The organism is Candidatus Nitrospira bockiana (assembly GCF_965152565.1).
Genome location: NZ_OZ224215.1, coordinates 1,237,880 through 1,295,550 on the forward strand (window position 1 = coordinate 1,237,880; position 57,671 = coordinate 1,295,550).

General features: G+C 64.0%; 52 protein-coding genes (2 of these 52 running past the window's edge). 34 read left to right on the top strand and 18 right to left on the bottom strand.

Annotated elements, in window-relative coordinates; genetic code table 11:
• A protein-coding gene (locus tag ACWHYV_RS06135; protein WP_447979776.1) for a TatD family hydrolase crosses the window boundary here: on the bottom strand, positions 1-535 show its 5' portion. The gene continues 305 nt to the left of window position 1, outside the view; only the first 535 of its 840 coding nucleotides appear in the window; it begins with the start codon at positions 533-535; the stop codon falls past the left edge of the window.
• A gap of 107 nt (positions 536-642) precedes the next feature.
• Here ACWHYV_RS06135 and ACWHYV_RS06140 point away from each other — a divergent pair, with 107 nt between their 5' ends.
• From ACWHYV_RS06140 to ACWHYV_RS06155, 4 genes are all read left to right on the top strand, one after another.
• A complete protein-coding gene (locus tag ACWHYV_RS06140; protein ID WP_447979777.1) occupies positions 643-996 on the top strand; it encodes a hypothetical protein in 354 nt (117 codons plus the stop codon).
• A 78-nt stretch (positions 997-1,074) separates the two neighbouring features.
• Positions 1,075-3,519 (top strand): TonB-dependent receptor, encoded by a 2,445-nt coding sequence (locus ACWHYV_RS06145; protein WP_447979778.1) that lies wholly within the window; start codon positions 1,075-1,077, stop codon positions 3,517-3,519.
• An 87-nt stretch (positions 3,520-3,606) separates the two neighbouring features.
• Positions 3,607-4,044 carry an energy transducer TonB family protein gene (locus tag ACWHYV_RS06150; RefSeq protein ID WP_447979779.1) on the top strand — a complete coding sequence of 146 codons (438 nt, stop codon included), beginning with the start codon at positions 3,607-3,609 and terminating at the stop codon, positions 4,042-4,044.
• 27 nt (positions 4,045-4,071) lie between these two features.
• Complete coding sequence (locus ACWHYV_RS06155) at positions 4,072-4,494, top strand: phosphatase PAP2 family protein (protein ID WP_447979780.1); 423 nt, start codon at positions 4,072-4,074, stop codon at positions 4,492-4,494.
• A 112-nt stretch (positions 4,495-4,606) separates the two neighbouring features.
• On the opposite strand, the gene ACWHYV_RS06160 is transcribed toward ACWHYV_RS06155, so the two are convergent.
• From ACWHYV_RS06160 to tmk, 8 genes are all read right to left on the bottom strand, one after another.
• Positions 4,607-5,542, bottom strand: a complete 936-nt coding sequence (locus ACWHYV_RS06160; RefSeq protein WP_447979781.1) for a cation diffusion facilitator family transporter — start codon at positions 5,540-5,542, stop codon at positions 4,607-4,609.
• 93 nt (positions 5,543-5,635) lie between these two features.
• Positions 5,636-6,337 (bottom strand): class I SAM-dependent methyltransferase, encoded by a 702-nt coding sequence (locus tag ACWHYV_RS06165; RefSeq protein ID WP_447979782.1) that lies wholly within the window; start codon positions 6,335-6,337, stop codon positions 5,636-5,638.
• 10 nt (positions 6,338-6,347) lie between these two features.
• The gene (locus ACWHYV_RS06170) at positions 6,348-7,025 is read right to left on the bottom strand and encodes an HAD family hydrolase (RefSeq protein ID WP_447979783.1); all 678 of its coding nucleotides are present in this window, start codon (positions 7,023-7,025) and stop codon (positions 6,348-6,350) included.
• On the bottom strand, positions 7,022-8,884 hold the full coding sequence (ftsH, locus tag ACWHYV_RS06175; protein WP_447979784.1) for an ATP-dependent zinc metalloprotease FtsH: 1,863 nt from the start codon (positions 8,882-8,884) through the stop codon (positions 7,022-7,024). Before ftsH ends, ACWHYV_RS06170 begins: the two co-directional genes overlap by 4 nt.
• A gap of 86 nt (positions 8,885-8,970) precedes the next feature.
• Positions 8,971-9,819: a hypothetical protein gene (locus tag ACWHYV_RS06180; protein WP_447979785.1), complete on the bottom strand. Its 849-nt coding sequence runs from the start codon at positions 9,817-9,819 to the stop codon at positions 8,971-8,973.
• 1 nt (position 9,820) lies between these two features.
• Positions 9,821-11,845: a methionine--tRNA ligase gene (gene metG / locus ACWHYV_RS06185; protein ID WP_447979786.1), complete on the bottom strand. Its 2,025-nt coding sequence runs from the start codon at positions 11,843-11,845 to the stop codon at positions 9,821-9,823.
• Between the two features lie 111 nt (positions 11,846-11,956).
• Positions 11,957-12,973, bottom strand: coding sequence for a DNA polymerase III subunit delta' (holB, locus tag ACWHYV_RS06190; protein ID WP_447979787.1), 1,017 nt, complete (start codon positions 12,971-12,973; stop codon positions 11,957-11,959).
• Positions 12,974-13,058: 85 nt separating this feature from the next.
• Positions 13,059-13,745 carry a dTMP kinase gene (gene tmk / locus ACWHYV_RS06195; protein WP_447979788.1) on the bottom strand — a complete coding sequence of 229 codons (687 nt, stop codon included), beginning with the start codon at positions 13,743-13,745 and terminating at the stop codon, positions 13,059-13,061.
• A 126-nt stretch (positions 13,746-13,871) separates the two neighbouring features.
• On the opposite strand from tmk, the gene ACWHYV_RS06200 reads away from it, so the two are divergent.
• From ACWHYV_RS06200 to ACWHYV_RS06280, 17 genes are all read left to right on the top strand, one after another.
• Positions 13,872-14,546 carry a DUF502 domain-containing protein gene (locus ACWHYV_RS06200; protein ID WP_447979789.1) on the top strand — a complete coding sequence of 225 codons (675 nt, stop codon included), beginning with the start codon at positions 13,872-13,874 and terminating at the stop codon, positions 14,544-14,546.
• An 81-nt stretch (positions 14,547-14,627) separates the two neighbouring features.
• Complete coding sequence (gene glmU, locus ACWHYV_RS06205; protein ID WP_447979790.1) at positions 14,628-16,238, top strand: bifunctional UDP-N-acetylglucosamine diphosphorylase/glucosamine-1-phosphate N-acetyltransferase GlmU; 1,611 nt, start codon at positions 14,628-14,630, stop codon at positions 16,236-16,238.
• Positions 16,239-16,246: 8 nt separating this feature from the next.
• Positions 16,247-18,076, top strand: a complete 1,830-nt coding sequence (gene glmS, locus ACWHYV_RS06210) for a glutamine--fructose-6-phosphate transaminase (isomerizing) (RefSeq protein ID WP_447979791.1) — start codon at positions 16,247-16,249, stop codon at positions 18,074-18,076.
• 83 nt (positions 18,077-18,159) lie between these two features.
• Positions 18,160-18,453 carry an Asp-tRNA(Asn)/Glu-tRNA(Gln) amidotransferase subunit GatC gene (gene gatC / locus ACWHYV_RS06215; protein ID WP_447979792.1) on the top strand — a complete coding sequence of 98 codons (294 nt, stop codon included), beginning with the start codon at positions 18,160-18,162 and terminating at the stop codon, positions 18,451-18,453.
• A 72-nt stretch (positions 18,454-18,525) separates the two neighbouring features.
• Positions 18,526-18,906, top strand: coding sequence for an aspartate 1-decarboxylase (gene panD / locus ACWHYV_RS06220; protein ID WP_447979793.1), 381 nt, complete (start codon positions 18,526-18,528; stop codon positions 18,904-18,906).
• A gap of 18 nt (positions 18,907-18,924) precedes the next feature.
• Positions 18,925-20,391: an Asp-tRNA(Asn)/Glu-tRNA(Gln) amidotransferase subunit GatA gene (gene gatA, locus ACWHYV_RS06225; RefSeq protein ID WP_447980691.1), complete on the top strand. Its 1,467-nt coding sequence runs from the start codon at positions 18,925-18,927 to the stop codon at positions 20,389-20,391.
• A 95-nt stretch (positions 20,392-20,486) separates the two neighbouring features.
• Positions 20,487-20,894, top strand: a complete 408-nt coding sequence (locus tag ACWHYV_RS06230; RefSeq protein ID WP_447979794.1) for a DUF948 domain-containing protein — start codon at positions 20,487-20,489, stop codon at positions 20,892-20,894.
• Positions 20,895-21,005: 111 nt separating this feature from the next.
• Positions 21,006-22,796, top strand: coding sequence for a glycoside hydrolase family 15 protein (locus ACWHYV_RS06235; RefSeq protein WP_447979795.1), 1,791 nt, complete (start codon positions 21,006-21,008; stop codon positions 22,794-22,796).
• Between the two features lie 35 nt (positions 22,797-22,831).
• Complete coding sequence (locus tag ACWHYV_RS06240) at positions 22,832-23,443, top strand: DNA polymerase ligase N-terminal domain-containing protein (protein ID WP_447979796.1); 612 nt, start codon at positions 22,832-22,834, stop codon at positions 23,441-23,443.
• Between the two features lie 129 nt (positions 23,444-23,572).
• Positions 23,573-23,902: a YtxH domain-containing protein gene (locus ACWHYV_RS06245; RefSeq protein WP_447979797.1), complete on the top strand. Its 330-nt coding sequence runs from the start codon at positions 23,573-23,575 to the stop codon at positions 23,900-23,902.
• Positions 23,899-25,326 (top strand): Asp-tRNA(Asn)/Glu-tRNA(Gln) amidotransferase subunit GatB, encoded by a 1,428-nt coding sequence (gene gatB / locus ACWHYV_RS06250; protein ID WP_447979798.1) that lies wholly within the window; start codon positions 23,899-23,901, stop codon positions 25,324-25,326. Before ACWHYV_RS06245 ends, gatB begins: the two co-directional genes overlap by 4 nt.
• A gap of 40 nt (positions 25,327-25,366) precedes the next feature.
• Positions 25,367-26,656, top strand: a complete 1,290-nt coding sequence (gene eno / locus ACWHYV_RS06255) for a phosphopyruvate hydratase (protein ID WP_447979799.1) — start codon at positions 25,367-25,369, stop codon at positions 26,654-26,656.
• A 61-nt stretch (positions 26,657-26,717) separates the two neighbouring features.
• Positions 26,718-27,065: an FtsB family cell division protein gene (locus ACWHYV_RS06260; RefSeq protein ID WP_447979800.1), complete on the top strand. Its 348-nt coding sequence runs from the start codon at positions 26,718-26,720 to the stop codon at positions 27,063-27,065.
• Between the two features lie 68 nt (positions 27,066-27,133).
• On the top strand, positions 27,134-28,021 hold the full coding sequence (era, locus tag ACWHYV_RS06265; protein WP_447979801.1) for a GTPase Era: 888 nt from the start codon (positions 27,134-27,136) through the stop codon (positions 28,019-28,021).
• A gap of 180 nt (positions 28,022-28,201) precedes the next feature.
• A complete protein-coding gene (gene mgtE, locus ACWHYV_RS06270) occupies positions 28,202-29,635 on the top strand; it encodes a magnesium transporter (RefSeq protein WP_447979802.1) in 1,434 nt (477 codons plus the stop codon).
• 343 nt (positions 29,636-29,978) lie between these two features.
• Positions 29,979-30,230 carry a response regulator transcription factor gene (locus ACWHYV_RS06275; RefSeq protein ID WP_447979803.1) on the top strand — a complete coding sequence of 84 codons (252 nt, stop codon included), beginning with the start codon at positions 29,979-29,981 and terminating at the stop codon, positions 30,228-30,230.
• 56 nt (positions 30,231-30,286) lie between these two features.
• Positions 30,287-30,490: a hypothetical protein gene (locus tag ACWHYV_RS06280; protein ID WP_447979804.1), complete on the top strand. Its 204-nt coding sequence runs from the start codon at positions 30,287-30,289 to the stop codon at positions 30,488-30,490.
• 433 nt (positions 30,491-30,923) lie between these two features.
• Here the strand turns inward: ACWHYV_RS06280 and ACWHYV_RS06285 are convergent, their stop codons facing one another.
• The 5 genes from ACWHYV_RS06285 to ACWHYV_RS06305 form a co-directional block, all read right to left on the bottom strand.
• A complete protein-coding gene (locus tag ACWHYV_RS06285) occupies positions 30,924-31,466 on the bottom strand; it encodes a hypothetical protein (RefSeq protein WP_447979805.1) in 543 nt (180 codons plus the stop codon).
• A gap of 236 nt (positions 31,467-31,702) precedes the next feature.
• Complete coding sequence (locus tag ACWHYV_RS06290) at positions 31,703-32,536, bottom strand: hypothetical protein (protein ID WP_447979806.1); 834 nt, start codon at positions 32,534-32,536, stop codon at positions 31,703-31,705.
• Positions 32,537-32,705: 169 nt separating this feature from the next.
• Entirely contained in the window at positions 32,706-32,852 is a 147-nt protein-coding gene (locus ACWHYV_RS06295; RefSeq protein WP_447979807.1) for a hypothetical protein, read from the bottom strand.
• A gap of 9 nt (positions 32,853-32,861) precedes the next feature.
• On the bottom strand, positions 32,862-33,254 hold the full coding sequence (locus ACWHYV_RS06300; protein WP_447979808.1) for a hypothetical protein: 393 nt from the start codon (positions 33,252-33,254) through the stop codon (positions 32,862-32,864).
• Positions 33,255-33,389: 135 nt separating this feature from the next.
• Entirely contained in the window at positions 33,390-33,749 is a 360-nt protein-coding gene (locus ACWHYV_RS06305) for a response regulator transcription factor (RefSeq protein ID WP_447979809.1), read from the bottom strand.
• 200 nt (positions 33,750-33,949) lie between these two features.
• Here ACWHYV_RS06305 and ACWHYV_RS06310 point away from each other — a divergent pair, with 200 nt between their 5' ends.
• A complete protein-coding gene (locus ACWHYV_RS06310) occupies positions 33,950-35,185 on the top strand; it encodes an ABC transporter permease (RefSeq protein ID WP_447979810.1) in 1,236 nt (411 codons plus the stop codon).
• Here the strand turns inward: ACWHYV_RS06310 and ACWHYV_RS06315 are convergent.
• The 3 genes from ACWHYV_RS06315 to ACWHYV_RS06325 form a co-directional block, all read right to left on the bottom strand.
• Positions 35,176-35,814, bottom strand: coding sequence for a PAS domain-containing protein (locus ACWHYV_RS06315; RefSeq protein WP_447979811.1), 639 nt, complete (start codon positions 35,812-35,814; stop codon positions 35,176-35,178). The two genes, ACWHYV_RS06310 and ACWHYV_RS06315, sit on opposite strands and share 10 nt — an antisense overlap.
• 201 nt (positions 35,815-36,015) lie before the next feature.
• Positions 36,016-36,444 (bottom strand): response regulator, encoded by a 429-nt coding sequence (locus ACWHYV_RS06320; RefSeq protein ID WP_447979812.1) that lies wholly within the window; start codon positions 36,442-36,444, stop codon positions 36,016-36,018.
• 736 nt (positions 36,445-37,180) lie between these two features.
• Positions 37,181-37,837, bottom strand: coding sequence for a response regulator transcription factor (locus ACWHYV_RS06325; protein ID WP_447979813.1), 657 nt, complete (start codon positions 37,835-37,837; stop codon positions 37,181-37,183).
• A gap of 303 nt (positions 37,838-38,140) precedes the next feature.
• Here ACWHYV_RS06325 and ACWHYV_RS06330 point away from each other — a divergent pair, with 303 nt between their 5' ends.
• The 10 genes from ACWHYV_RS06330 to ACWHYV_RS06375 all read left to right on the top strand — a co-directional run bounded on the left by ACWHYV_RS06330 (position 38,141) and on the right by ACWHYV_RS06375 (position 55,245).
• Complete coding sequence (locus ACWHYV_RS06330) at positions 38,141-40,408, top strand: PAS domain-containing sensor histidine kinase (protein ID WP_447979814.1); 2,268 nt, start codon at positions 38,141-38,143, stop codon at positions 40,406-40,408.
• Between the two features lie 4 nt (positions 40,409-40,412).
• Entirely contained in the window at positions 40,413-40,862 is a 450-nt protein-coding gene (locus tag ACWHYV_RS06335) for a response regulator (protein ID WP_447979815.1), read from the top strand.
• 31 nt (positions 40,863-40,893) lie between these two features.
• Entirely contained in the window at positions 40,894-43,980 is a 3,087-nt protein-coding gene (locus ACWHYV_RS06340) for a PAS domain S-box protein (protein WP_447979816.1), read from the top strand.
• Positions 43,981-44,383: 403 nt separating this feature from the next.
• The gene (locus tag ACWHYV_RS06345) at positions 44,384-45,043 is read left to right on the top strand and encodes a response regulator (RefSeq protein WP_447979817.1); all 660 of its coding nucleotides are present in this window, start codon (positions 44,384-44,386) and stop codon (positions 45,041-45,043) included.
• Positions 45,044-45,247: 204 nt separating this feature from the next.
• Positions 45,248-47,371 carry a putative bifunctional diguanylate cyclase/phosphodiesterase gene (locus ACWHYV_RS06350; protein WP_447979818.1) on the top strand — a complete coding sequence of 708 codons (2,124 nt, stop codon included), beginning with the start codon at positions 45,248-45,250 and terminating at the stop codon, positions 47,369-47,371.
• A 182-nt stretch (positions 47,372-47,553) separates the two neighbouring features.
• Positions 47,554-47,970: a response regulator gene (locus ACWHYV_RS06355; protein ID WP_447979819.1), complete on the top strand. Its 417-nt coding sequence runs from the start codon at positions 47,554-47,556 to the stop codon at positions 47,968-47,970.
• A gap of 579 nt (positions 47,971-48,549) precedes the next feature.
• Positions 48,550-48,963 (top strand): PilZ domain-containing protein, encoded by a 414-nt coding sequence (locus ACWHYV_RS06360; protein ID WP_447979820.1) that lies wholly within the window; start codon positions 48,550-48,552, stop codon positions 48,961-48,963.
• Between the two features lie 431 nt (positions 48,964-49,394).
• A complete protein-coding gene (locus ACWHYV_RS06365; RefSeq protein WP_447979821.1) occupies positions 49,395-51,248 on the top strand; it encodes a PAS domain S-box protein in 1,854 nt (617 codons plus the stop codon).
• A gap of 118 nt (positions 51,249-51,366) precedes the next feature.
• The gene (locus ACWHYV_RS06370) at positions 51,367-53,076 is read left to right on the top strand and encodes an ATP-binding protein (protein ID WP_447979822.1); all 1,710 of its coding nucleotides are present in this window, start codon (positions 51,367-51,369) and stop codon (positions 53,074-53,076) included.
• 243 nt (positions 53,077-53,319) lie between these two features.
• On the top strand, positions 53,320-55,245 hold the full coding sequence (locus ACWHYV_RS06375) for a histidine kinase (protein ID WP_447979823.1): 1,926 nt from the start codon (positions 53,320-53,322) through the stop codon (positions 55,243-55,245).
• A gap of 370 nt (positions 55,246-55,615) precedes the next feature.
• Here the strand turns inward: ACWHYV_RS06375 and ACWHYV_RS06380 are convergent, their stop codons facing one another.
• On the bottom strand, positions 55,616-55,762 hold the full coding sequence (locus tag ACWHYV_RS06380) for a hypothetical protein (protein WP_447979824.1): 147 nt from the start codon (positions 55,760-55,762) through the stop codon (positions 55,616-55,618).
• Between the two features lie 24 nt (positions 55,763-55,786).
• Between ACWHYV_RS06380 and ACWHYV_RS06385 the strand changes: the two genes are divergently transcribed.
• Complete coding sequence (locus ACWHYV_RS06385; protein WP_447979825.1) at positions 55,787-56,149, top strand: MEDS domain-containing protein; 363 nt, start codon at positions 55,787-55,789, stop codon at positions 56,147-56,149.
• A gap of 631 nt (positions 56,150-56,780) precedes the next feature.
• A protein-coding gene (locus ACWHYV_RS06390) for an NADH-quinone oxidoreductase subunit 5 family protein (protein WP_447979826.1) crosses the window boundary here: on the top strand, positions 56,781-57,671 show its 5' portion. Its footprint extends 810 nt past the window's final position; only the first 891 of its 1,701 coding nucleotides appear in the window; it begins with the start codon at positions 56,781-56,783; its stop codon lies beyond the right edge, outside the window.

The window sequence follows — 57,671 nt, forward strand, 5'->3', positions numbered from 1 at the left end:
GGCGAATGCCGCCGGAGAAGCAGTGGAACATGCCGCCGATCTCGAACGCGCGCTCCTCGCGGAGGATGGCCACCGTATCGTCATCGGCCTCCCGCGTGTGGATCACGACCGGTCGCTTCAGCTCCCGGGCCACACAGACCTGTTCGCGGAATCGATCCCGCTGCTCCTTCGGCGACGAATGGTTGTAGTGGTAGTCGAGGCCGATCTCGCCGTAGGCGACGACCTTGGGGTGCTGCGCGAGCCGCCTCAGCTCGTCGTACCAGCCGTCGCCGATCGCTTTCACTTCGTGCGGATGGACGCCGACGGCCGCATAGACGAACGGGTAACGGTCGGCGAGGGAGACGGCCGCCCGGCTCGTCGCAAGGTCGCAGCCGATCGTGATCATCCTCGCGACCCCGTTCGCCCTCGCCCGCTCGAGCACCGCCTCGCGGTCGTCGTCGTAGCGAGGGTCGTCGAGGTGGCTGTGGGTATCGATCAACATGGCGGTGCTGTTCCTGAGCCGGGCGGAGGTTCGATCAGGGGGCGATCCTACCATGAGGCCCGCGTGCGCCACTAGCCTGGTCGTTCATGGCCCGCGTCGATTGCGACTCGGCATCCGCCGGACCTGGCCGCCGCCATGCGATTGACAAAGCGGAAATCGGTATGGTACCTAGCGCGACCGTCATGCCGGTCCCGTTCTCGAGCACCTCGCGTACGCACCTGAGCTTCGGCCTGGCCGTCCTGCTCGCCGCCGTGCTCGTCGCGTTGGCGCCGTTCGGGGCCGTCCTCGAAATCCACCACCTCCTGGCGGCGGCTGATCACGACGGGCACGAGCATTCGGCCTCCGACCTCTGCCAATGGATCCAGCACCACACGAGCCAGTCGCTCCTGTCGGCGCTGCCCGTGCCGGCGTCCCGTCCGTCGGGTATTTCTCATACCCCACCCGCCCCCGCGGCGCTCCTTTCGGCGCGCCTCCTTTCCGAGGGGCATTCCCGCGCGCCGCCCTCCCATTCCTAGTCTCGTCAACCACTCCCGCACCGCCTCGGATGACACGGCGGAAGCGGGGACGTGTGTCCGAACAGGAAGGAGGCGAACATGGAAAGCGCCGGAACTGGAGGGCGACGTGCGTGCGTCGTCCTCGTGTGCGCCGTGATCTGGTTACAGGCGGCGATCGTGCTCAGTGAGGAGGTGCGGCGGGTCGCGCCGCGGGAGATTCGTGGCATCGTCCAGTATCAGGACCTTCGCCGGGCCGGGCAGTCCGGGTCGAATCAAGCCCAAGTGGAGATCAGGGATCAGGAAGGCACTGTGATCGCGGAAGCGGTCACGGACGATGCCGGCGAGTTCCGGCTTCCCTTGCCGCCTGAGGGGACCTATTCGGTCAGCGCCGTCCAAGGGCCCCTCCGGAGCGAATACGTGATCGTGCGGGCCGAGGCCGCGGAGCTCCCCCCGTTGACGTTGACCCTCGCCCCGTCGAGCGAGCTGGCCCTCGAAGTGGTCTCGCCGCTGCCTCCGCTCGAATATCGGGCCTCGAGCGAGACGTACGCCGTGACGAGAAAGGACATCGAGGCCTTGCCGCGCGGCAACAACGTCGATTTGGAAGAGGTGCTCCGCACCATCCCGAGCGCCACGTACGGCGCCCTCAAGCAAGTCCATATCCGCCAAGAGCACGCGAACCTCCAGTTCCGCATCGACGGGGTGCCGATTCCCGATACCGTGACGTCGACGTTTACCGACGTCATCACGCCCCGCGCCTGGGAGCGGGCGGACATCATCCTGGGCGGCATGGAAGCGCAGTACGGGAACCGGACGGCGGCCGTGCTCGACATCACCAGTAAGAGCGGCACTCGACCGGGCTTCGGGTCGTTGCAGATGTTCGGCGGATCCAACGAAACGCTGAACCCCTCGTTCGAATACGGCGGAACGGTCGGAGAGAAGTTCCGGTACTACGTCCTCAACAGCCACATCTCCACCAACCGCGGGATCGAGCCGCCGACGCTCGGGAAGTCCGTCTTCCACGATCAGGCCGAGCGGAACCAGACGTACTTGCGAGGCGACTATCAGCTCGACAACCGCAACAATTTCACCTGGCTCTTCCTGAATTCCATCGCCAAATATCAGATCCCCACCAATCCGGCGCTCGACGTCAATCCGGATGTCTTGGGCCTGTTGCAGGCGCAGAATCCGGCGTTCACCCCCGTGCCGTCCCGCGCGATCGACGAGTTTCAAAAGGAGAACAATCAATACGGTCACATGGTCTGGCGGCACGACGTCAATACCAGCAACTTCTTCGCGCTGGCGGCCTATTTTCGGCATACCCGGGCCACGTTCAAGACCGATCCCTTCAACGTGCTGGCGTACACCGCCGATCCCGACGAACCGTTTTCGGCGAGCGATCAGGATCGCAACGCCTATTCCGGCGGCCTGCGTCTCGATTACGTCTATACGCCCAACGTCCGGCACATCATCAAAACGGGGGTTCAGCTCGACCGGTCGCAAGCCGTCAACAAGACCCTGCTCCACCTGTTCGAGAGGGATCCGGCCACCGGCGAGCCGATCGGATCGGTGCTGAACCGGCGGGCGGACAATCGGCTGATCGGGTATCGGGAGGAAGTCTGGATCCAGGATCAATGGACGCCGAACGAGCACTGGGTCTTCAACATCGGCGTTCGCGGGGATCTGATCCAGTACCAGTACACCGAAGGGCAGGTCAGCCCGCGAATCGGGGTCACCTACCGCGCGAACGAGTCGAACGTCTTCCACGCCTTTTACGGGCGGATGTTCACGCCGCCCAATCTCGAAGCGATCTCGTTCGCGAAGCTGAATACGATCGGGACGACCGCCGAGCCGGAGAACCTGACGAACAACAAGACGCGGGCCGAACGGTCGCATTACTTCGAAGTGGGCAGCTACCATGCGCTCGGGCGAAAGATCTGGCTGGAGCTGGCGGCCTATTACAAGCTCAACCGGTTCATGTCGGATGCCGGACAGTTCGGGACGACGCCGCTCTTGAACTATTTTGCCTTCGAGCGAGGATGGCAACGCGGGATCGACGGAGCTCTGAAGGTGCAGTTCAGCGATGAGCTCTTCGGGCGGGCCAACGTGGCCTGGGGGCAGTGCAAGGGCTATGGCTTGCGTTCGGGACACTTCCTGCTCGAGCAGGCGGAGATCGACGACATCAATTCGCCGGGCGGCGTCTTTTGCGATCACTCTCAGTTCGTGACGAGCTCCGCCGTCCTGACGTATCGCTTCCGGGAGCGGACGACGATCAGCGGACAGATGCTGTATGGCTCGGGATTACGGACGGCGGAGCCGGGTGCGAAGACGAATTCCACGCACGAGGATTCGTATACCATCTATAATCTCTCGATCACGCACGTCTTTCCCTTGCCGAACAAACAAAAATTTCTCGTCGGGTTTGACGTGCTCAATCTGCTGAACGAGGAGTTTTTCTTCAATCGGGGGGAGGGGAGCATCGGCCTGGGCATCGCGCACGCGGGGATGCCCCGCTCGTTTTTCTTACGAGGTCAGTGGATTTTTTGATAGGCTGAGCCGTCGGCCGCCGGCGATCAGCGCCGGTCGCCGACGGTTTCGCCGCTGATCGCTCATCTTCAACTCAGGATAGGAGCCATGGATCGACTACACAGACTCGCCGTCGTCCTAGGCCTGGCCGCGTGGCTGTGGCCGGCCGCCGCTGGATCCGTCGAAGGCGATCGCGCGACGCACCAATCGGACCATGAGGAGGACGTCCTCGATCTTCCCGAAGTGCACGTTCATGGGCTGCCCCTCAACAAGGATCAGCAGCAGGGACCGGTGCCGCGGCACACGCCGTGGCCGAAGATCCCGGCCTCGTTGGATGGGAAGGATCTCGATGACTGGATGAAAGCGCGCGTGCTGGTGAGCAAGGAGGCACGGGTCACGGTCGTGATCCTGGAGCCGGCCAAGCACCGGGAGCTGACCCAAGCCGGCATCGCCGCGCTCAGGCAATGGACCTTCGATCCGCAGCTTCGCGGGGATGAGCCGGTCGACGGGGAGCTGACGGTGCGCATTCATTTCCGGACGCAATGAGGCTCGGTGCAGGGTCGGGAGGGGGCGGTGACGTGGGACCTTGAGCTGTTTCGGACCATCAACGGATGGTCGGGCCGGGTCCCCCTGGCCGACGCCGCCATGGTGGCGCTGGGGCATGGATCCAATCTGGTGTTGCCGGGGATCCTGGTCTTTGCCTACTGGTGGTGGAGGGCGCGACGGGAGGCGGTCATCGGCGCGGCGGCGCTCGCGGCGCTGGTGGCCGTGGCCGATGTCCTCGGCGCCCAGGTGAAGCACCTGGTCGCCCGCCCCCGGCCCTGTCGGATCCTCGACGGCGTCCGCGAGCTCGTCGGGTGCGGCGGCACCTACAGTTTCCCCTCCAACCATGCGATGAATACCGCCGCGGCAGCCGCGTTCGCGCAGGTCCTGTATCCGGCCACCGGCTGGGTGAGCTGGCCGCTCGTCGTCCTGATCGGCCTCTCGCGCGTGTAATGTCGGGGCGCATTTGTCACTGACGTGGTCGGGGATATTGATGGGGGCGTTGGCGGGGGCGTCGCCGCCTGGGCCTTGCGCCGCTGGTGGCGCGCGCCGCGCGGGACGCGGCTCACCGCCCGCGGTGCGCCGCGGTGAGTTGATTGAGATCGCAGTGGACGGCCTCGCCGTGGCAGCACTGCGTCTCCATCTGGATCGTCAGATGCTTGATGCCGAACTCGGACGCGACTCTCGCCCGCACGGTCCGTAACAGCTCGTCGGTCAGGTTCGTATCGTCCCCTTCCACCATGACGTGGCAGGTGAGCATGACCAAGCGCGGCTCCACCGCCCAGATGTGGAGGTCGTGCACGTTCTTCACGCCGGGGATTTTTTCGATCGCTTCCACCACGTGAGCGGTCTTGATGCCCGGCGGCGTCGATTCCAGCAACACCTCGAGCGACTCCCGCAGCAGCGGCCATGCGCCGCGGACGATCACGACGACGATCACGAGACTGACGATCGGATCGAGCACGGCCCACCCCGTCAGCAGGATCGCCGCGCCGCTGGCGACCACGCCCAACGACACCCACGCATCGGCCAGCATGTGGAGGAACGCGCTGCGGATGTTCAGGTCGTCCTGCGCCCCCTGCTGCAAGAGCAACGCGATCCCGATGTTCGCGACGAACGAGACGAGCGCGATGCCCATCACCCAGCCGCCGTCCACCGGCACCGGGTCGAGCACGCGTTTCACGGCCAAGACCCCGATGACGAGCGCGGTGACGAAGAGCACGACGGCGTTGATGAACGCCGTGACGATCCCCGCGCGGTGGTATCCGAACGTGCGGGCTTCGGTCGCCGGTCGTGCCGCGAGCATGTGCGCGTAGAGCGCGAGGAACAGGGACCCCTGGTCGATCAGGTTGTGACCGGCGTCGCTCATCACGCCGGTGCTGTTGATCCAGAGGCCCCCCAGGAACTCGGCCAGGATGACGATCGAATTCAGAACCAGCGCAACGTGCAGTCGTTGCCGCAGTTGGCGATAGGTGGGGTGGGGGTGGTCGTGTCCGATCATCGTCGTTAGTTTCGCATGGATGCGGGCGAGGCGCAAGAAAGGGAGGAGGTCGGATGCTCGATCACTCCCGTGGGTTCTCGGAGCCGGCGGCGTCTAGGAGAGGGTTGGGGAGAACTCCAGGAAATACTGCCTCGGCAGGAAGGTATGCTCCCGGAGCAGGTGATATCCTGCCTTGGCCATCTCCTCGATGACGGTCTCACGAGCGACGAGGTGTCGGCGCGGGAACCCCACGTCGCCCGAGCGCTCGTCGTGATAGAAGTCGATGATCGCGACGCGGCCTCCGGCTCTGAGCGCTGATTTGACGTTCATGAAATAGGCCGGCCGGTCCTCCAGGTGGTGATAGACGTTGCAGAGGAAGATCAGATCGACGGAGTCCGCGGGCAGCGTCGGGTTGTCGGGGCGGGCAAGGATGAACTGCACGGTGTACGGAATGTGCAAGTGCTCGAGACTGTCCTTCGTATAGGCGAGCATCTCCGGTTCGACATCGACGGCGTAGACCCGTCCCGTCTCGGTGACGGCTTGGGCGAACCGCCGCGTGAAGTAGCCCGACCCCGCTCCAAGGTCGGCGACGGCCATGCCGGGTTTGAGTCCCAGCGCCCCGATGACCTCCGCGGGCTTTTGATACTGGTCGCGCTCCGGGCGGTCCAGGTGCTCGAGATAGTCCTTGATATCGGCAGGCCGGCGATGGTGCGTGGGATCATGCTGCGCGACCGAGCCGAACGGCCAGGCCAAGGCCAGCGCCACGAGAGCGACGAGCAGCACGGGAGCGCGGCGGAGGTGCCGGTGCGGGTTCATAGACTCCTCGTCATGCCGAAGAGGCTTCCCGATCGGCGTCCAGATGGTCGAGGATGTCGCCGGGCTCGTCGAACCAGTGATTCTCGCCGCCGGCCCGGACGGCTTGGATGAAGGTTTGCCGCTCGTCGTCACGCTTGCTCCACAGGGCCGCGCCGAACGGGATCCCCGCCGCGCGGGCCGCCTCGCAATCGAGGAGCGAATCCCCGACGTACAAGGCTCGCGCCGGCGCGACCGCCATCGCCTCCAGGGCGGCGAAGAGTCCCTCGGGGTGCGGCTTTGGGTGGGTGACGTCGTCGTCGGTCACCACGACGTCGAACGGGCCGAGACCGCAGGCGGGAAACGTCTTGTCCCATGCCGCACGGCTCTTGCCGGTGACGACGCCCAAGGCGTACCCCTTGTCGCGCAGGGCGTCCAGCAGCGCAGGCACGCCCGGGTAGAGCCCGTCGCAGTGCGAGTCATGAAGCACGTGATACTCCGTCAGGAAGCCGGCGAACAGGTCCGAGAAACGCGCCTCTTCGACGATCCGTTGCAGGAGGCGCCGTTCGGCGGTCGGTTTGAGCGCGAGGATTTCCTCGTCGCTCAAGCCCCGGCCGAAGTGCGGCGCGAGCGAGCGGCGGAACGCCTCGAGATACAGCCGCCACGTGTCGATGAGGGTCCCATCGAAATCGAACAGGACCGCGCGCCTCACCTCGTCGTCCCCGTCTGGGCCAGCGGGGTGGGCTTGGTGCGGGCTATGACCGCCTTCAGCTCCTCCCCGGTGATCGTCTCTTTGGTGAGCAACACCGAGGCCGCCTCGCGAAGCACCGGCTCCTGTGAGGCAAGGATCGCGCGGACGCGCGTGTACTGCTCGTCGATGATCCGCCTCACTTCACAGTCGATCTCCCGCGAGGTCTCTTCACTGTAGTCCCCGGCGGGCTCCGGCTGCGCCGCCTGCAGGAACAGCGGGCGGCGGTCGCGTTCGAAGCTCACCTGTCCCAGCTTCTCGCTCATCCCGTACGCTTTCACCATGCTCTTGGCGATATCGGTGGCCTTCAACAGATCGTCCTGCGCTCCGGTCGAAATCTCCCGGAAGATGATCTCTTCCGCCACGCGACCGCCGAGCAGCACCGCGATCTTGTTCTCCAGCTCGGTCTTGGTCATCAGGAACCGATCTTCGGTCGGCACCTGCATGGTGTAGCCGAGCGCCGCGATGCCGCGAGGGATGATGGAAATCTTGTGCACCGCGTCGGAGCCCGGGATGGACAGCGCGACGAGCGCATGGCCCACTTCATGATGCGCCACCCGCTCTTTCTCCATCGGATTGAGGACGCGATTTTTCTTTTCCAAGCCTGCGATGACCCGTTCGACGGCTTCCTGCAGCTCGGGCAGCGCCACCTTGTCCTTGCCCCGCCGTACGGCGAGCAGGGCCGCCTCGTTGATGAGGTTCGCGAGGTCCGCGCCGACGAAGCCGGGCGTCATCGCCGCGACGACCTCGAGGTCTTTCTCGTCCGCCAGCGGTACGTTGCGGGCGTGGACCTTGAGGATCGCCAGGCGTCCGGACTTGTCCGGCCGGTCCACCAGCACGTGACGGTCGAAGCGGCCGGCGCGCAAGAGGGCGGGATCGAGGATCTCAGGCCGGTTCGTGGCGGCCATCAGGATCACCCCGACCCGTGGGTCGAACCCGTCCATCTCGACCAGCAACTGGTTCAGGGTCTGCTCGCGCTCCTCGTGAGCCATGGGTCCGACCCCTCGGGCCTTCCCCAGGGCGTCGAGCTCGTCGATGAAGATGATGCAGGGCGCCTTGTCCTTCGCCTGTTCGAAGAGATCCCGGACACGCGCCGCCCCGACGCCGACGAACATCTCGACGAACTCCGATCCGCTGATCGAGAAGAACGGCACCCCCGCCTCGCCCGCCACCGCCCGCGCAAGCAACGTCTTCCCGGTTCCCGGGGGGCCGACGAGCAAGATGCCCTTGGGGATCTTCCCGCCCAAGCGCCGGAACTTTTCCGGGGTCTTGAGGAACTCGATGACTTCCTTGAGCTCCTCTTTGGCTTCCTCCACGCCGGCGACGTCGGCGAACGTGACCTTGACCTCTTTCTCCATGTAGATCTTGGCCTTGCTCCGTCCCACGGTCATGAAGCCACCCTGGCCTTGACCCATGCGGCGCAAGAGAAACAGCCAGATTCCGAAGAACAGGGCGATCGGGATGAGCCAGGACAAGAGGTCCCGGAAGAACGTCGATTCGATGACCCCGCTGATCTTGACGCCGTGCGCCTGGAGCTCTCGGACCAGGTCCGGATCCTCGACGCGCACCGTGTTGAAGATACGACCGTCGGGCCGGCCTTCGCCCCCGCCGTCTTTCTCGGGCTCCGCCTTCATCTTTCCGTGAATGATGCTCGAGGAGATGGAGACCTCCTCCACTTTGTCGGCCGCGACGGCGGCCTTGAATTCGCTATAGGGGATCTCGGTGGGATTGAAGTAGGGCGTGACGAAGAGCTGGAACAGCATCAACGCCCACAGGGCGATGAAGATGTACCAGATGGAAAATTGGCGTTGTTTCTTGTCCATGGGACGGGCAGGAGAATGCCAACTACTCAGTTACTTCATTACCTCATTACGTCTGAACGGTTATTCTACAACGCTTCGATTCTTCTTCAATTCTTTTTGGACTTGAGTTGCTCGGGCACGACCGGGTAGTGGGCCTCCCCCATGCCGAAGTGCCCGCCTGCGGTGTCGGCGGCGACGACGCGCAAGGTAATGCCGTCCGGAGCCTCGGTCGGGCGCGGGACGAAAAACGGCGCCTCGAACACGTTCCGACTCCCGGCGTAAAACATCTGCAGCCGATCGACCACTTTGTCGCCGACCAGCACCTCCGCATGGATGTCCATCTTCCGCGAGTCCCAATCCCCGTGGGGGCGTACCACCGACCCGGACAAGGTGCGAACCGAGGCGGCGAGCGTCACGTCGTCTTTGGCGGCGAGCGGTGCTCCAGGAGTGGGGTGCTCGATCTGCACGATGTAGCCGTAGAGATGGATCACGATCCCGTCGTTCGTCAAGTCGCGCCCGGGGAACAGCAGCACCGTCTTGGTCGCCCGTTGCATGGCGGAGGGATAGGCGAGCGGGCCCTGGGCCGCGATCTCGACGAGCGTGGGGCGATCGAGTTGGAGCGTGGCGTGGAAGGAGCCGGACGGGCGCGTGGAATAGCGCGGCTCTTCCATCAGGCGCGGGGTGCGCATGATCTGGTTCTGGTCCCCGGCCTCTCCCGTCTGGGTGCCCGAGGCGAGCAGGCGGCCGGTGGCGACGTCGGTGATCGTGACCCGCGCGCCGCCGACGGCGTCGCCGACGACCATCGCCCCGTGGGCCACCACTCGGACGACCACCTCCGTGTCGATCGGTTGTCCGGGCAGCGTCGTCCAGTCTTTCTCCGCCGCGGGCGCAAGGGGTCCGGTGAGGAGGGTGAACAGCACCAGCGCCGGTGTCGCCAGTCGGAGCCCGACACGCATGTTACTTGACCTTGATGCCGGCCGGCACGTCTTCGATGAACGTCGCCAGCCCTTCGACCTCTTTGTCTCCCGCCGCCAGCACCATCCCCTGCGATTCGATGCCCATCAATTTGGCCGGCTTCAGATTCGCGACGATCACGATCGTCTTGCCCACCAGTTGTTCGGGCGCGTATTTCTTCCCGATGCCGGCGACGATCTGCCGTTGCTCGGTGACCAGATCGACCCGCAACGTGAGGAGCTTGTCGGACTTCGGGACCCGCTCGGCCGACAGCACTTTCGCGGTCTTGAGCTGGATCTTCTGGAAGTCCTCGATCGTGATTTGCGACGAGGCTCCGGAGACCGGCTGTGCGGATGCCGGAGCGTCCGAGACCCTCTGCGCAGGCGTCTGGGACCCGGGGCCGGATGCCTCCAGGGGGGACGTGGGTTGAGGGGCTGCCTGTTGGCTCACCGATCGTGCTCCTTCTCCAGAGGTTTTCTCGATGCGTGGGAAGAGGGCCTTGCCTTTGGTCACCTTCGTGCCCGGCGGGAGGCCGCCCCATGCCAGCTCGCGCGGGTCGGAGAGCGCCCCGGGGTTGAGGTGCGGGGAGATCCCGAGTTGCGTCCGGATGTCGGCGGCGGCCTGCGGCATGAAAGGAGCCAGAAAGAGACTGAGGACGCGGAGCGTCTCCCCGGCATTGTACAGCACGGACGCCAGACGCGTCCGGCTCTCCGGCCGCTTGGCCAGGACCCAGGGGGCCGCCTTGTCGATGTATTGATTCCCCTGTTGAACCAGCCCCCAAATGGTCTCCAAGACCTTGTTGAACTGCAGATCCGCGAGGTCCGGCTCGATGTGCTCCTTCAAGCGCTCGGCCGTGTGCTTCAGCAGATCGTCGCCGTCCATCCCGAAATTCGGCTCGGGCTCGGGGACGAGGCCGTCGGCAAATCGTTCGATCAGCGTGATGGTCCGGCTCAGCAGGTTCCCGAGGTCGTTCGCGAGATCCGTATTGATACGACCGATCAACGCCTGGCGGGAAAAGTCGCCGTCTTGCCCGAACGGGACCTCCCTGAGCAGGAAGTACCGGAACGCATCGGCGCCGAACGTCTCGACGATCGCATTCGGATCCACCACGTTGCCGCGGCTCTTCGACATCTTCTCGCCGTCCACGGTCCACCACCCGTGCGCAAAGATCGTGCGGGGAGGCGGGAGCCCCATCGCCTGGAGCATGGTCGACCAGTAGACCGAATGGGTGGTGAGAATGTCCTTGCCGATGAGATGCACATCGGCCGGCCACCACCGCGCGAACCGCGTCTCGTCCACCGTGTAGCCGGGGATCGAAATGTAATTGACCAGCGCATCGAACCAGACGTAGGTCACGTAGTCGCGATCGAACGGGAGCTCGATCCCCCACGACAGGCGTGACCTGGGCCGTGAGATCGACAGATCTTCCAACGGCTGCTGGAGGAATCCCAGGACCTCGTTGCGGCGGCTGCGCGGCTTGATGAACTCGGGGTGGGCCTCGATGTGCTCGACGAGCCACTGCTGGAAGCGGCTCATCCTGAAAAAATAGTTCTTCTCGCTCAAGCGCTCCACGGGCCGCCTGCAGTCGGGACACAGCCCGTTCACGAGATCTTTCTCCGTCCAGAAACGTTCGTCGGCGGTGCAGTACCAGCCGGTATAGTCGGCTCGATAGATCTCCCCCTTGTCGTACAAGCGCTGCAGCGCTTCCTGGACCACCACCTGGTGGCGCGCCTGGGTCGTACGGACGAAGTCGTCGTTCGAGATGCTCAGCCGCGCCCAGAGTCGTTCGAACTGCGGCGCCAACCGGTCGCAATACGCCTGCGGGTCGATTCCGGCCCTCTGCGCCGCCTGCTGCACCTTTTGTCCGTGCTCGTCGAGGCCCGTGAGGAAGAAGACCTCTTGCCCGCGCAGCCGCGCGAAGCGCGCGAGGACATCGGCGGCCACGGTCGTATAGGCGTGGCCGATATGCGGCACGTCATTGACGTAATAGATCGGGGTCGTGACGTAGAAGGTCGGGCGGTCACCCATGTTTCTCTCGTCAGCGTTGTCTGAAACCGCCGTCAATCTCTTTGGGTTCCGGTGTCCTGCAACCCGTGTTCACCATACCAGGTCTTCTCGGCCCAAGACCAGCGGGACCGATCAGGCGGGCGGTCCGGCCGCTGCGACGGGAGGGAAGACCGCGGCTCGTAGGCGCAGGAGCAGGGTTTCGAGCGCAAGCTGCGGATTGACGTTGCGGTTGGCGCTCCGCTGGATTGCGTCGACCTCCGTGAGCAGCTCCAGCAGCGTCTCCTGCGAGATCCGCTCGGCCGTCTCCGCGAGATCCGGCGCCGAGCCACGATTCAGGAGTGCATCGGGATCACTGCCGACGCTGATGAGCAGGAGGTCCCGCAGCCATTGGGCGATCCAGTCGAAGGCTTCGGGAGCCCGTCCGCTCTTTGCGAGGGCTTCGGCGGCGTTGAAGACGGCGGTGACCGACCGGAGCGTCGCGGGCGCCAGCAACTTCCGGTATTCCTCTTGGGTTTGGCGGAGATGGGTGATGTCGGTCTGAAGCGCCAGTCCCAGGCGGTCCTGCGTGTAGAGGGCGAGCAGCGCCGCGTCCGCGGGCGAGAGGCTTCGCTGTACGATCAGGGCCGCCTCGACTTGCGTCCGCGCGGGCGGCACGAACCTCAGCCCCTGGCAGCGGGATGTGATCGTGGCCGGCAGCGCGAACGGCTTGCTCGAGATCAGGATGAAGACGCTGTGGGCCGGCGGCTCTTCGAGCGTCTTCAACAAGGCGTTCGCCGCTCCCAGCGTCATCCGATCGGCCTCGTCGATCACGACGACCTTGAACCGCCCGATCAGCGGCCGGTAGATGATCTGCTGCTCGATTTCCCGGATCTGCTCGATCTTGACCTGCGGGTTGGCCTGCTCGCGGTCGGGCTCGATCAGCAGGGCGTCGGGGTGCGTGTAGCTCTCGATCTGCCGGCACGATCGGCACGTCCCGCAGCCGGCCTCGGCCGCTTCGCAGTTCAAGGCTTGGGCGAACCGGACGGCCATCAGTCGCTTCCCGATCGCGTCCTCTCCATAGAACAGGTAGGCATGCGCCACCCGATCGCGGGCGACGGCGGCGCGCAGGAGCGCCTTTGGACCTTCGTGACCGATCACTCCGTCGAACATCACTTCTCTTGGATCCCTCCCCGGCAGGCGGAGAAGGACTGCAGGCTCACGCGGGACCCGGTTCGCCGACAGCGTACCAAGCGCATCAACGGCTCCGCGAATCCTGCCCGACCCGTGTCAACAATCGCCCGACGATGGCGAGCACGTCCTGCTCGACGGCTTCGATCGGGCGGTTCGCATCGATCGTTTTGATGCGCCGGGGTTCCCGGGACGCCATGGCCGTGAAGCCGCGGCGCACGCGCTCGTGGAACCCGGTCGTTTCACGATCCAGCCGGTTCTGCTCCGTGCCTTCGCGGCGCCGCCTTGCCAAGCCGACCGCAACGGGCAGGTCGAAGAGCAGAGTCAGATCGGGGGCCAGCCCGCCGGTCGCCAGCCGGTTTCCACCACGGAGGGCGCGGAGGTCGAGCCCCCGCGCGTAACCCTGGTAGGCCAACGTCGAGTCAAAGAACCGATCACACAGGACGATCGCGCCGCCGGCGAGCGCCGGCCGGATGAGCTCGGCCACGTGCTGGCTCCGTGCCGCGAAGACCAGGGCGGCTTCGCATTCCGGCGTCATGCCGTCACGGCCGGTCGACGCCCGACTTTTCTTGATGTCGAGCATCAGGCTGCGGATGTCTTCGGCCAAGGGTGTGCCGCCCGGCTCCCGGGTTTCGACGACCCGGTACCCTCGCTGCCGTAAGTGTTTCGCGAGGCGGGCGAGTTGGGTCGTTTTGCCGCTTCCTTCAATGCCCTCGAAGGTGATGAAGCAGCCTCGGTGGTGTGTGGAGCGCATCGGCCTCGTCGGTCGGTGTCCGAGAAAAAGAATCCGTGCATCCTATTCCAAGTCATTGAAAATCTCAAGAAATGGCTTGCGGGAGGGGGGTAAAGCCTGTATCATTTCTAGGTTGTGGATACCACGGTGAAGGGTCTGTCCGCCTCCCTCAAACGCTATTTCCTCACAGGCCTGCTCGTCATCACCCCGATCTGGGGGACCGTCCTGATCCTCAAGACGCTGTTCGTCACCGTGGACAGTATTCTGGGGGATGCCGTCGCCCGGTTCGTTCCGAGTGAATACAACGTCCCCGGGCTGGGGATCATGGCGCTCGTCCTGCTGATCTTTACCACCGGGCTGTTCGCGGCGAACTTCATCGGCGGTCAGATCGTCAAATGGTGGGAAGAGCTCCTTCACCGGGTCCCGATCGTCCGCGGGATCTACTCGACCCTCAAGTCCATGACTGATATCCTTTCCTTCAAGGAAAAGGACCGCTACAACCGAGTCGTCTTGATTCAATTTCCCAAGAACGGCCACTATTGCTTCGCGTTCGTGACCGGTGTGACGCACGGGGAGATCCAGGAAATCTCGACCGACCCGCTCCTGAACGTCTACGTCCCGACCTCCCCGAACCCGACTTCGGGATATTTTCTCCTCGTGCCCGAAAAGGAAGTGATCCCGCTCGAGATCAGCGTGGAGGAGGCGATGAAGCTCATCGTGTCGGGCGGTCTTTATACTCCCCCACCGTCGATGGATGCCTCCGCGGGGCGCCGTTCGACTCCCCCGGACGTCCGTACCGATGTCGAGGTGCCGATCGCATGAGCCCCGCGCGATCCCGGCCGTTCGTGTCAGGCCAGCCGTGGACCTTCCGTCCCAACACACCTGCCAGCGGAGACCGGAGCCGTGACTAGCGTCGGTGCGATCGTCATGGCTGCCGGCTTGGGGAAGCGGATGCGATCGAAGATCGGGAAGGTGCTCCATCCCGTGGCCGGCCGACCGATGCTCCTGTATGCCGTCGATCTCGCCGGGCGCTTCGCCGACGACGGGGTCGTCGTCGTGGTTGGGCATCAGGCGGAGCGGGTCAAGGCGGTGCTCGATGAGTTCGCCGCCGAACGAGGCCTCCGGGCGGTGCCCTCGCGCGGCCGCGGACTGACGGCGCACGTCGCAAGCCCGCGCGAGCCAGGAGGGGCGATCCTCATCGCCGAGCAGCGGGAGCAATTGGGAACCGGGCATGCCGTGATGCAGGCCCGACACGCGATCATGAGCGCGCGGGGCCGGCCGGCCCGGACCTATCTCATCATGAACGGGGACACCCCGTTGCTGACCGAGACGGCTCTCGCCGGTCTGCTCAAGGTCCACGAAGAGGAGAAGGCGGCGGTTACACTGCTCACCGCGGTCCCGGACGACCCGTCCGGCTATGGGCGGATCATCCGCGGGCAGGGCGGGACCGGCGCTCACCGGGTGCTGAAGATCGTCGAAGATCGTGATGCGACGCCCGACGAAGCGCGCGTGCGGGAGATCAACGTCGGGACCTACGTCGTGGACGGCCGGTTCCTGTTCGAGGCCTTGGACGAATTGAAGCCGCAGAACGTGCAGCGCGAATACTACTTGACCGATCTCGTCACCCTCGCCGTCCGCCGGGGACTGCCGGTGTCGGCCATGGCGGTCGAGCGGGCCGAAGAAGGGCTGGGCGTCAATTCCCGTCGGCAACTCGCCCACGCCGAGCGGGTCTTGAGAGAACGGATTCGGGACCGCTGGATGCAGGAGGGTGTCACCTTGCTCGATCCGGCCACGGCGTGGATCGACGACACCGTCCGCATCGGGCAGGACACCGTCCTCCATCCCCATGTGACGCTGGAAGGCCGTACGGTGATCGGCCAGGACTGCGTGATCCGGTCGCATAGCCGCCTCACCGACACGACGCTCGGCGACCACGTGGTGGTGCAGGATTGCTGCGTGCTCACGGACTCGTGCGTCGAAGAAGGGTGTGCGATCGGCCCCTTTGCCCACTTGCGGCCGGGCAGCATCGTCCGGCGCCGTGCAAAGGTCGGCAATTTCGTCGAGATGAAGAAGACCGAATTGGGGGAGGGCTCCAAGGCCAATCACTTGAGCTACCTGGGGGACGCGCGCATCGGCAAGAACGTGAACATCGGGGCGGGCACGATCACGTGCAACTACGACGGGTACCGGAAGTACGAGACGGTGATCGACGACGATGTGTTCATCGGCAGCGACACGCAGCTCATCGCGCCGGTGAAGGTCGGGCGAGGGGCGGTGATTGCGGCCGGCACCTCGGTGACCCAAGAGGTGCCGCCCGATGCCTTGGCCATCTCCCGCACCCCGCAAGCCAACCGGTTCGGGTGGGCGTCGAAGCGCCGGGCCTTGCTCGAGGGGCAGCCGGACTCGAGCGCCGGACGCGGGCCGCAAGGCAACCCGAAGAAGGCGCGGCCATCCTCCGGCGCCGCTCGCCCTCCCTCGCGCGCCGCCGTCCGTTCGAAATCGAAGAAAGGCTAGGAGGACTTATGTGCGGTATCGTCGGGTACGTCGGCGATGAAGACGCGGTGCCGATCCTCTTGAACGGCCTCAAACGGCTCGAGTATCGGGGCTACGACTCCGCCGGCATCGCCCTCCTCCATCAGGGGAAGATCGAGGTGCGGCGCAGCGTCGGCAAGCTCTCCAACCTGGAAAAGATGCTGAAGGGCAACGCGTTGAAGGGCTCGACCGGCATCGGCCACACGCGCTGGGCCACCCATGGCAAGCCGTCCGAGCAAAATGCGCACCCGCACCGCTCCGGCGGCTGCGTGCTGGTGCACAACGGGATCATCGAGAATTACCTGCCGCTCAAGCAACAACTCCAGAAAGACGGGTACCGCTTCGAGTCCGAGACGGACACGGAAGTGGTCGCCCATCTGGTGGCGCGCTATCTGAAGCAGGGGAAGTCTCTGGCCGAGGCCGTGCTGGCCGCGACGAAAGAGATCCGCGGCAGCTACGCGATCGCCGCCATCTGTGAGAGCGAACCGGATCGCCTGGTCGCCGCGCGATCCGGGTGTCCCTTGGTCATCGGCCGTACGGGCCGTTCGAGCTTGGTGGCCTCCGACGTCATGGCCATGCTGCAACACACGCGCGACGTGACCTACCTAGAGGAGGGCGACCTCGCCATCGTGACCCCTTCCGACGTGCAGATCCTCGACACCGAGGGGCAGGCGGTCAGCCGAAAGACGACGACGATTGCATGGGACGCGGCGGCGGCCGAGAAGAGCGGGTATCCGCACTTCATGCTGAAGGAGATTCACGAGCAGCCGCAGACCATTCTCGATACCATGCGGGGCCGGTACAGGTTCGAAGCGGGCGAGGCGGACCTTCCCGACTTGGGGTTGACGCCGGAGCAGTTGAAAGCGGCCGGGAAAATCTGGATCGTCGCGTGCGGCACCTCCTGGCATGCGGGGCTCGTCGGGAAATATCTGTTCGAAGAAATGGTCAAGGCGCCGGTACAGGTCGACATCGCGTCGGAGTTCCGCTACCGCGACCCGCTCGTACAAAAAGACGACCTGTTCATCACGATCTCCCAGTCCGGAGAGACGGCCGACACGCTGGCGGCGGCACGCGAAGCGAAGGTCAAGGGCGCCCGGGTCATGTCCGTGGTCAATGTGGTGGGCAGTACCCTGGCTCGGGAATCGGACGGCGTGCTCTACACCCATTGCGGGCCGGAAATCGGAGTCGCCTCGACCAAGGCGTTCACCGCGCAGCTCACCGCCCTATATCTGCTGGCGCTGCATCTCGGACGCGTGCGGGGCACGCTCAACGCCAACGACGGCCGCATGTGGCTGGAACGGCTGGTGTCGTTGCCCATGCGTGTCGAGCACATCTTGAAGCGCGAAGCCGAGATCGTGGCGATCTCCAAGCGGTATCACACGAAACGCAACTTCCTCTATCTCGGCCGCGGCATCAACTATCCGATCGCGCTCGAAGGGGCGCTCAAGCTGAAAGAAATCTCCTACATCCATGCCGAAGGCTATGCGGCCGGTGAGATGAAGCACGGTCCGATCGCGCTCATCGACAAGGACATGCCCGTCGTCGTCTTGGTCCCCCGGGACCGGCTGTACGAAAAAACGGTCAGCAATCTGATGGAGGTCAAGGCGCGGAACGCCCCCGTGATCGCGTTCGTGAGCGAAGGCGAGCGGGACCTCGGGAAATCCGCCGACGCCGTCTTTACGATCCCCGACGTGCCGGCCTTGCTCACGCCGATTCTCTATGCGGTGGCGCTCCAGCTCTTGGCCTATCACATCGCCGTCCTGCGGGGGACCGATGTCGATCAGCCGAGGAACTTGGCCAAGAGTGTGACGGTCGAATAGCGGGAGGCCTTCGGCGGGCGGGGACGGCCAGGAATCCTCATAGGCAAATGTGTTAATCTGATTGAAAGTCGAGAGCCGGCGGGATGCCGATCACCAAACAAGAAGTCGAGCACGTCGCGAAGCTGGCGCGCTTGGAGATCACCGAGGCGGAAACGGAGGCGTTCACCCGGCAACTGAGCAGTATCTTAACGTACATCGAGCAGTTGAAGGCCTGGGACACGGCAGGCGTGGAGCCGACCGCGACCGTCATCGAGCAGGCGAACGTGTTTCGTGCCGACGAGCACCGGCCCAGCCTGCCTGTCGAGGAGGCGCTCGGCAACGCCCCCGATGCGATGGACGGCTATTTCAAGGTCCCGCGGATTCTCGAGGAGCGCTGACCCTCGTCCGCCCGTGTCGTCGGTCGGCTCGACCGTCACGGACTCAACAGAACGGAGACAGAAGGATTCCACATGCTACGACAAATGCTGCGGGCCAAGATTCACCGGGCGACGGTGACGGAGGCCTGCCTGGAATACGAAGGCAGCATCACGATCGACGAGAACCTGCTCGACGCCGCAGGCATCCTGCCGTATGAGCTGGTGATGATCTCGAATCTCAACAACGGCGAGCGATTCACGACCTACGCCATGGCCGGACGGCGCGGCAGCGGAGAAGTGGTGCTCAACGGGCCGACGGCGAGAAAGGCCGTCGTCGGGGACAAGGTCATCATCTTTTGCTACGAGTTCTATGCCGAGGATGAAGCGATGCGCCATCGGCCCAAGATCATCCTGGTCGACGAAAAGAACCACATCGCCCAGCAGAAGCCGACCCAGCCGAAAGCCTCCCGCTGATCGTCCACCCGGGTTTGCCTGATGCTTCACAAGCTCACGCTCCACGAACTGCAGGACCGGTTCACCAAGGGGGACGTCACCGCCCGCGACATCGTCCGGGCCTACACGCTCCGGATCAATCAGGTGGAGCCCAAGATCAAAGCCTATATCACGCAGACGAAGGAAGCGGCCTTGGCCGAGGCCGATGCCCTCGATGAGCGGCTCAAAGGTTGGCGCAAGGTCCTGCCGTTGATGGGGATGCCCATCGCCGTCAAGGACAACCTTTGCACGAAGCAGGTGCCGACGACCTGCGGGTCTCGGATGCTCACCAATTTTACGCCGCCGTACGACGCGACGGTCGTCGCGCGCCTTCGGGCACGCAACGTGCTGTTCCTTGGAAAGACGAACCTGGACGAATTCGCGATGGGGTCGTCCACTGAAAATTCGGCTTTCGGCCCGAGTCGCAATCCCTGGAACCCGGCCTATGTCCCGGGCGGCTCCAGCGGGGGATCGGCGGCCGCCGTGGCCGCGGATGAGTGCGCGGCCGCGCTGGGGTCGGATACGGGCGGGTCGATCCGCCAGCCCGCCGCCTTCTGCGGCGTCGTGGGGCTCAAGCCGACGTACGGGCGCGTGTCCCGATACGGGCTGGTCGCCTTTGCCTCCTCCTTGGATCAGATCGGGCCGATCACGAAGGACGTGACCGATGCGGCCATGATGATGAACGTCATCGCGGGTCATGATCCGCTCGATTCCACCTCGGCCGACGTGCCGGTGCCGGATTACCTGAAGACGCTCAAGAAAAAGGACATGAAGAAGCTGCGGGTCGGCGTGCCGGCGGAATATTTCGCCGAGGGACTCGACCCTGAAGTGGGCGAGGCGGTCCGCGACGCGATCGCAGTCTTGGCTGATCTCGGGGCGGAGATCCGCGACGTGTCGCTCCCGACCATGGGGGCGGCCGTCGCCACCTACTACCTGATCGCCACGGCGGAAGCCAGCTCGAACCTCGCGCGGTACGACGGCGTCAAGTACGGCCTGCGCACCAAGCAGGCGAAGGATCTCCTCGATCTCTACCTGAAGACGCGGCAGGAGGGGTTCGGTCCCGAGGTCAAGCGGCGTATCATGCTCGGCACGTACGCCCTCAGTGCCGGCTATTACGAGGCCTACTACGGGAAGGCGCAGGCGGTCCGTACGCTGATTCGCCGGGATTTCGAGGCGGCGTTCCAGGAAGTGGATCTGCTGGCCTCGCCCGTCACACCGACCCCCGCGTTCAAGCTGGGTGAAAAAATCGAAGACCCGCTCCAGATGTACCTGTCCGACATCTATACGATCTCGGTGAACCTCGCCGGCATCCCCGCGATCGCCGTTCCATGCGGCTTCAGCAAGGCGGGGCTCCCGATCGGTCTGCAGCTCATGGGGAGAGCGTTCCAGGAGGACGTGCTGCTCAGGGCCGCGCATGCGTATGAGCAAGCGACGACGTGGCGCGCGAAGCGCCCGAATATCCGATAACTGTTGGGCGGAGCCGAACGGGCTCGAGGGCCGGCGTGAGGGTCGCCTCCCTGGTTCAGCGCCCTCATCCTTACTCAGCCTCCCGAGGAGGTCCTATGCTGCTTGAGGCGTCCGCACTGATCGCCGCCGTCGCATTCGCCGTGCTCACCGCCTATATCGTCTCCACCTTGATCCAGGTCAGGAAGACCACGATGGAGCTCGAGCGCCTCTTGGGACAGGTGAATGCCGAGCTCCCCTTGTTGCTTCGCGAGCTTCGCCAGACCACCGAGAAGGTCAACCTGTTGGCGGAGCAGGCTCGGGACGGCGTCGAGCATGCCGCCGTCTTCCTGCATGCCGTCGGCGACATCGGTCAGACCGTCCAGCAGATGCACGGCCTCGTGCGCGGCCAAGGGGAACACGTCCTCGGGCGTCTCGGGTTGCTGATGACCGGTCTCCGGGCGGCGACCGCGGTGATCAAGGAACGCCTGTCGAAATCGAGCGGAGAGCCGAACGGCGCGCGCTAGTCTCCCGCACGTCCTCGCCCGGTTCCTACAGCGGTTCGTCCTCGCGCCGATTGATTTCCAGCCAAGATCCCTGCGTACACTCAAGGCGGTGGAGTGTGTTCGGAGGGAGCCGTGCCGTTACGGATCGAAGACTATGCGCTGATCGGCGACACCCAGACCGGAGCCTTGGTCGGGCGGGACGGGTCCATCGACTGGCTCTGTCTGCCGCGCTTCGATTCCGGCGCCTGCTTCGCCGCGTTGCTGGGGACCCCCGAGCACGGCCGCTGGTCGATCGCTCCCTCCACTGAGCTGCGCCGGATCGTGCGCCGATACCGGGACGGCACGCTCATTCTCGAGACGGACTTCGACACCGACGAAGGCGGCGTCACGCTGATCGACTTCATGCCGCCTCGCCATCAGGAAGCCGACCTCGTCCGCACCGTCGTCGGGCGGCGCGGCCGCGTGCCCATGCACATGGAGCTCGTGATGCGGTTCGATTACGGCTCGATCGTCCCCTGGGTGCGCCGGCGGAACGGTGCGTTGATCGCGATCGCCGGACCGGACGCCTTGACGCTGTGGACCAGGGTCCCGACCCACGGAAAGAACTTCAAGACCGTCTCGGACTTCACCGTGTCGGAGGGTGAGCGGATCGATTTCGTGCTCGTCTGGCACCCGTCCCATCTCCCTGAACCTGCACCGGTCGAGCCCGGCCGGGCTCTCGCTGAAACGGAGCAATGGTGGCGCGACTGGTCGGCCGTCTGCACGTACGACGGACAGTGGGAGGAGCCGGTACACCGATCCTTGATCACGCTCAAAGCCCTGACCTACGCCCCGACCGGGGGGATCGTCGCGGCGGCGACCACGTCCCTCCCTGAAATGATCGGCGGCCCTCGGAATTGGGACTACCGGTACTGCTGGGTCCGAGACGCGACCTTCACGCTGTATGCGCTCATGCTCGCCGGCTACACCGAGGAAGCGAAGGCCTGGCGCGAGTGGTTGCTGAGGGCGGCGGCCGGCCGCCCGTCGGAGCTGCAAATCATGTACGGGGCCGCGGGAGAACGCCGGCTGACAGAGCTGGAGCTCGACTGGCTTCCGGGGTATGAGGCGTCGCGTCCGGTACGGATCGGCAACAAGGCCGTGAACCAGTTTCAACTCGACGTCTACGGCGAAATCATGGACGCGATGCACCAGGCGCGGCGGGCCGGGATCGAGCCGGAGGAGCATTCGTGGCGACTGCAACGCGCGTTAATGGATTTTCTCGAGACGGCGTGGGATCGCCCCGATGAAGGCATTTGGGAGGTCCGCGGACCTCGACGGCAGTTCACGCATTCGAAGGTGATGGCCTGGGTGGCGATGGACCGTGCCGTCAAGGCGGTGGAGCGTTTCGGCTTGGACGGGCCGGTCGCCAGATGGAAACAGACGCGAGCGGCGATCCACGAGCAAGTCTGCCGAGAAGGATACGATGCCGAGCTGGGGGCATTCGTGCAGTACTACGGAGCCAAGAGCCTGGACGCGAGCGTGCTGATGATCCCCCTGGTGGGGTTCCTGCCGCCTGAGGACCCCCGGATGCAAAGCACGGTCAGAGCCATTGAACAGCGCCTGCTCGTGGATGGCTTCGTGCACCGGTACGATTCGACCGACCAGGTCGATGGCCTGCCGCAGGGCGAAGGCGCCTTCCTCGCCTGCTCCTTTTGGTTGGCCGACAATCTGGCGCTCATGGGGCGTCACAAGGAGGCCTGTGATCTGTTCGAAGGCCTGCTCGCGATCCGCAACGACGTGGGCCTCCTGGCCGAGGAGTATGATCCCGTCACGCGCCGGCAGTTGGGCAATTTCCCTCAAGCATTCTCCCACGTCGGCTTGATCAACACCGCCAGGAACCTGTCGCGCCGCGGCGGCCCGGCAGAGGAAAGACGGAAAGGATGACATGGTGATAAGGGGTAGGTGATATGGGGTAGGGTGTGTCTGGGCTCGAGGAATATAAGAAGAAGCGGCGGTTCGGCCGGACGCCGGAGCCGAGGCCGGAGCGGAAGCAGTCGGACCATGGCCGGCTCTTCGTCGTTCAGAAGCACCGGGCCAGCCATCTTCACTACGATTTCCGGCTGGAGAGCGAAGGAGTCTTGAAGTCCTGGGCGGTCCCCAAGGGGCCCTCGGTCGACCCCAAGGTCAAACGCCTCGCCATGGCCGTCGAGGACCATCCCCTCGACTACGCCGAATTCGAAGGGGTGATCCCCGAAGGCGAGTATGGAGCGGGGACGGTGATGATCTGGGATCGCGGCCGCTATGAGCCGGAAGGGGGCCAAGACGTCGAGGCGGCGCTTCGCACGGGAGAGCTCAAGCTCAGGCTGGAGGGCGCCAAGCTGAAAGGGTCGTGGGCGTTGGTGCGTACACGGGACCGTCAGTGGCTACTCATCAAGCATCGAGACGCCCATGCTTCAACGGACGACGTGACGGTGAGGCACCCGCGCTCCGTGGTGACGGGGCGCCTGCTCGCCGAGATCGCGGCCGACGAAGGCGGGGACGTCGCCAAGGCGGCAACCGGCGACCCGCCCACGATGCCGTCCCACCCGTAAGGTGGTCTCACCTCTATTGCCTAGGGGAGCGCTACAAAGCTCTCGTTGACAGCGCCTCATGGATCGAATACTCTCAGCTTGATCTGTCTTATTGAAAACATTGAAGGTTGTCGTCACAGGAGGAATCCCATGAGCGATGAAGAGCGAGCCGAAGGTATCTCGGGGACGGCCGTCATGTTGGCGTTTCTCGCGGGCGCCGCGATCGGAGGGATCGCCGCCCTGCTGCTCGCACCGCAATCCGGCCGGGAATCGCGTGAGCAGGTCCGCAGCTATGCCCGGAAGACCGGGGAGAGCTTGAAGGATCTGGCCGACAAGGCGGGCGAAACGTGGCAAGCGGCCAGGGAAAAAGGGCGCGAGTTCGTGCACGAGCAATCGTCGGTGTTGAAAGAAGCGCTCGACGCGGGCCGTGACGCGATCCGCCGCCAGCGCGAGCACACGGAGCAGAGGTCGAACTCGTGACCTACGAACCGGTCATCGGTCTCGAAGTGCACGCGCAATTGCTGACGCAGTCGAAGATGTTCTGCGGCTGCGGGACGCGCTTCGGGCTGCCGGCCAACACGCAGACCTGCCCGATCTGTCTCGGGATGCCGGGGACCTTGCCGGTCATCAACCGGGCGGCGGTCGAGATGGCGATACGGACCGGCCTGGCGTTGAACTGTCGGATCGCTCCCACGAATCGGTTCGCCCGCAAGAATTACTTCTACCCGGATCTGCCCAAGGGCTACCAGATCTCGCAGTATGAAGCGCCGATCTGCGAGCACGGGTGGATCGACGTCGAGGTCGGCGGGGAGACCCGGCGCATCCGCATCCGTCGCGCGCACCTGGAGGAGGATGCCGGCAAGAACCTGCATGATGCCGGCGGAGGCAGCCGGGTCGATTTGAATCGGGCGGGGACCCCCTTGCTCGAGATCGTCACGGAGCCCGACATGCGGTCGGCGGACCACGTGGTCGCGTATCTCAAAGCGCTTCGCGACATGCTCATGTACCTGGAGGTGTGCGACGGGAACATGGAGGAAGGCAGCCTCCGGTGCGAGCCCAACCTGTCGTTGCGGCCGGCAGGGCAGCAGGCGTTCGGGACGAAGGTCGAGCTGAAAAACATCAACTCCTTCAAGTTCGTGAAGGAGGCGATCGACTACGAAATCAAGCGGCAGACGAAGGTCTTGAGCGAAGGCGGAACCATTCATCAGGAAACGCGCCTGTGGGATCCTGAGAAGGGCCAGACAGCCGTCATGCGCAGCAAAGAAGAGGCGCACGACTACCGGTACTTCCCGGACCCCGATTTGGTGCCGGTCAAGATCGCCCCCGAGTGGATCGAGGAGGTCCGCGCCAAGCTGCCCGAGTTGCCCGCCGTGCGACAGCGGCGGTTTGTCACCGAGTACGGCCTGCCCGAGTACGATGCCGGCGTGCTCACGTCATCCCGCGATCTCGCGGACTATTTCGAAGCGTGCGTCGCGCGGTTCGGTCAGCCGAAAACCGTCAGCAATTGGGTCATGGGGGAGTTGCTGCGCGAGTTGAACCAATCGGGCACGCCGGCGGGCCGTTCGCCCGTGACGCCCGAGCGGCTGGTCAGCCTGCTGCAGTTGGTCGACAAGGGCACGATCAGCCTCAAGGTCGCCCGTGAGATCTTTCCGGAGCTCTATGCGAGCGGAGCCTCTCCCGAGCGACTCGTGCAGGAGAAGGGGTTGACGCAGGTGTCGGATGAAGGCGCGCTCGAGAAGATGATCGACGAGGTGTTGACGAAGAACCCCGCCCAGGCGGCGCAGTACCGGGCCGGGAAGGAGCAGGTCTTGGGCTTCTTGGTCGGGCAGGTGATGAAGGCCTCGGGGGGGAAGGCGAATCCGGGCAAGGTGAACGAGCTGTTGAAGCGGAAATTGAGCCAATGAGGAGCGGGTCCTGCGTACGAGATTTGAAAGGAAAGAGGCGATGAGCGCGATTCGCGAGATTGTCGGGCGGCAGATCTTGGACTCCCGCGGGAATCCGACCATCGAGGTGGAAGTGGCCTTGGAGAGCGGGGCGCGCGGGCGGGCCGCGGTGCCGTCCGGGGCCTCCACGGGTGAGAAAGAGGCCATCGAGCTTCGCGACGGCGACAAGAAGCGATGGATGGCGAAGGGAGTCACGAAGGCCGTAGGCAACATCAGCAAAGTGATCACGCCGAAGTTGCTCGGCTTGGATGCCTTCGACCAGGTCACGATCGACCGCACGATGATCGATCTGGATGGGACGAAGAACAAGGGCCGGCTCGGGGCAAATGCGATTCTCGGCGTTTCCCTTGCGGTCGCCAAGGCGGCGGCGGCCGATTCCGGCCAGCCCTTGTATCGTTACCTGGGCGGGGTGCATGCCCGGACCTTGCCGGTTCCGATGATGAACATCATCAACGGGGGGGCGCATGCCGACAACCGGCTCGATCTCCAAGAGTTCATGATCATGCCGGTGGGCGCCAAACAGTTCAGCGAGGCCTTGCGGATGGCGACCGAAGTCTTCCATACGCTCAAGGGGCTGCTGAAGAAAAAGGGGTTGAACACCGCGGTCGGCGACGAAGGAGGGTTTGCGCCCGATCTGGGATCCAATGAGGAGGCGTTGGGCTTGATCGTGCAGGCGATCGAAGCCGCCGGGTATCGGCCGGGCAAGGACATCGTGTTGGCGCTCGACGCCGCAGCCAGCGAATTCTACGAGAAGGGGCGGTATCGATTGGAGGCCGAGCAGCAGGACCGTTCTTCAGAGGACATGGTGGCCTATTACGAGCGCCTGGTGAGCCGGTATCCGATCGTGTCGATCGAGGACGGGCTGAGCGAGCTGGACTGGAAGGGCTGGCGGCACTTGACAGAGCGACTTGGGAGCCGGGTGCAGCTCGTAGGAGACGATATCTTCGTCACGAACGTCGAGATTTTCTCGCAAGGGATCAGAGAAGGGATCGGCAATTCGATTCTGATCAAAGTCAATCAGATCGGGACGCTTACCGAAACGCTGGACGCGATCGAGCTGGCCAAACGGGCGGGGTATACGGCCGTGGTGTCGCATCGATCCGGGGAAACCGAGGATACGACGATCGCCGACATCGCCGTGGCGATGAACACCGGTCTGATCAAGACCGGATCGCTGTCGCGGACGGATCGCGTGGCCAAGTACAACCAACTGCTGCGGATCGAAGAGGAGCTCGGCCCGGGAGCCGTGTATCCGGGCGGTCAGGCGTTGCGGCGGAACAGAGCTTCGTAAGTCGAACACCCCCGGCGCCGTCCAGGCAGGGGGACACCTTCCACGCTCTCGTACGGGCATCATGACCCGACGCAATCGCAGCCATCGGTCGATGCACCGGATCCGCCGCGTGTTCATACGGGCCGCCTGGCTGGTCGGCGGGCTGTTCGGTGCCGTTCTCACCGTCTCGTTCTTCTTCGACGACATGGGGGTCCGGAAGTATCTCTCGATGCTTCGGCATCAGCAGGACATCGAGCAAGCCATTCGTGACCTGGAGGAGATCAACCGGGAGCTCCGGGTCGATGTCCGCCGCGTCCAGCAGGACCCGGCGCGGATCGAGGAGCTCGCTCGGGAGCGGCTCGGGTTCGTGCGGAAAGGGGAGACGGTGTATCAGGTGGTGCCGGATGCGGCCGCGCCGAAAGGGCGATGACCGCCTCGCCGACTTGTGAGCGAGGCGGTGATGCAGGAGAATAGGACGACGACCCGATGGGAGAGAAGATGAAATCCGGAACGGTCGCCATCGTGGGCTGCCCAAACGTCGGGAAGTCCACGCTGCTCAACGCCTTGCTCCAAGAGAAGGTGGCGATCGTGTCCGACAAGCCGCAGACGACGCGAACCCGGATCCTCGGTGTGCTGCACCGCCCCGAGGCGGAGATCGTGTTCCTGGATACCCCCGGACTCCACGAGCCGCAACACCAGCTCAACAAGCGCATGGTGCGAACGGCCATCGAGACGATGCAGGAGGCCGATCTCTTGTATGTGATGATCGAAGCCACCCGACCGGCTCCGGGCCCGGGGGACCGGGCTGTCATCCAGCGGGTGCGCGAGGCCGTGGCCAAGACCCCGATGCCGGCGTTTCTGCTCATCAACAAAGTCGATCTGGTCAACAAATCCCGCCTGCTGCCGTTGATCGATGCGGCTCGGCACCTGTTCGCATGGACGGAGATCGTCCCGGTCTCCGCGCAGACCGGCTTCAATCTCGATCGCCTGCTCGACCTGACCGTCGGGGTGCTGCCGGAGGGGCCGGCGCACTACGACCCGGACATGCTGACGGATCAGACGATGCGGATGTTGGCGGCTGAGATCGTCCGGGAAAAGGTCCTCCAGCATACGCGCGACGAAATCCCGTATTCCGTGGCCGTCGAGATCGACCAGTTCGTGGAGGAAGGCAAACTGGCGAGGATCGGGGCCTCGATCCTCGTGGAAAAGGACACCCAGAAACCGATCATCATCGGGAAGCACGGTGACCGGCTGAAGACTATCGGCACGGAGGCCCGACTCGACATGGAGCGGCTGTTCCAGATGAAGGTGTTTCTCGAGCTGTGGGTGAGGGTCAGACCCGCCTGGCGCGAAGACGAGCACGTGCTGTCCGCGCTGGGATACTAAAAGAAGGTTGAGATTGAGGTTAACGCATTCGAAAGGACTTGAACTGAGCCGCACCCTCCTCACAGCGGCCTCCGTCTGAACCTGTGCTCTGAACGTGTTTTCTAAAGCGGTTTCCTCATGCAGGAATCCTGGGCCTTGACCTGAACCTCAACCTCAGCCTGAACCTGAGTTTTTTCTTCTATGCAGCCTGCTGAACGTTCACGACAACTCGAACGGGATGCCCTTCGGGACCTGGTGCGCGAGCCCGACAAGGGACAGACCAAGTTCGACCTCGTGCTGGCCTCGTTCCAACGCCTGTTGCGCCGCGGGGCGATCAGCAATATGAGCAAGATGCTCAGCAAGATGCACCCGGCCGATATTGCCAAGGTGATCGAGCACTTGTCGTCGCCCAAGGAGAAGCGGACGGTCTTCGAGCTGGTCCGCGGCGAATCGATTCGGGGGCAGGTGCTGAGCGAAATGGACGCCGCGGACGTGCCGCAAGTGCTCGCCGACATTCCTCCCGCCGACGTCGCCATGTTGCTGCGAGATCTCGGCAAGGACGACGTCGCGTATCTCTTGGGACTGCTGCCGGAAGACCAGGCCAAGGAGATCCTCCACTTGATGCGGACGGAGGACTCGTCCGAGGTCGAAGAGATCTTGAAGTATCCGAAGGATACCGCCGGCGGCATCATGACGACGGAGTTCTTTTCGCTGCCGGAGGACACCACCGCGCAGGACGCCATCCGCCGCCTCCAACACGCGACCGACGCGGAAATGGTCTTCTACATCTACGTCACCGACAAGAACGACCGGCTCGTCGGTGTCTTGTCCCTGCGCCAGTTGCTGACCGTGCCGCCCGGGACGCCGCTCAAGAACATCATGACGCGGGATGTGATCAGCGTCTCCGTGGACACCGACCAGGAGGAGGTGGCCCGGCTCGTCGCCCGCTACAATCTTTTGGCGGTGCCGGTGGTGGAGAAGGACCACACGCTCGTCGGGATCATCACCGTGGACGACGTCGTCGACGTCATCCGAGAGGAAGCGACCGAAGACATGCTGAAGATGGCGGGTGCGGCCGAAGGGGGAGACGCCCTGCTCCGATCATCGAGCGTCGAAGCGGCGCGGTCACGCTTGCCCTGGCTGTTCACCAATCTGGTCGGCAGCCTGGTGTCCGGCTGGATCCTCTGGTTTTTCCGGTACACGATTCAAGAAGTCGTGGCGATCGTGAGCTTTATTCCCGTGATTGCGGCGATGGGGGGCAACGTCGGGCTCCAGTCCTCGACCCTCATCATCCGGGGTCTGGCCACCGGGTCGATCGAGTCCTCGGACCTCTGGAAGGTGTTTTTTCGAGAGATCCGGATCGGGTTGATCCTCAGCGTTGCCTGCGCGGTGTTGCTGACCGGGACCACATGGATCTGGCACGGGCATTGGTCCTTGGGGGCGGTCGTGGGGGTCTCACTGATCATTGCGTTCCTCGTCTCGACCAGCATGGCGACCGTCATGCCGATTTTGCTGAAGCGTCTGGGGGTCGATCCCGCCGTTGCCGCCGGGCCCTTCGTCACGACGGCGAACGACATCTCGGGCATTACGATCTACCTCACCCTTGCCACCGCGCTGCTCGACTATTTAAAGTAAGTAGGACATTGTCGGTAGAGTCCCATGCCTCGTGGCAGAAAACCTCGCGTCGTCTGTAGGAAGGCAAGCGACGTCCTGGCGTCTTGACAGACGCCCTCCGTCGGCGCCACTCTGGATCGCGACCAACGTCAGAGAATGTCAATGGTTTTTCTTGCGTTCGTCCTTTGTTACCTTAGGAATTGCGCCATATAAATTTACACTTACGCGCTCACGGGTATTATCACGCACGAAATATCAACAGCTTGAATGGCGGTATGGATGTTGCTCGCCAGGCCGGTAGGCAGGCATGCGGACACCACTCTCGCCAAGAGGAGGACTAATGTACCGACTAGTCGATAGGCGTATGCCCAGAGGAAAGACGACCGTGGCTCCCGCATTGACCCCACGGCAGAAGCAGATCCTTCATCTGATCACCCAGGGCTATACGAGCCGGGAGATCGCGGAGCAGTTGGGGATCAGCGTCCAGACCGTCGAAGTCCACCGATTCAATTTGATGCGACGGCTGGAAGTCCGAAACGTCGCCCAGCTCATCCGGCAGGCCTTGCTCTTGAAGTACCTGCCGAAGAACTATCCGGCGAACAGCCGCGTCTCCTGAGCGCGACCAGCGGCCGTCAGCGCAACGTCGTGGTTCCCGCCCCTGAGCTAGTCATCATGGGCAAATGGTTACGGCTGGCCAACTATCTCCGCTGGCGAAGTGCGCGAGTTCCGCTTCTGCTTCATCCCACCACATGGCAGCTGCGGCCGGTCCGGACATTCGCCGATCTTCCCAAGGGCGAATGGCTCCTCCACCGGCCGCTGGCGCTGCCGGGCAGTACCCGGCCCGTCTTCATCGCAGCAAGGATCAGGATCAAGTAAGGCGACGTCCGGCACGTTTGCCGGGCGGGTCCCCCCCCGACGATCGCCGGGAGTCGTGCCGACTTTCGTTGCTGACTTCGGAGTGTTCAGGGCTCTGGAGCCGTCGTCAACAGACCGGGAGTGGGGACGGGGACTTGAGTCCGATCGGCGGGGCTTTGTGGTCTGTCGGCAGGGAAACGGCGAGAATCGGAGACTTTCACGATCAGCAGCAAGGCTTGCGAGACGAAATTCACCATTGATCCTCCCATAGATCCTCCTTCTCCTATGGAAGTAGTCAATAGCGAAAGGGCCGCGGGGCCATTATCCGGCAAACGCTGATTTTCGTGTCCACCCGTCGCCTCGGCGCCTACCCGAAGTCCTACACGCCCGGTGACGGCCGCCTAATCCCCTTGTTCCCGCCGGCAGCGTCACTGCGGGCGTTGCAGAGAACCGGTTACGCGCCGGCATTCATCCGTCCCGGATACGCCGCTCCCCATCGCCCCGCACACTCGGAGCACAGCCCGAGTGAGACGAACGTTCCCAGGTGTTGCTGCGCGTATTGGTCGATCGGCCAACGCCCCTGTTCACCACAGACCTGCTTGCACGAGGCACAGATGACCCGCTGAATCCGGTGCTTGTGCCGGCGCTCGACGGCTTTTCTGATGAGCGACAAGACGGCGATGAACCAGACGGCTGCCATTGGTAACGCATAGGCGGTGAGCATCGTCAGCGTGCTCCCCCAAAAGGGGGAGGCGAAGAAGGCGAGCGTGGCGAGCACGGTGGAGAGGATCGTGATCGAGACGACCAAGAAGGAGTGGCGGAAGGACGACCAGAAGGCGGCCAAGGCCACGGGAAGGACATATAAGGCGGCCAGCGCCCATCCGATCGGGGCCGCGAGCTCGACGAGAAAGACTGCGCCAGTGATCAGCAGCGCGGCAGGGATCAAGAGCCGGGAGGTGTGAGGGCTTCCCTCGAGCGCCATGGACCACTGTACCATGAGCGTGCGTGAAGCAACATAACACCTTGTCCCTCGGGTCGCCCGCCGAGTGAGGTCGCCCAACCGCTCGCCGGTCGTTGCCACCTCACATCGACCTCTCCACGCAACTGATGGGGATCACGGAACCTGAGGCCCGATTGAACGCGGCCAGGCCAGCACGCCGCTCGGCTTCTCTCAGCTCGCCGGCTGTTCGGCGGAGCGCCACCGTCGCGCTCACTCGGCGGCGGCTGCCGTCATCAGCCGCTCCCGTCTCCTCGGGATCTTCCTTGTCGGGAGGCACTCCTGATGGCGCTCCACAAGAGCCACGTGAGCCCGGTTGCGAGCAGGACCCATGAGGCCGGCTCGGGATTCTGGATCAACGAGGCGGACGGGGAAACCGTCACGTTCAAGGTCGAGGAGAAGGTGCCGACCCCTTGTGCATTTGCGGGAAGCAGCAACGATCCGGGGGCTAGGACTTGCGTGAGCAGCGACACATTCACGGTGGATTCGACCGACGCGTTGCCGGGCGTTCCCGAGGCGCCGCCCGTGGACGCAAGGGTCGTCGACGTCGAGATGGTTGGGCCGGCGGAGGCCGCGGGCCGAACGGACCCTCCCGTACGCTCCGGGAATCGCGCGGCCGCGGTGCCAAGGCTCGCGCCGCCGGTGGATCCCAGCGGGGCCGCGGCGCCCGAGAGCGGGAAGGGGGTGAAGACGCTGCCGCCGATCCCGGCCAGCGGGGCGGCGGCCCCGGAGAACGGAAAGGGATTGAAGACGCTGGTATTCGTCGCGGCCAACGGGGCCGCCGCCCCGGCGAAGGGGAACGGGTTGAAAATGCTGCCCCCTGTGATGATCAGCGGGGCCGCAGCGCCGGCAAAGGGAAACGGAGTAAAGATACTCCCGGTGGTCGGCCCGGTCGTCGTCAGAATTCCCGTTGAGATCGTCGTCTGGCCGGCGGCCGTTGTGAGCGATCCCACGAGCGGCGTGATCGGGGACAGGTTCGTCGCCACGGCCGTCTGTTGGATCGTCAGAGCCGACGCGTGCGGAGAACCAAGGAGCACGATCGCACCGCTGAGCAAGAATAAGAGGAGCATGGAAGGCCTCTTTCGGCACGGGGTGGACGAGGATGGACGCCTCATGAGAGCACGGAGAGCAGGCGAATACCATGAGGCGAGCGCCCCGTCCGGGGTCGGCCTACGAGTTACAAGGTTTTTTGAAGGGAGCACGTCGGGCTGGCCGGCGGCCGCGGGCCGGTTCGAAGGGTCAGCGTCCGACTACCCGGTCTTTGGAAGCCTTCCACGTCAGGAAAATGGCCGCGGCCAAACTGAGCAGCAAGAGGGGAACCAAGATGTAGATCAGTGCGTCTTGCATCAGGTAGAGCTTCAGAACGATCCAATCCACGAGTTCCATACTCCTCCTTCAGCCTGATTGTTGTTTTGAATGGTCGGTGTTCGGGCAGGACCGGTACGTCGTCGCCTCGGTCCGACGGAGTCGGACTGCGGAGTGCGCGTGCCGCGTGCGAGCTTGGGGCCAACCGCGATGGAATCGGTCTGGAGCAGGCTCAAGCCGCGACGCGCTCCTTCGGCGGTCGTCCGCGCCGCCGTGGTCCCGCCGTGTCGGGCTGGCGGGTGGTCCTGCCGGGCGGCGGCGGGGCGTTTGCTGCTGTTCGGTCGAAACGATCGTGTAGCCCATTCGACCCAACGCCTCGTTGAGCGCAACGATCATCTGCCGCTCCTTTTCTTCGAGCGCCTGACGCTCCTCCACGAGGCCTTCCAGCGACTTGACGGACCCTTCTCCAGTGGCTTGGCGCATACGCCCTCCCCTCCTGAGGTCGCACACGGCTCATCCTACTTTCCCCACGCCGGCATCCGCCATCACGGACACTCTCTACGCCGCTCCGTGATCCGTTCGCACGCTGGGGCGATCCGGCATCTCGAGCGACAGGCGTCACGTTCGCAGGAACCAGTGGCACGTGACCTGACGCAGGTGGCGCGCATCAAACGGCTTCGTGAGAAAGGCTCGGGCGCCCTCGGCGACGCCGCGGAGTCCCAACTCGTGATAGGCGGTGAGGATGACGACCGGCGGAGCGGCGGCCGTCTGCCGTAGCTGTCGAATGACGGACATTCCGTCGACGTCGGGCAAGCCCATGTCGAGGACGATGCCGTCAAAGCGCTGCAGTTGGAGCGTGCCGAGGGCTTCTGCGCCGCTGGTGACGGCTTCGACGGAGTAGCCGGAAGCCTCCAGCAGCCGCTTGACGACTTCCTGCGTTTCTCGATCATCTTCGACGAGCAGAATGCGCGTGGACATGGTGCAGTCGTAACGCACTCGATCGTTCGCCGGTATACTCCCTAAGTGAATCGTGTTGTAGGGATCAGGGGAAGCGGGGGACATCGGCATACAGGCCCCGCCTCGAGGGCGGGCCATACGACTTTTGTCTAGTTGTTATTCCGGGCGGGTTCCCCGCACATCAGCCGTGGCACTGGCCGCAGGCACGAGAGGAGCGCCTGATGTCGGCGTTCATGATTTCGATCACCGTCACCGCGGCTCGGTCCCTCGGCCGCAATCGACTCCAGGCCGGGCTCGCCGTGCTGGGGATCGGCGTCGGGGTCGCCGCGCTCATCGCGATGCTGAGCATCGGGCAGGCCGCCCGCGACGCCGTGCGCGAACAGATCATGAGCATGGGGGAGAATCTCATCGTCGTGTGGCCGGGTGCCGTGAACACGGCCGGGGTCAGGGGCGCGCAAGGCGGATCGGTCCGGCTCACGGCGATGGATGCCCTCCGGTTGAAGGAGGAGGTCCCTCTCCTGGTGGATACGGCCTGGGCAAGAGGGGAGCGGATGCAGATCGTCCGCGGCCACCATAATTGGTACGGGCCCGTCACCGGAGTCTCGCCCGGCTATTTGGCGCTCTCCGCATGGAGGCTCGCCTCGGGGACGGGACTCAGCCAGGCCGACATGGACGCGGCGGCGAAAGTGGCCGTGATCGGCCAGACCATGGTCGAGCAGCTCTTCGATCCCGCTGAAGATCCGATCGGGGCCACCATCCGCATCAAGCAGGTGCCGTTCCAGGTGGTCGGCGTGTTGATGCCGAAAGGGCAATCCGCCTACGGCGTGGATCAGGACGACACGATCTATGTGCCGTTCACGACCGCGGAGCGAAAGCTGCTCGGCTCGACGTTCCCCGGCAGCGCCGGCGGGATCTTTGCCGCCACCGATCGGCCCGAAGACGTCCCTGAGGCGATAAGCACCATGCGGCTGGTCCTCCGCATTCGTCATCGCCTCGAGCCCGATCAGCCGGACGATTTTCGGATCAGAAATTCGCTCGAGGTCGCGAAGGTCCAGCAGGAGACGAGCGACACACTGGGCGTGATGCTCGCGGCCACGGCGGCGATCTCGCTGATCGTCGGCGGTCTCGGAATCATGAACCTCCTCCTGATCTCAGTGAGCGAGCGGACTCGGGAGATCGGCGTTCGTCTCGCGGTCGGCGCGACGCCTTGGCAGATCCTCTTTCAATGGCTGCTCGAAGCCGTCACGTTGGCAGTGATCGGGGGGCTGATGGGAGTGGTTCTGGGGATTCTCGGCAGTTGGCTCACGACCACGCTCGCCGGGTGGCCCGCGATCGTCACGGTGTCGTCCGTCGTGCTCGCGGTGGGATCTGCGGTCGTCGTCGGAATCGTCTCAGGCCTCTATCCGGCCAACAAAGCGGCCCGGCTGAACCCGATCGAGGCGCTGCGTCACGATTGAGACGGATCCTCCGACTTCAGGAGGGTGATTTCCCGCTCCAACTCGATCATCTTCAGCTCACGATCCACGACGACGTCGTGGAAGCGCTCGAGGTCGTTGATTTTCTCTTCGAGAAGCTCCTTTGAGGCTTCCAGTTCCCGTACGGCGATTTCATACTCCCGAATCTTCTCGCTCAACGCCCGTGTGAGCTCCTCGCGCGTCCGCTCGGCGTCCTTTTCCCGCCGGATGTCACGGACCTCGATGATCGTCCCGAACATGCCCTCCCTGTTTTTCAACGGGCTGGCCGTATAGGCGACCGGGTAAAAACTGCCGTCCTTGTGCACGAAGACTTCCTCGCCTTGCTCCTGGTTGTTCTGGGGAAAGGCCCGGTCGATCGGGCATTCTTCGAGAGGATACGGGCGGCCGTCCGGGCGGGTGTGATGGATGACGTCGTGCAAGGGACGGCCTTGCACCTCCGCCTGCGAGAACCCGGTGAGCTGCTCGGCAGCGGGATTCATGTAGATGCATTGCTGCCGCTCATCCATGATGAAGAGTGCGACGGTCGCGTTGTTACAGACGGCCTCCAGCAGTTGCCGATAGTGATGGTCCTGATATCCGGAGGGTCGAGGTGGAGCGTTGGGTTGAATCATCGTGGGTTACGCCTCAACAAAAGAGGGTGATTCTAATCGATGCTCAGTATGCGGGCAAGAGGCGGCTGACCCGAGGAGCGTGGAAGGCGGCGGCGACCTTCGGGCAGGAGCGGTAAGGGGGAGGGAGCGTCAATCGTGGAGGCGACGAGCATGAGCGCCATTGGGGGACGGCGCCACAGGAAGGCTCTAGACGATCGGGCGCTAGGCAGGCACGTCACCTCCTGGTCCAACGTCTGTCTGGGTTCGCTCGTCATGACCATGCGATCGCGTCCTCCGGCGCTCCAGCACACCGATGATGTGATCGACGAGGTCCTGGACCTTGAACGGTTTGCGGATGATGATGGACGCATCCTGATCGTTTCGTTTCCCAGCCACTTCGGGCACACCGGTGATCAGAATGATCGGGACCTCCGGGGCGATCTCGCGGAGCGCAGGAATCAGTTGATCGGCCGTCATCCCCGGCATCAAGAGGTCTGTGATGACCAAGTCCCAGTGAGTGGCGGCGGCTTGTGCCAGGGCATCGGACGGAGAGGAGACGGCGTACACGAAGGCATCGGGCAGGCGGTGCCGGATCGCCGGCGGCAAGGCCTCCAGCAAGGCGGCGTCGTCATCGACCAGGAGAATCTTCACTGTGTCCTTTTGATGAGGCTGGTGGAAGCGCCGTAGCCGGACCGACGGTGCAAGTCGCCCGCCTCCGACAGGATGGTACGGTCCGACACCTACGCGACGTAAGGTAGGCCAGACGGGCAGAACCTTTGTAAATAGGAGCACATCGGAAAGATTCGGAACGGAACGTCAAGAAACGATGCCCAGAGCCAGCGGCTGCACAAATTTGTTCAGGGTATGTCGCGACCGTGGTCTTTTGAGGACAGTGGGAAAGACCGTGGAGAGAGACGATCGACTGAGAGCAAAGCCCTCAAAGCTACCCATTCATTACGCGTCTGCGGGCCGCGGCTCCCGAACTCCTCAGTGGAAAATGACGCGAGCTTCAACGCCGGGCCGTGTCCGAAAGCGGCGTCACCAGCGGCGGCATGGTGGGCTGCGGCGTATCGTCGTCCTGAGGAAATGGGCCGGCCAGCGCAGTAGACACGAAAAGTAGCGGACAGAGCACAGCGAAAAAGACACGCATAACGCCTCCTTGCTTCGGGGTGCCCGGATGTGTTTGGTCTACCGCTTTTTCGGGCTGTGTCAAGGAACGATCGGGATGCCCATACCTGTTTGGGGTCGCAGATCATCGAGCGGGGTAACAAATCGCTGCGAAGTGGGGGAGGGGTGGGAACGGGACGATCGACTCTGCATGCCGGCTGGACAGGCTCGTGCTGGATGGCCGATCCCCGGTGCGGGCGAGCGTTTCAGATCGGACGGGCTACCGGTGATCCGCGTACAGAGCGGCCGCCTGTGAGCGCCGGGCTATGTGGAGCTTCCGGTAAGCGCGGTGCAGATAATTGCGGACGGTATGGTCGCTCAAGCTCAGGATCGCCGCGATTTCCTTGTTCGTCTTTCCCTTGGCGACCAGGCAGAGCACGCTGTGTTCTTGTGGTGACAGGTCCGCCGACGGAGGGACGGGGCTCTTCGTCATGGCGGCTTGGATCTCGGCCCGGACGGCGTCCGTCGTGGCACGGTCGAACACGCATTGACCCGACGCCACCGCCTCGATCGCTTTGACGAGCGTGACGTCGTCCACGTCCTTGATGAAACAGCCGACACCGCCGGCGAGCACGGCTTGGATCAACAGGTCCTTGTCATCGGGAAATGCGGTCAGGAACAGGACGCGGGTACCGGGGCAGGAGGCCAAAATTTGACGGCACGCGTCGATGCCGCTGCCGTCCGGCAACCGGATATCCATCAAGACCACGTGAGGGGCGAGGTCGATGGCCTGCCTGACGGCGTCCACCGCCGTCTCCGCTTCGCCGACGACCTGAATGCGCTCGTGCTTCTCCAGCAGCCCCCGGAGACCGGTCCGCCAGATGAGGTAGTCGTCGACGATGAGGATGGAGATGCGGGAACCGTGTTGGCCGGCCATGCAATGGGAGTATGTCACAGGGGCGGGATTCTGTGTATAGGACAAAGGCTCTAAGGAGCCGGGGCCATTGGGGCAGACGGCATGACCGAATGGGCAGAGCGCAGCGGGGACACGATATCTTCCATCACCGAATGGGGAGATACGTGATTGACAGTGTGCAGACCTACTCGCATACTTCAGGTGGTGAACGCGAGAGCCTGCCCTGATGGAAGCGAACGGGATCGGTCTCAAGCACCGACGCGCCCCCATGCGATAAACACCATCTTCCTCCCTCGAACCCTCGGCAAGCGCCCGCTGACGTGGTTGACCGGGGCCCTGCTTGCCGGCGTCTTCGCGCTCGACATTGCAACCTCCTTGGGGCACATCGTCTGGCTGCTGTACCTCGTGCCTCTGGGGCTGACCGTCTGGGCTGGTTCGGAACGGTTCCCCCTGACCGTCGCATTCTGGTGCGGTCTGTTCACCGTCTCCGGGTACTTTCTTTCGCCCGAAGTCGACCATTCCCCGTCAATGCCGATGATCAACCGACTGCTGGGATTGATCATCTTTGGCGTCATGGGTCTGCTGATCCAGCACGTCAAGAAACAGCAACAGGCCTTGGCTCAGGCTCACGCCAGCCTCGAGGAAAACGTCCGCCAGCGTACGGCTGAACTGATCAAGGCCAACGAAGCCCTTCGGTTCGAGGTGGCCGAACGCAAACAGACCGAGGAGACCCTGCGTCAGGCGTCGGAGCACATCCGCGATCTCTACAATCGGGCTCCGTGCGGCTATCACTCGCTCGATCAGAACGGCGTGTTCATCGAGATCAACGATACGGAGCTTGCGTGGCTGGGGTATCACCGCGACGAGATCGTCGGCAAGAAGACGTTTGCGGAGCTGCTGAGCCCCGCGAGCCTGGACCTGTTCCATAGCAGTTTCCCCCGTTTCAAAGCACAGGGGCACGTCGCCGACCTCGAGTTCGACCTGATCCGAAAGGATGGATCGATCCTGCCGATCGTGCTCAATGCCACGGCGGTGACGGACGCCGATGGACGATTTCGCTCCAGCCGTTCGACCGTCTTCGACATCACGAAGCGCAAGCATGCCGAGAAGGCCGCGCGCGACGCCGAGGCGTTCATGAGCGCGATTCTCGAACATCTCCCCCATATGGTGTTCGTGAAGGACGCAGAGGAGCTGCGGTTCGTTCAGTTGAACAAGGCGGGTGAAGAGCTCCTCGGATATGACCGGAAGGACCTCATCGGCAAGAATGATGAGGACTTCTTTCCGCCCGAGCAGGCCGAGTTCTTTGCGGCCAAGGACCGGGAAGTGCTGGCGAGCGGGGGTACTGCGGACATCCCGGAAGAACCGATCCGGACCAAATCACGCGGTATACGGATCCTCCATACGAAAAAAGTGCCTCTGCTCGATGCGGCGGGCCGCCCTCAGTACTTGTTGGGGATCTCGGAAGACATCACCGAGCGCAAGCAGCAAGAGGTCATCCTCCGTGCCGTGTTGAACAGCCTGGGAGAGGGCGTCGTGGTCGCCGACATGAACGGCAAGTTTCTGATTTGGAACCCGGCCGCGGAGCGCATCATCGGGCTCGGGCCGAAGGACGTCCCTCCCGAGCAGTGGCAGGCCGAGTACGGCGTCTACTTCCCCGACCAAGTGACGCCTTATCCATCCGATCAACTCCCCCTCGCCCGGGCGATCCGAGGAGTCTCCGTGGAGGGAGACGAACAGTTCTTGCGACATGCCAAGGCCCCTCAAGGGGTCTGGCTCAGCGTGACCGGCTGCCCCTTGCGTGATGAAGCCGGCCGCCAGCTCGGCGGCGTGGTCGCCTTGACCGACATCACGGAACGGAAACGGGCGGAAGCCGAAATTCGGGCCCGGTCGGCCGACTTGGAAGCGCTGAACAAGGAGTTGGAGGCCTTTTCCTATTCGGTGTCTCACGACCTGCGCGCGCCGTTGCGTCATATCGACGGGTTCGTCGAATTGCTGCTCAAACACGGCGCGGCCCAGCTCGATGAGAAGAACCGGCGCTACCTCTCCATCATCGCCGAGTCGGCCAAGCAGATGGGGGCTCTGATCGACGATCTATTGAGCTTCTCCCGGATGGGACGCAGCGAGATGACCGCCGCCGCGGTCGACCTCGATCAGCTCGTGAAAGAGGTGGTCCAGAGCCTGCACGCGGACTGGCGGGATCGCTCGGTCTCATGGGCAATCGGGGAAGAGCTGCCCTCGGTGGTCGGCGACCGGGCGATGCTCCGCCAAGTCTTCGTCAACCTGTTGGGCAACGCGATCAAGTACACCCGCACCAAGGAGCAGGCTCGGATCGAAGTCGGGACGGCTCCTGGACAGGAGGGGGAGCACGTCATCTTCGTGCGCGACAACGGCGTGGGATTCGACATGAAATATGCGCACAAGTTGTTCGGTGTCTTCCAACGGCTGCACAGCACCCAGGAATTCGAAGGGACGGGGATCGGGCTCGCCAATGTCCGGCGTATCGTCCATCGCCATGGCGGAAGGACGTGGGCCGAAGGCGCGGTGGGCCAGGGGGCGACGGTGTACGTCGCGCTTCCCGCCAGAAAGGGCTGACGGTATGAACATCAAACGGATTCTGCTCGCCGAAGACAGCCTGAAGGACGTGGAGCTGACGCTGATGGCGCTGGAAGAGCACAAGCTCGCCAACGAGGTCGTCGTGGTGAGCGACGGCGCTCAGGCTTTGGACTATCTTTACCGGCGCGGGGAGTTTGCCGGTCGCGCCAACGGCCAGCCGGCGGTCGTCCTGTTGGACTTGAAGATGCCGAAGGTGGACGGGCTGGAAGTCCTGCGGACGATGAAGTCCGATGCGGGGCTGAAGACCATTCCGGTCGTCATCCTGACCTCGTCGCGTGAAGAATGCGATTTGGTGGACAGCTATCGGCTGGGCGTGAATGGCTACGTGGTGAAGCCGGTGGACTTCCAGCGGTTCGTGGCGGCCGTGAAGGAGCTCGGCGTCTTTTGGGCGATCATCAACGAGCCCCCGCCCGGCACGGTCCAGCATGCGTGAGCCCGGCGACAAGAGGGCGAGAGAGCCGTCGATGTTGCGGATCCTTCATCTCGAAGACAACGATCAGGATGCGGAGCTGATCACATCGAAGCTCGCAACCGAGGGGCTGACCTGTGAGATCGTCCGGGTGCAGACCCGGGAAGAGTTCCTTGCCAAGCTGTCGCAGCGCGAGCCGCACCTGATTCTCGCCGATTATACCTTGCCGGCCTTCGACGGTCTCTCCGCGCTCAACCTCGTCCGTGCACGCGATCCCGACATCCCCTTCATCTTCGTCTCAGGGACGATCGGCGAAGAGTCCGCCGTCGTGACCCTGCACTGCGGAGCGACTGATTACGTCGTCAAGGGGCGGCTGTCGCGTTTGGCCCCCGCGGTCCGGCGGGCGCTTCGGGAAGCCGAACAGCGGGCCGAACGGAGGCGCGCCGACGAAGCCCTGCGGATCAGCGAGGAACGATTCCGGCTGGTCGCCCGGGCGACCAATGATGCGGTGTGGGATTGGGACCTGAAGGCCGGCGTCATCTGGTGGAACGACACCTTCTACAGTCTGTTCGGGTATCGGCCGGAGGATCTCGAGCCGGGAGTCGAATCCTGGATTCGACGTCTCCATCCCGAGGATCTCGACCGCATCGAGCACAGTGTCGATCGGCTCCTCGAGGAGAGGCGCGAGCGATGGGCGGGGCAGTATCGATTCCGGCGGGCCGACGGGAGCTATGCCCTCGTCTTTGGCCGCGCCTATGCGCTCTACGACGCCTCGGGCGCCCCGATCCGCCTGATCGGCGGCATGACGGACATCACGGAGCTGACCCGGGCGCAGGAAGAGCGGAACCAGCTCGCTCATCACGTGCATCTGCTGTTGCAATCCACCGGCGAGGGGATCTTTGGGCTCGATGTGAGCGGCAACGTCACGTTCGCGAACAAAGCGGCGGAAACCATGCTGGGCTATTCGCTGGCCGAACTGATCGGACGAAACGCCCACAGCCTGCTGCACCATAGCCGCTTCGACGGTCGCGTCTATCCTGAGGATGAATGCCCGGTGACGAAAGCGTGTACGGCGGGCCAGCACGGGCGTGTGGAGGAGGATGTTCTCTGGACGCGGGATGGTCGCTCCCTCCCGGTCGCCTACAGCGCCTATCCGATCGTCGAGGAAGGTGTGCACAAGGGCGCCGTCGTCGTTTTCCAGGACATCACCGAACGCAAGCGGGCCGAACAGGCGCTCAAGGACAGCGAGGCCCGGACCCGAGCCGTCCTCGAATCCGCACTCGACGCCGTCATCGGGATGGACGAGGCGGGCATTATCACGGATTGGAACGGCAATGCAGAGGTGATGTTCGGCTGGAGTCGGCGGGAGGCGGGCGGAAAGAAGTTGGCCGACCTCATCATCCCCCCGCGGTACCGTGAAGCCCATCTACGAGGGCTGAAGCGATTCCTGATGACGGGGCACGGGCCGTTGCTCCGCAAGCGGGTCGAGTTGACGGCCCTGCGTCGCGATGGGACGGAATTTCCGATCGAGGTCTCGGTCAGCCCCCTGGTCGTCGGCGACCGGTACGTGTTCAGCGCGTTCATCGCGGATATCACCGAACGGAAGCTCGCGGAGACGCGGATTCGCGAGCAAGCGGCGCTCATCGATCTCGTCCGGGACGGCATTTTCGTCACCGACCTGGACGACCGCATCCTTTTTTGGAACAAGGGGGCGGAGCGGGTCTACGAATGGGCGGCCGAGGACGCCCTCGGGCAGAAAAGCGAGGCCTTGTATCGCGAGGCTTCGGCCGTTCTCACCGGGGCCAGAGAACAATGCCTCCGTACCGGGGAATGGGCGGGGGAGTTGAAGCAGTGCACGAAATCCGGCAAGGAGCTCATCGTCCAAAGCCGGTGGACGATCGTGAGGGCCGAGGATGGATCCCCAACGTCCATCCTCCAGGTGAACACGGATGTGACCGAGACCAAACTGCTCGAAAAGCAGTACTTGCAAGCCCAGCGACTGGAGAACCTGGGGATGCTGGCCGGCGGCATCGCGCACGACCTGAACAACGTCATGACGCCGATTCTGATCGGGGTCCAACTGCTCCGTCTCAACGAGACGAACGAGCAAACGATCAAGTTCGCCGAGGCCGTCGAGACGAGTGCGCGACGAGGGGCGCAGATGATCAAGCAGATCCTGTCCTTTTCGCGGGGTGTGGAAGGGGATCGCGCGCCGGTCAGCCTCAAGCACCTCCTTGGCGAGCTCGAGACGATCATCGTAGAGACGTTCCCCCGCTCCATTCAGGTCCGCGTGGATGTGCCCGATGATCTCTGGACGATCATCGGGAATTCCACGCAGCTCTACCAGTTGCTGCTGAATCTGTGCGTCAATGCCCGCGACGCGATGCCGAGCGGAGGCGGGCTGCGCATCACAGCCGAGAACGTCCGTCTGGATGAGCACTATGCCCGGATGGAGAAGGATGCAAGGCCCGGTCCGTACGTCGCGCTGTCGGTCGTCGACACGGGAACCGGCATTCCGCCGCATCTGATCGACAAGATTTTCAATCCCTTTTTCACGACGAAGGAAGTCGGGCGAGGGACGGGGCTGGGGCTGTCGACGGTACTGGGGATCGCCAAGAATCACGGCGGCTTCGTGAAGGTCTACAGCGAACGGGGCAAGGGGACGGCGATGAAGGTGTACCTGCCTGCCGAGGCAGCGGCGGCGGCCGCTGCCACGGCTGGGCCTGAAAAAGCGCTGCCGCAGGGGTGTGGCGAGCGGATCCTGGTGGTCGACGACGAGCTCACGATCTTGGAGATGGTCAAAGCGACGCTCGAGACCTACGGCTACCGCGTGTGGACGGCGCAGGACGGTACGGAGGCGCTGGCCGTCTATGCGCGCCATCTCGGGCAGGTCAACCTCGTCATCACCGATGTCATGATGCCGTTCATGGACGGCGCTGCGACGATCCGCGCGTTGCAGCGGCTCGACCCGGGCGTCAAGGTCATCGCCGTAAGCGGGTTGACGATGAATGAACGGGTCATGGAGGCGGCGAGCGCTGGGCCGGTCTCCTTTCTTCAGAAGCCCTACACGACCGAAGCCCTCCTGAACACGGTTCATGGCATGCTCACCGGCCGGCCGGGAGAGCCGGGGGCTTTCACCTAAGCCGGTGAGGGCCGGCTCTCTTCTCGCCGCCGCATGACGCCCATATGGGCAGGAAGGGAAACCATTCGGCCTGGAGCGGACCAGGCCGATCCCCTACAGAGACCTACCCGGACTCCCTCACGTTGTCCTTGTCACCACAGGATTGTTCTCTATACTATGGGCGACACGTTGCGACACGATCAGGGAGGTTCCTGTCGAGGAGCGTTCACGGCGATGTCTGATGAAGACCCTTCCGGGCTCGATCGTTGCTCCTTCCCGGTCCTTCTCTCCGCTCTCGTCTTTCTTGCCGACCTCATCACCCCCGACGGATCTGTGCCCTGCAGTGCTCTGTGGTGCCGCTCCGGCTCGTCAGCCGGCAGAGCGGAGGCCCTCGCCACCTTGAGCCTCCCCAAGGAGGTGCTCGATGTCCGAGAAGCACACGAAACCGATCCGTCTCCTGCTGGTGGACGATCATGAGGTCGTTCGGACTGGGCTGCGCACCACCTTCCAGCGGGCGGCCGCGATCGACGTGGTCGGTGAAGCCGCCACGGCGGCCGACGCCGTGCACCAAGCGCTGCAATTGAGACCCGACATCATCTTGATGGACGTCCGCCTGCCCGACGGCAGCGGCGTCGACGCCTGTCGGGACATTCGAGCGGCCTGTCCCGACACCCGCGTGCTGTTCCTCACGTCCTATGCCGATCCCAATGCGATGCTGTCGACCGTCTTGGCCGGCGCCGACGGCTTTTTGCTGAAGCAGGTCAATGGAGAAGGCCTCATCAAGGCGGTCACGACCGTCGCCCAAGGCCAATCGATTCTCGATCCGATGCTGACGGGATCGCTGCTGCAGCAGATGCGCGAGCTGGCCGGAGGCCAGAGCGGGCCGCCCGGCGAGGAGTTGTCCCGTCAGGAGCAGAAGGTCCTTGAACTGGTGGCGGAGGGCAAAACCAACAAGGAAATCGCAGCCGAGCTCGGCCTCAGCGACCGCACTGTCAAGAATTACCTGACCCGCGTCTTCGAAAAACTCGGGGTGACCCGCCGCTCTCAAGCTGCCGTCGTCTTTGCCCGGCAGTTCAGGGGATAGCCCGACCGTCCGCGGTGACTGCCCATTCTTCCTTCCAGATAGGGCCATAATACTTTTCCCTCATGCCCCGCTGTCTCTTCGCGTTTCTGCTTTCCTGTGGCACCCTTACCATCGGCGGTTACACCTCACGGCCGCGGCGCGACTGAGTCGTCGTGGAGACACGAGGGTGGTACCCGAGGAAGACGATCAGGTGGGAGGTTCGTCATGGGTGAGCCGGTGCGCATCCTTCATCTCGAAGATAATCCGCGGGACAGCGAGCTCGTCGCCGCTCAGCTGACCGCGGAGGGCCTCGACTGCGAGATCACCAGAGTCGAGACGAGGGAAGACTTTGCGGTCGCCGTGGAGCAGCGACGGTTCGATCTCATCCTTTCCGACTTCAGCCTTCCCTCGTATGACGGACGGTCGGCGCTGGCGTTGGTCCAGCAACGGGCGCCCGACGTCCCATTCGTCTTTTTTTCGGGCACGATCGGCGAGGAGGCCGCGATCGAGGCGCTCACGAGCGGGGCCACCGATTACGTGCTCAAGCACCGCCCGGGGCGGTGCCTGCCGGTGATCGTGCGCGCTTTGCGCGAAGCCAGAGAGCGCGCCGATCGGCAACGCGCCGAGGCCGCCTGGCACGCAGCCGAGGACCGCTTCCGAGGCATCTATGAATCGTCGAAGGATGCGATCACGTATGCCGGCCTCGACGGGCGGTTACAGGACGTCAACAGGGCGACGGCGGCGTTGCTCGGCTACTCCCGTGATGAGCTGCTGACCAAGACCCATGACCAGCTCACCCCGGCCGAATACCGCAGCGCCGACGAGGCCATCCGACGGCGGGTGGTGGAGACCGGTGAGCCGGCCGAATACGAAAAAGAGTACCTCCACAAAGACGGTCGCCGCATCCCGATCGTCGTCACGCTCTTTCTCGTCAAGGCCCCCGACGGGCGGCCCGCCGGTCTCGCGTCGATCCTCAAGGACGTCACCGAGCAGAAACGGAGGGAAGCCACGATCCTGGAGTTGGCCTATCACGATCCGTTGACCGGACTCGCCAACCGCCGTCTCTTTTCCGATCACGTTGGGCTGGCCGTTTCCCAAGCCCGTCGCAAGCGCGCGCCGTTCGCGGTGCTGCTGCTCGATCTCGACGGCTTCAAGACGGTGAACGACACGCTCGGTCATGCCAAAGGCGATCTCCTCTTGCAACAAGTCGCCGCGCGCCTGAAGGCCTCCGTGCGGTCGGGAGATACGGTCGCCCGTTTGGGGGGCGACGAGTTCAGCATCCTGCTGCTCGACCTGACTCATCGGCATGATGCGACGATGATCGCCAAGAAGATCCTGGATGCATTCAGGCTGCCGTTCTCGGTCGACGGGCAGGTCTGTCCGGTGACGGCGAGCCTTGGGATCAGTGTGTACCCCGATGACGGCATGGAGGGCGAGGCCCTGCTCAAGAACGCCGATCGCGCCATGTATCAGGCCAAGGAGGAGGGTGGCAACGCCTCGGTGCTCTGCACGGATGCCTTGAAGGCCAAGGCGGCGGAGCGACTGTCGCTCGAGCGGCGCTTACGGCATGCCCTGGAGCGTGAGGAGTTCCAGGTCTATTACCAACCCGTCATCGATGTTCAGACCGAAGAGGTCATCGGGACGGAAGCCCTGCTCCGGTGGGGTCCTCCGGGCTGCCGCCTCATGGCTCCGAACGACTTCATTCAAGTGGCGGAGGAGACGGGACTGATGGCGCCGATCACCTTGTGGGTGTTGAAGACCGCGTGCCTCCAAACCAAGGCGTGGCACCGCCTGGGATTCGCTCAGTTGCGGCTGGCCGTGAACCTCTCCGATCGGCCGTTTTGGCAACCCGACTTCATCAGCGACCTCCAAGGAGTCATGCAGGACAGCGGCGTGGAGCCCGAGTTCTTGGATTTGGAGATCACCGAGCGCATGACGATGCCGAGCGCCGACATGAGCCTGTCCCAATTGGAGGCGCTGAGCTCGATCGGGATTCAGTTGGCCATGGACGATTTCGGCACCGGGTACAGCTCCCTGACGTCGCTTCGCCACGTGCCGGTCAAGGTGCTGAAAATCGACCAGTCCTTCGTGCGGGGACTCGGCCGGAGCGCCGAGGACGCGGCGATCGTCAAGGCGTTGATCATGCTCGCCCACAACCTGCGCCTGAAAGTCATTGCCGAAGGCGTGGAGACGCGCGAGCAGCTCAGCTTCTTGCGGGCACACGGGTGCGACGGCGTGCAGGGCTATCTGTTCAGTCCGCCGCTTGCCGCGGAGGCGTTGACCGAGTGGCTGAGTGCGGACGCGCGCCGGGCACCGTGTTCGGCGTTGCCGCTCGCCTCATGGCAATAAGGAGAGAGCGCGTTGCGCGGGACCGGCGAACGGGCGACCGGGGGGATGGATCACGAGGGAGCTGCCCGTCACGAGGAGGGTCGGTGAGACCATGGGGCGCACCGTGCTGCGGCGTGCAAAGCCTTGGGCGTTGTCATCGGGAGGAAGGGCGGGCTGCAGTTCACCAGACAAGGAGGGTGACCATGGAGACGGCCATGCGGGAGAATTCAAGGGGCGGCGGAACAGTGATGGTAGTCGATGACCACGAAGTCATCCGGGATATGACCAGAGAAAATCTGGAATCCCACGGGTTCCGCGTCATCACCGCGAGCGACGGGGTGGACGCCGTCATTCGCTATGCGCAGCATGGGGGGCGCGTCGACCTGGTTCTCACGGACATGATGATGCCCCGGATGAATGGTGCCGAGACGATCCGTGCGCTCCGCGCCTTGAACCCCGACATCAAAATCATCGCCATGAGCGCGATGCTCGAGAGCCTCCCCGTTGCTCGCGCGGCTTACGGAGGACAGGTGCCGTGGCTCAAGAAGCCCTACAGCATGGAAGAGTTGTTGACAACGGTCTCAGCCGTCCTGAAGGAGGAGATCGCCACCCGCGCGTGAGGTTAGGCCGAATGCTCGTTGAGCGGCCATCTTCACCGAAAGCGGAATTAGGCACACGAGAAAGCACCACTCCTGCCAAGGAGGTAGAGAACTGTGGCTCAATCAAAAGACAGGGTCGTGGTTGTCGAGAAGGATCCTTTGGCGCGGCTTCTGGTCCGGCAGGCTCTGCGCTCCGCGGGCATGCGGGCTGTCGGTATCGGTCCCGACGTGCCGATCGCCTCGGCTGCCCACAACGGGGCAGCCTTTCTGCTGTTGGATCTCAAGACGCCGCCGCTTGCGGGCCTCGCCAAGCCACCTCTCAAGCTGATGATTTCGTTGGCGTGGTTGTCCTCGGGGGCGGTCCTTGCCGTGAGGGCGATGAACATGGGGGAGCTCCTGGGCCGGATTCGGCGGGCGGCTGGAACCGATTGCGGGCTCTCAAGGCGGAGACACCGAGGCAACCGCGCGCAGCGACCTGAGAGGGCGGGTTCAGCCGTCCGCCTCTGCTTGAGCAGAACCCTCATCGAGAGCGGAAGCCAGGGATAGACGGAGGGGCGGACCTTGGAACCGTGTAACGACTTCATGGGGTGAGGAGGTGTCATGAATCTGCGGCAACGACGTCGCATTCACGTCGAGTGTCCGCTGTCGTTCCTCGAAGAAGAGCCGACCGGGGAAATCGGGAAGCAGGACAGCGGCCGATTGGTGAATCTTTCGAGTGGAGGATGTGCGATCGAGAGCGCGATGCCCGTCGATAAAGGGCGGTATCTGCGGATGAGCATCATGCTCCCGGGGCACGAACGCCGGCTGGAAGTGGATCTGGCGAAGGTTCGATGGACGACGCAACACGGCTTCGGCGTCGAATTTCTCGTGCTGGAGAGCCTGGAGCAGATTCGGTTGCGCAGTTTCATCGCCTGGCGCAACGAGCAGGGCCGGGCCGCCGCGGAGGACGGCGAAGACCATTTAATGGAGAGGCCAGCGCCGCGACCAGGGGAGTTGGCGGCTGCCGCGCCTTGAGAGGATCCTCCTCGGACGGGGCTGGACCTGAACAAAGTCCGTGCTCCCCAACCTCCCTGCCCCCACCGCTCCGTGGTCCCCGAACGCCGACTGTAGTGCGATCCTTCCGACCCCCGGATGACCGCTGCTCGCGCAGCGATCCGGGGGCGCCGGCAGAGCTGCCTCCTTTGCGGTCTGAGCGCAGACCATTCGGCCATCATCCTGGTCAAATGGCCCAGTCCGTTTAGCCCGTCTTGATTCCTGACCCGGATATACTTCTTATGAAGAAACGTAAGTCTCGTAGGGGCTTGCCCCGTCGTTCGTTCGGAATCCAAGCGGGACGGCCATGGCCGAGACGAGCAGTCCTTCAACCGACCTGAGGAGCGCAGTCGGCGCGTGACCTTCATCACGCTGGGGACTGTGCCCGGGAGGTCCAGATGCCAAGTGCCCCCATGAATAGTTCATCCGCATTTCTGCCGCACGGACAATGCCTGCTCTGGGAGCCCGCCCTCCTGTGGCTGCATATCGTCTCCGATTCCATCATCACGGTAGCCTATTACTCGATTCCGATCCTGCTCAGTTACTTCATGTACAAGCGCACCGATCTCGCCTTTCGGTGGATGTTCTTGCTCTTCAGTGTCTTCATCTTTGCCTGCGGCACGACGCATCTCATGGAGATCTGGACCTTGTGGCATCCCAGCTACTGGACCGAGGGAGTGATCAAAGCGGTCACCGCCGGGACGTCCCTGGCCACCGCGATCCTGCTGGTCCCATTGGTGCCCAAGGCGTTGGCCCTCCCGAGCCCGGCCGAGCTCAATGAGGCGAACCAGCGTCTCCGTGTTCAGATCGAGGAACGCGAACGGGTCGAGGCCGCCCTGCGTGCGAGCGAGGCGCGCTTCCGGGCGATCTTCGAGCATGCCGGCGCCGGGCTTGTTTGCGCGACACATCGTGGAGGCTTCATCGATGCCAACCCCACGTTCTGCCACTTTCTCCGTTTCAGTGCCGAGGAGTTGCGCATGCTCAGCGTGGCGGATGTGACCCATCCCGAAGATCAGGCCGTGACCCAGGCGCGCTTCGACGAGCTCATGGCGGGGCGGTGCGACGTCATCGACCTGGAAAAGCGCTACCTCCGGAAGGACGGCGTCGTCGTGTGGGGACATACCACGGCGGTACGGCTCTGCCATGACGATCATTCCGTCTTCTGCCTGGCCGTCATCGTCGACATCACCGCAAGAAAGCAGGCCGAGGCGGCCTTGGAGGAGATCAAGGAACGATTCCGAATCGCGGCCGAATCCGCCAGCGACTTCGTGTATGAATGGAATCTGAAGAGCAATACCGTGGAGTGGTTCGGGCCGATCGATGCCCGATTAGGGTACGCCCCGGGACTGTTTCCGAGGACGCTGGAAGCATGGGAGCATCTTCTGCACCCGGACGACCACGAGAGGGTCATGGCGGCCGTCGAGCGCCATCTGAAACAGCCCAACGGCTTGTTCTCCGCTGACTACCGCATCACGCATCCGGATGGATCGATCCTCTATTGGACGGACCGAGGCATGGTGCTCCGGGACCCGAGCGGAGCGCCGTGCAAGTGGATCGGTGTCGTGACCGACGTGACCGACCGGAGGCGGGCGGAGGATGCGCTCCGCGAACGTGAGCGCGAGCTGCGGGCGGCGCTCGACGAGCGTGAAGCACTCTCCCATGACCTTCACGACAACATCATCCAGTCCATGTACGCCCTGGGCATGAGCCTCGAGGAGTGCCAGTATCTCATCAAGGAGGATCCGGCGGTGGTGGGGAGGAAGCTCGGGCAAGCGTTGACCGATCTGAACACGATGATCCGGGATGTCCGCGGCTATATCGACGGCGGGACCCGGATGGTCGTGCCCAGCCGGCTCCGGGCGGAATTGGCGAGGCTGCTCCGGACCATGCGGGCAAGCAAGGTCATGGAGTTTCGCCTCGAGCTGGAGCCGACCGCGGCGCGCACCCTGACGGCGCGAGAAGCCACGGAGCTGTTCTACATCGTCAAGGAGGCGACGAGCAACAGCGTGCGGCACAGCGGCGGGGCCCACGGCACGGTTTCCATCCAGCGGACAGCAGGAGGGTTGTGCCTCCAGGTCAAGGACGACGGGCGGGGCTTCGATATCGAACGCGCCGAACGCGCCGGCACGGGCCTGGCCAGCATGCGCGCACGGGTGGAGCGGCTCGGCGGCCGTCTGCACATCCATTCCACCCAAGGCGGCGGCACGGAAGTGGTGGTCGCGATTCCAACTCCCACCCGGCGGCTGGCGCTGAAAGAGGACAGGTAACCTTTCACCCCGCGGAACTCGTGTGTCACCGGAGATCGACCACGGCCGGCGTGGCATCGTCTCTCGAGACGCGGCCCGTCGTCGGCCGTGATGAGGAAGAAGAGGAGCGTTCTGGACCGTGAGAGACTACGCTCTGAATTGGCACGCGCTTCCGACGCTGCTGTCCGCCGGCGTCCTGCTGGTGCTGGGGTGGCTCGTTCTGGTGCGGGAGCGCGCTTCGCTCGTGAGCGTCCTGTTTTTTCTGCTCACGCTCACGATGAGCATCTGGTTCCTGGCCTTCTCCGGGATGTACTTGGCGACGGACGCTCGCACCGCCTTGTGGTGGGCCAAAGCGGCCTACCTCGGGGTGCCCTTCATCCCGGCCGCGCTCTATCACTTCACCGCCGTCACCCTCCGCGCGGCGGACCGCTATCGCACTCGCATCGCGTTCAGTTGGACCCTCTCGGCGCTCTTCGTGCTGGCGAGCGTGAGCTCGGACCTCCTGATCCAAGGCGTCTATCGGTACTGGTGGGGATATTACCCCCGTTATGGCCCGTTAGGCGCTCCATTCATCGTCTTCTTCTTCGCCTTGATGCTGGCCAGTCTGGTTCACTACTGGAACGCCTACCAGACGGCCGGATCGTCGTTTCAAAAGAAGCGGATCCGGTGGCTGATGTTGGCCCTGCTTGGTGCCTATCTCGCCGGCGGCGACTTCCTGGCCAAATACGGGTGGCCGCTGTATCCCTTCGGCTATGCGGCGGTCGTGACGTGGCTGGTCTTTCTCGAGCGCGCCATCTGGCAGTACCACTTCGTGGACATTACCCCGGCGTTCGCCGCGGGCTCGATCGTGCGAGCCATGCCGCATCCCCTCCTCGTGTTGGACCACGAGGGGGTCGTGCACGTCGCCAATGACGCCGCATGTCGCCTCCTTCGGCACTCACAAGAGGAACTGGTCGGGACCTCGTTGCGTCGCGTCGCTCCCGGTTTGCTCTGGCAGGAGGAACCCGATCGGGGGCCTGGAGCCCCGGTGGTCCGGTACGAAACGCCATGGACGACGGCCGATGAGAGACCGTTGGTGTTGGACGTGTCCGTCGCCCCTGTCCAATCCCGATCCGGACAGACCCTGGGAATGGTATGGCTCGCGCAGGATGTGACGGAACGGAGGCGGGCGGAGAATGCGCTCCGCGAGCGCGAGCGTGAGCTCCGGGCGGCATTGGACGAGCGTGAGACACTCTCTCATGACCTTCACGACAACATCATCCAGTCGATGTATGCGCTGGGGATGAGCCTCGAGGAGTGTCAGTATCTCATCAAGGAGGATCCGGCGGCGGTGGCGAAGAAGCTGGGGCAAGCGTTGACCGATCTGAATACGATGATCCAGGATGTCCGCGGCTATATCGACGGCGGGACCCGGATGATCGTGGCCAGTCAACTACGGGAGGAATTGGCGAGATTGCTGCGCACCATGCGGGCCGCGGAGGCCATGGCGTTTCGCCTCGAGCTGGCGCCGGCCGCGGCGCGCACCCTGACCGCGCGGGAAGCCACGGAGCTGTTCTACATCGTCAAGGAGGCCATGAGCAACAGCGTGCGGCACAGCGGCGGGGCCCACGGCACGGTCTCGATCCACCGGACGGCAGAGGGGGTCTGCCTCCGGGTCAAGGATGACGGGCGGGGTTTCGATGTCGAACGCGCTGAACGGGCCGGAAAAGGCCTGGCCAGCATGCGCGCACGGGTGGAGCGGCTCGGCGGCCGTCTACAGATTCATTCCACTCGGGGCGGCACCGAGGTGGTCGCGCTCATTCCGACTCCAAGTCGGCCGCCGATGATGCAGGAGGACAGGGAAGACTGAGGAGAATGCATGTCCTCGGCTGTTCTACAGAAGAATCAAACAAAGTAGCCTATCTCTCCGGGCGATTGTGGGGTACTCAAAGCCGCTTGCGTGAGCGACGCCGACGTGCGGCCGGTGCTTCCTTTCCCCGTGCATCCCGAAAGCCGGCTCACACACGAGACCCCCATCCCGGTGAGCCGGAGCCCGTCGATCCGTCGATGAGGATGAGCAGATGAGCGAGCCGTTGATCCGTGAGTCAGCCCAATGAGTGAGCTCCACCTAGGTAAGCGTCCGCATTCCTCACTGTTTCTGATCGTCGTCACGATCCTCCTCGTCGTGCTGGGCATCGGCGTCACCGGTCTGTACTACGTCGAGCAAATCCTGGTCGACACGGCCGGCGAGGCGTTGACGCTGGCGGCCGCGGAAGTCGCGCAGCGACTGGATCGCGTCCTGTTCGAGCGCTACGGGGATATCGAGCTGATGGCCAAGGTGATGGGCACGGAGGGGCTCGATCCCGCCTCACGGACGAAGTATCTGGGGTGGTTGAAGGGGACCTATCCGGTCTATCTCTGGATCGGCTTGACGGATGAGCGAGGACGGGTCGTCGCGGCGACGCTTCCGAGCAGTGTCGGGCGGAACTGGGGGCACAGCCGGTGGTTCTTGGAGAGCCGGAGCCACCATCGCGTCGTCGTCACGGACGTCGAGCCGTTCGGGGAGCTGGACGGCGGCATGGACGCGGTCGCTTTTTCTGCGGGGGTGTATGACGCAGAGGGCAGGTTCCGCGGCGTCGCGATGGCCTGCGTGTCGATCCAAGCGGTCGAGGAGGTGGTCACGCGCACCATCCGCAGCTTTCAGGACCGTCATTCGTTTCTGTCCAAGTTGGAATATCAAATCCTGAACAGGCGTGGAGAAGCGTTCGTTGATTCCGATCTCTATCACAAGGGATTGGTGAACCTGGTGCGGTTGAACCTGCCCTCGGCCCGGCTCGCGCTTGCGGGCCCGCCCGGCTATGTGGAAGAGCGCCACCTCCGGGGACAGTACTCGGTGATTACCGGATTCGCGCGGACCCAAGGGCAATATGGCTTCGAGGGCATGCAATGGTCCGTATTGGTCCGCATGGATAAAGGCGATCTGCTTGCTCCCATCGGCCGTCTGGTTGGACGAGTCGGCCTGGTCGCCGTCGTGTTGGTGTTGCCATTGGTCGCCGTTCTGCTCTGGATGCAATACCGGCTGCATCAGAAATGGACCGAAGCGGAGAGGGAAAAGCGGCGGGCGCAGGCGGCCGAAGAAGCCCTCCAGCAGGTGTGTTCCGATCTGGAGCAGCATATCCTGCAACGGACGGCGGCGCTCGCCGAGGCCAATGCCCGACTGGAAGCGGAAGTGGTGGAGCGCCGTCAGGCCGAGCGGCGCCTCCATGACGCGAACGTCGGGTTGGAGGAGCGGGTGAGGGACCGGACGGCGGCGTTGATCATGCAGCAGCAGCACCTGCGACTCCTGTCAGCCGAGCTGCGGCGAACCGAACAGCACGTCCGAAAGCGTCTCGCCACCGATCTCCACGACAATCTGGCTCAAACCCTGGCCTTCTGCAAAATGAAGCTGGAGGTCTTGTTGACCGGGGCGACCCGCAAGCCTCAGCCGGAAGTGCTGACCGACGTGATCGCCCACGTGAACGAGGCGCTGACGAGCACGCGGGAGCTCATGTACGACCTGCGTCCATTCGTCCTCGGGGACAGCGACGACGTGCTCGTGGCCGCGCAATGGGTGGCGGACAAAGCCCGCCGGCATGGGCTCCACGTCATGGTCGACGACGACGGGAAGTCGAAAGTCGTCGAGGAGGACGTGCTGGTCACGCTCTATCAAGCGCTCCATGAAGCCTTGTTCAACGTCATCACGCATGCCCGAACCAAGCGCGCTCGGGTGTCGCTCCGGCGCCATCGGCACGAGGTGAGAATGGTGATTCGGGACAGGGGAGTCGGGTTCGTTCCACTCGCCGTGCCCCCGCCCAGCCGTCACGGCCAGTTTGGACTCTTCAACATGCGGGAGCAGGTTGAAGCCATCGGCGGACGGTTGAAAGTGGTGTCCGTCGTCGGCAAGGGGACCACCCTGTTGATCACCGCTCCGCTCGACGTGGTCGCGTGCCGGGCGAATGGCCCATCCGGGCGCCGGCTCGAAACGATCGGCAACTCGTGATCGAAAATCTCTCTCGTTGCACGCTGTTCCTGAGAGGCTCCCGGCCGCCTGTTGTGCACGGAACGGGGTCTGATGGGCTATCGCGAAGGAAAATGGAGGAGCCTTGCCAAAGGACGGGACCGGACGCGTGGCCGCGCCGGCTGCGAACGAACGGCGTAGACGGTCTGCATGAGGTCCGGGCTGCAAATCACCGTGTCCTTCCCCTGGAGACGGCCGCGTCGGGCATGCCTGAGGGCGGCAGCCAGGCTCCGACAGACTTTCCGCTCGTTGTTGATCCAGACAATGTAGCGAATGCGTGGCATCGCTCCTCTCTTGCGGCAAGCCAGGAAGGGTCCAGTGAGCTGGTAACAAGGGTGATGCCACCCGACGCCTACCTGGCGTCAATGCCTTCGAAGGGGCAGGCTTCCTTCGAGGAACAAAATTCGTCACGAGCGTCGAATTCCGGCACATTCGGCTCGAGCGCCGACACGGCCCAAATGGCATCAGCAGTCGCCGGCTTGCGCTTGATCGTGATCATCGGTTGCAGTCCAAGGGCCTGGACGTGGCGGCTGCGCGCGCAGGGGCTCGATACGTCTCCTGTGACGCGGCCGATACGCTCGCACAATTCATGACCCAGGGCCGTCCCGATCCGCAGCGTTTCGCCGACGTGGTGGGTGGCATGCTGGCCAGGCTCGGGGGCGGCCGCCGCGTGCGCGCGTTCGGGGAGATGGTGGCGCTGCTGTGGGCGGAGGGAAACGGGCGAGGGGCGGTTCGTCTCGAAGAGCTGTGGAACGAGCTCGCCGAGCGATATTGTTTCTCGCTCTATTGTGCGTACCCGATCAGCGGGTTTCGCGGCGAGGTGCACGGCCAGTCGTTCGCGGACATTTGCACGAAACACCACCGCGTGATCCCGGGCGAGAGTTAGCCGAGCGGCTGACCGACGCCGAACTGCCTATAGGTATGCGCTCTCCAAGCGTGCGAAAGAAGCCATCGGGAATCGCTTGCGCCAACGCGAGCAGGTCATCAAACGGTACAGTATCGATCTGGACGCCAAAATCGGCACGGCCCGACGACAGGCTCAAACCCGCGTCCTCCAAGAGACGACGTAGCCTGCGGCTTTCCACGGGTCTCTCTCCATACCATCCCCGATTCTCACGTCCTCAACAAGAGAGCGCTGGCTACTTTTAGGATTGAAGCGGTTCGTCTCCTTTCCCTGGTGTGTCTGCGAGACGATTGGATCGTGGTTGGTTTCTCTGGTTTCTCTCGTTTGTCGTGTCCTGTCTTCCCCATTGTCTATCGCCTATTGCCCATAGCCTGCTACCGCCCGAGCTGACCAGCTGACCAAATAGACCGAACCGCCACGTGCGCCCCTGCACGGCCTTTGCACGATCTCGTGCGCCCGCACACGCCCATATCGCATCCACGATGCTCGTCTCGGAATTCCCGTCTGTTTCTCGCAGGTTCTTCGGCCCACGGTACGTGGCGTGCCTCTTGCTGAACCCTGCCATCGACGCAGAATCCCAGCGATCCGAACTAGAGTCTGTGAGAGGTGACCGATGGCGTGGATGGTCTTGATGCCGCTGATCGTGCCGCTGGTCGCGGCGGGAGTCATCGCCACGGCCGGCCGGCGATTTGGAGAAGGCAGCGCGCGCCTGGCGGTCGCCGCCGTGGCGACCGCGTGTGTGGGGGCGGTAGCGATTCTCGTGCTGGTGGTGTCGCAGGGGGCCGTGACTGTGCCGCTCGGGGCCGGCGCGGGCTTCGGCTGGCCGGTCGCCTTCTACATCGACCGCCTCAGCGCCGTGATGCTCCTGTTGATCAGCGGCGTCAGTGCCGTGGTGCACGTCTATGCCATCCGCTACATGTCCGGGGAACGGGGCTACGCGCGGTTCTACGCGCTGCTCGGATGTACGACCACCGTCCTGTTGGCCCTCGTCACGAGTGCGAATCTCCTGTTGTTCTTTCTGTGCTGGCAGCTCGTGAGTTGGCTGCTCTATCTGTTGCTGGCGTACCACTATGCGCACGGGCCGGCAGTCCAGGCGGCGTTCAAGAGTTGGGTGATCCTGCGCCTCGGTGATGTCGCGTTTCTCGCCGGCGTGCTGCTGACCTACCGCGCCTATGGCACGTTCGAGTTCCAGGAGCTATTCGCCCGCGTGAACGACGGCGCGGCCCCGCTCGCCCTGTGGACGGGGGGGCCGGAGGTGTCGGTCAATACGGCGATCACGCTGCTGCTGTTCGTCGGCGCAATGGCCAAGTCCGCCCAATTCCCGCTGCACGTCTGGCTGCCTACGACGATGGATACGCCGACGCCGGTCTCCGCCTTGATGCACGCCGGCATCATCAACGCGGGTGGGTTTCTCATCAACCGCCTCGCCCCCCTGTACGGTACGGCGCCGTTCACGCTGCACGTCGCGATGGTGGTGGGCGGCCTCACGGTGTTGGTGGGCGCC

What these genes read in the sequence shown, in the direction of transcription:
- ACWHYV_RS06345 (WP_447979817.1), top strand. Translation starts at nt 44,384, where the DNA reads ATGTCCGAGAAGCACACGAAACCGATCCGTCTCCTGCTGGTGGACGAT.
- tmk (WP_447979788.1), bottom strand. Translation starts at nt 13,745, where the DNA reads ATGCGCTCCACACACCACCGAGGCTGCTTCATCACCTTCGAGGGCATT.
- holB (WP_447979787.1), bottom strand. Translation starts at nt 12,973, where the DNA reads ATGTTCGACGGAGTGATCGGTCACGAAGGTCCAAAGGCGCTCCTGCGC.
- ACWHYV_RS06285 (WP_447979805.1), bottom strand. Translation starts at nt 31,466, where the DNA reads ATGGTACAGTGGTCCATGGCGCTCGAGGGAAGCCCTCACACCTCCCGG.
- ACWHYV_RS06160 (WP_447979781.1), bottom strand. Translation starts at nt 5,542, where the DNA reads ATGATCGGACACGACCACCCCCACCCCACCTATCGCCAACTGCGGCAA.
- ACWHYV_RS06325 (WP_447979813.1), bottom strand. Translation starts at nt 37,837, where the DNA reads ATGGCCGGCCAACACGGTTCCCGCATCTCCATCCTCATCGTCGACGAC.
- ACWHYV_RS06350 (WP_447979818.1), top strand. Translation starts at nt 45,248, where the DNA reads ATGGGTGAGCCGGTGCGCATCCTTCATCTCGAAGATAATCCGCGGGAC.
- mgtE (WP_447979802.1), top strand. Translation starts at nt 28,202, where the DNA reads ATGCAGCCTGCTGAACGTTCACGACAACTCGAACGGGATGCCCTTCGG.
- ACWHYV_RS06260 (WP_447979800.1), top strand. Translation starts at nt 26,718, where the DNA reads ATGACCCGACGCAATCGCAGCCATCGGTCGATGCACCGGATCCGCCGC.
- ACWHYV_RS06180 (WP_447979785.1), bottom strand. Translation starts at nt 9,819, where the DNA reads ATGCGTGTCGGGCTCCGACTGGCGACACCGGCGCTGGTGCTGTTCACC.
- ACWHYV_RS06275 (WP_447979803.1), top strand. Translation starts at nt 29,979, where the DNA reads ATGCCCAGAGGAAAGACGACCGTGGCTCCCGCATTGACCCCACGGCAG.
- glmS (WP_447979791.1), top strand. Translation starts at nt 16,247, where the DNA reads ATGTGCGGTATCGTCGGGTACGTCGGCGATGAAGACGCGGTGCCGATC.
- ACWHYV_RS06145 (WP_447979778.1), top strand. Translation starts at nt 1,075, where the DNA reads ATGGAAAGCGCCGGAACTGGAGGGCGACGTGCGTGCGTCGTCCTCGTG.
- era (WP_447979801.1), top strand. Translation starts at nt 27,134, where the DNA reads ATGAAATCCGGAACGGTCGCCATCGTGGGCTGCCCAAACGTCGGGAAG.
- ACWHYV_RS06365 (WP_447979821.1), top strand. Translation starts at nt 49,395, where the DNA reads ATGAATAGTTCATCCGCATTTCTGCCGCACGGACAATGCCTGCTCTGG.
- ACWHYV_RS06375 (WP_447979823.1), top strand. Translation starts at nt 53,320, where the DNA reads ATGAGTGAGCTCCACCTAGGTAAGCGTCCGCATTCCTCACTGTTTCTG.
- eno (WP_447979799.1), top strand. Translation starts at nt 25,367, where the DNA reads ATGAGCGCGATTCGCGAGATTGTCGGGCGGCAGATCTTGGACTCCCGC.
- ACWHYV_RS06165 (WP_447979782.1), bottom strand. Translation starts at nt 6,337, where the DNA reads ATGAACCCGCACCGGCACCTCCGCCGCGCTCCCGTGCTGCTCGTCGCT.
- ACWHYV_RS06380 (WP_447979824.1), bottom strand. Translation starts at nt 55,762, where the DNA reads ATGATCACGATCAAGCGCAAGCCGGCGACTGCTGATGCCATTTGGGCC.
- ACWHYV_RS06300 (WP_447979808.1), bottom strand. Translation starts at nt 33,254, where the DNA reads ATGCGCCAAGCCACTGGAGAAGGGTCCGTCAAGTCGCTGGAAGGCCTC.
- ACWHYV_RS06280 (WP_447979804.1), top strand. Translation starts at nt 30,287, where the DNA reads ATGGGCAAATGGTTACGGCTGGCCAACTATCTCCGCTGGCGAAGTGCG.
- ACWHYV_RS06360 (WP_447979820.1), top strand. Translation starts at nt 48,550, where the DNA reads ATGAATCTGCGGCAACGACGTCGCATTCACGTCGAGTGTCCGCTGTCG.
- ACWHYV_RS06230 (WP_447979794.1), top strand. Translation starts at nt 20,487, where the DNA reads ATGCTGCTTGAGGCGTCCGCACTGATCGCCGCCGTCGCATTCGCCGTG.
- ACWHYV_RS06315 (WP_447979811.1), bottom strand. Translation starts at nt 35,814, where the DNA reads ATGATTCAACCCAACGCTCCACCTCGACCCTCCGGATATCAGGACCAT.
- ACWHYV_RS06290 (WP_447979806.1), bottom strand. Translation starts at nt 32,536, where the DNA reads ATGCTCCTCTTATTCTTGCTCAGCGGTGCGATCGTGCTCCTTGGTTCT.
- ACWHYV_RS06310 (WP_447979810.1), top strand. Translation starts at nt 33,950, where the DNA reads ATGTCGGCGTTCATGATTTCGATCACCGTCACCGCGGCTCGGTCCCTC.
- ACWHYV_RS06355 (WP_447979819.1), top strand. Translation starts at nt 47,554, where the DNA reads ATGGAGACGGCCATGCGGGAGAATTCAAGGGGCGGCGGAACAGTGATG.
- ACWHYV_RS06340 (WP_447979816.1), top strand. Translation starts at nt 40,894, where the DNA reads ATGTTGCGGATCCTTCATCTCGAAGACAACGATCAGGATGCGGAGCTG.
- ACWHYV_RS06150 (WP_447979779.1), top strand. Translation starts at nt 3,607, where the DNA reads ATGGATCGACTACACAGACTCGCCGTCGTCCTAGGCCTGGCCGCGTGG.
- ACWHYV_RS06295 (WP_447979807.1), bottom strand. Translation starts at nt 32,852, where the DNA reads ATGGAACTCGTGGATTGGATCGTTCTGAAGCTCTACCTGATGCAAGAC.
- panD (WP_447979793.1), top strand. Translation starts at nt 18,526, where the DNA reads ATGCTACGACAAATGCTGCGGGCCAAGATTCACCGGGCGACGGTGACG.
- metG (WP_447979786.1), bottom strand. Translation starts at nt 11,845, where the DNA reads ATGGGTGACCGCCCGACCTTCTACGTCACGACCCCGATCTATTACGTC.
- ACWHYV_RS06245 (WP_447979797.1), top strand. Translation starts at nt 23,573, where the DNA reads ATGAGCGATGAAGAGCGAGCCGAAGGTATCTCGGGGACGGCCGTCATG.
- ACWHYV_RS06305 (WP_447979809.1), bottom strand. Translation starts at nt 33,749, where the DNA reads ATGTCCACGCGCATTCTGCTCGTCGAAGATGATCGAGAAACGCAGGAA.
- ftsH (WP_447979784.1), bottom strand. Translation starts at nt 8,884, where the DNA reads ATGGACAAGAAACAACGCCAATTTTCCATCTGGTACATCTTCATCGCC.
- gatC (WP_447979792.1), top strand. Translation starts at nt 18,160, where the DNA reads ATGCCGATCACCAAACAAGAAGTCGAGCACGTCGCGAAGCTGGCGCGC.
- ACWHYV_RS06140 (WP_447979777.1), top strand. Translation starts at nt 643, where the DNA reads ATGGTACCTAGCGCGACCGTCATGCCGGTCCCGTTCTCGAGCACCTCG.
- ACWHYV_RS06335 (WP_447979815.1), top strand. Translation starts at nt 40,413, where the DNA reads ATGAACATCAAACGGATTCTGCTCGCCGAAGACAGCCTGAAGGACGTG.